Source organism: Pseudochelatococcus lubricantis, assembly GCF_042432495.1.
In the GTDB taxonomy this organism is placed as follows: Bacteria; Pseudomonadota; Alphaproteobacteria; order Rhizobiales; family Beijerinckiaceae; genus Pseudochelatococcus; species Pseudochelatococcus lubricantis.
The window spans coordinates 628062-685549 of record NZ_JBHLXC010000002.1 but is presented as its reverse complement, the minus strand read 5'-3'; the positions used below and the strand labels follow the sequence as shown (position 1 = coordinate 685549).

The 57488-nt window shown below is 66.3% G+C and carries 49 protein-coding genes and 4 tRNA genes (1 of these 53 only partly in view); 33 read left to right on the top strand and 20 right to left on the bottom strand.

Annotated features, from left to right (window positions below; all coding sequences use genetic code 11):
• Both mfd and ACFFJ7_RS06005 read right to left on the bottom strand, forming a co-directional pair.
• Positions 1–3334, bottom strand: the 5' portion of a protein-coding gene (gene mfd / locus ACFFJ7_RS06010) for a transcription-repair coupling factor (protein ID WP_377591158.1). The gene continues 197 nt to the left of window position 1, outside the view; the window shows 3334 of its 3531 coding nt (coding positions 1–3334); its start codon is at positions 3332–3334; its stop codon lies beyond the left edge, outside the window.
• A 19-nt stretch (positions 3335–3353) separates the two neighbouring features.
• The gene (locus tag ACFFJ7_RS06005) at positions 3354–3680 is read right to left on the bottom strand and encodes an FAD assembly factor SdhE (RefSeq protein WP_166948086.1); all 327 of its coding nucleotides are present in this window, start codon (positions 3678–3680) and stop codon (positions 3354–3356) included.
• Positions 3681–3796: 116 nt separating this feature from the next.
• Between ACFFJ7_RS06005 and recG the strand changes: the two genes are divergently transcribed.
• Positions 3797–5902, top strand: coding sequence for an ATP-dependent DNA helicase RecG (gene recG, locus ACFFJ7_RS06000; protein ID WP_377592095.1), 2106 nt, complete (start codon positions 3797–3799; stop codon positions 5900–5902).
• Positions 5903–5928: 26 nt separating this feature from the next.
• On the top strand, positions 5929–6711 hold the full coding sequence (xth, locus tag ACFFJ7_RS05995; protein WP_377592094.1) for an exodeoxyribonuclease III: 783 nt from the start codon (positions 5929–5931) through the stop codon (positions 6709–6711).
• An 81-nt stretch (positions 6712–6792) separates the two neighbouring features.
• Here xth and ACFFJ7_RS05990 read toward each other — a convergent pair whose 3' ends face one another.
• From ACFFJ7_RS05990 to ACFFJ7_RS05980, 3 genes are all read right to left on the bottom strand, one after another.
• The gene (locus tag ACFFJ7_RS05990; RefSeq protein ID WP_377591155.1) at positions 6793–7566 is read right to left on the bottom strand and encodes a tetratricopeptide repeat protein; all 774 of its coding nucleotides are present in this window, start codon (positions 7564–7566) and stop codon (positions 6793–6795) included.
• A 385-nt stretch (positions 7567–7951) separates the two neighbouring features.
• Positions 7952–10666 carry a valine--tRNA ligase gene (locus ACFFJ7_RS05985; RefSeq protein WP_377592093.1) on the bottom strand — a complete coding sequence of 905 codons (2715 nt, stop codon included), beginning with the start codon at positions 10664–10666 and terminating at the stop codon, positions 7952–7954.
• Positions 10667–10818: 152 nt separating this feature from the next.
• Entirely contained in the window at positions 10819–11283 is a 465-nt protein-coding gene (locus ACFFJ7_RS05980; protein WP_166948082.1) for a peroxiredoxin, read from the bottom strand.
• Positions 11284–11621: 338 nt separating this feature from the next.
• On the opposite strand from ACFFJ7_RS05980, the gene ACFFJ7_RS05975 reads away from it, so the two are divergent.
• Positions 11622–15026 (top strand): YhdP family protein, encoded by a 3405-nt coding sequence (locus tag ACFFJ7_RS05975; protein WP_377591153.1) that lies wholly within the window; start codon positions 11622–11624, stop codon positions 15024–15026.
• A gap of 62 nt (positions 15027–15088) precedes the next feature.
• On the opposite strand, the gene rnk is transcribed toward ACFFJ7_RS05975, so the two are convergent.
• The gene (gene rnk, locus ACFFJ7_RS05970) at positions 15089–15592 is read right to left on the bottom strand and encodes a nucleoside diphosphate kinase regulator (protein ID WP_166948079.1); all 504 of its coding nucleotides are present in this window, start codon (positions 15590–15592) and stop codon (positions 15089–15091) included.
• Between the two features lie 508 nt (positions 15593–16100).
• Positions 16101–16176: transfer RNA gene (locus tag ACFFJ7_RS05965), tRNA-Asn, on the bottom strand.
• Between the two features lie 214 nt (positions 16177–16390).
• On the opposite strand from ACFFJ7_RS05965, the gene ACFFJ7_RS05960 reads away from it, so the two are divergent.
• From ACFFJ7_RS05960 to ACFFJ7_RS05945, 4 genes are all read left to right on the top strand, one after another.
• Positions 16391–16464, top strand: a tRNA-Cys gene (locus ACFFJ7_RS05960).
• Positions 16465–16542: 78 nt separating this feature from the next.
• A complete protein-coding gene (locus ACFFJ7_RS05955; RefSeq protein ID WP_377591151.1) occupies positions 16543–17208 on the top strand; it encodes a protein-L-isoaspartate O-methyltransferase family protein in 666 nt (221 codons plus the stop codon).
• A 285-nt stretch (positions 17209–17493) separates the two neighbouring features.
• The gene (locus ACFFJ7_RS05950) at positions 17494–18882 is read left to right on the top strand and encodes a TolC family outer membrane protein (protein WP_343042478.1); all 1389 of its coding nucleotides are present in this window, start codon (positions 17494–17496) and stop codon (positions 18880–18882) included.
• 336 nt (positions 18883–19218) lie between these two features.
• Positions 19219–19794 (top strand): PopZ family protein, encoded by a 576-nt coding sequence (locus tag ACFFJ7_RS05945; protein WP_377591148.1) that lies wholly within the window; start codon positions 19219–19221, stop codon positions 19792–19794.
• Between the two features lie 16 nt (positions 19795–19810).
• Here the strand turns inward: ACFFJ7_RS05945 and ACFFJ7_RS05940 are convergent, their stop codons facing one another.
• The 6 genes from ACFFJ7_RS05940 to ACFFJ7_RS05915 all read right to left on the bottom strand — a co-directional run bounded on the left by ACFFJ7_RS05940 (position 19811) and on the right by ACFFJ7_RS05915 (position 25277).
• A complete protein-coding gene (locus ACFFJ7_RS05940) occupies positions 19811–20509 on the bottom strand; it encodes an ABC transporter permease subunit (RefSeq protein WP_166948074.1) in 699 nt (232 codons plus the stop codon).
• Positions 20506–21264, bottom strand: coding sequence for an amino acid ABC transporter permease (locus ACFFJ7_RS05935; RefSeq protein ID WP_166948072.1), 759 nt, complete (start codon positions 21262–21264; stop codon positions 20506–20508). The genes ACFFJ7_RS05940 and ACFFJ7_RS05935 overlap by 4 nt, the downstream gene beginning before the upstream one ends.
• Positions 21265–21457: 193 nt before the next feature.
• On the bottom strand, positions 21458–22267 hold the full coding sequence (locus ACFFJ7_RS05930) for an ABC transporter substrate-binding protein (RefSeq protein WP_166948070.1): 810 nt from the start codon (positions 22265–22267) through the stop codon (positions 21458–21460).
• A 170-nt stretch (positions 22268–22437) separates the two neighbouring features.
• The gene (gene cysE, locus ACFFJ7_RS05925; RefSeq protein ID WP_377591144.1) at positions 22438–23256 is read right to left on the bottom strand and encodes a serine O-acetyltransferase; all 819 of its coding nucleotides are present in this window, start codon (positions 23254–23256) and stop codon (positions 22438–22440) included.
• A 223-nt stretch (positions 23257–23479) separates the two neighbouring features.
• Complete coding sequence (locus ACFFJ7_RS05920; RefSeq protein WP_166948066.1) at positions 23480–24304, bottom strand: siderophore-interacting protein; 825 nt, start codon at positions 24302–24304, stop codon at positions 23480–23482.
• 61 nt (positions 24305–24365) lie between these two features.
• Positions 24366–25277: an NAD(P)-dependent oxidoreductase gene (locus ACFFJ7_RS05915; protein ID WP_166948064.1), complete on the bottom strand. Its 912-nt coding sequence runs from the start codon at positions 25275–25277 to the stop codon at positions 24366–24368.
• Between the two features lie 227 nt (positions 25278–25504).
• On the opposite strand from ACFFJ7_RS05915, the gene apbC reads away from it, so the two are divergent.
• From apbC to ACFFJ7_RS05890, 5 genes are all read left to right on the top strand, one after another.
• Complete coding sequence (gene apbC, locus ACFFJ7_RS05910) at positions 25505–26635, top strand: iron-sulfur cluster carrier protein ApbC (RefSeq protein ID WP_166948062.1); 1131 nt, start codon at positions 25505–25507, stop codon at positions 26633–26635.
• Between the two features lie 113 nt (positions 26636–26748).
• A complete protein-coding gene (locus ACFFJ7_RS05905) occupies positions 26749–27846 on the top strand; it encodes a TRAP transporter substrate-binding protein (RefSeq protein WP_166948060.1) in 1098 nt (365 codons plus the stop codon).
• Between the two features lie 34 nt (positions 27847–27880).
• Positions 27881–28270 carry a gamma-butyrobetaine hydroxylase family protein gene (locus ACFFJ7_RS05900; protein ID WP_166948058.1) on the top strand — a complete coding sequence of 130 codons (390 nt, stop codon included), beginning with the start codon at positions 27881–27883 and terminating at the stop codon, positions 28268–28270.
• A gap of 192 nt (positions 28271–28462) precedes the next feature.
• Positions 28463–28882, top strand: coding sequence for an RNA polymerase-binding protein DksA (gene dksA, locus ACFFJ7_RS05895; protein WP_166948056.1), 420 nt, complete (start codon positions 28463–28465; stop codon positions 28880–28882).
• A 24-nt stretch (positions 28883–28906) separates the two neighbouring features.
• Complete coding sequence (locus tag ACFFJ7_RS05890) at positions 28907–29323, top strand: VOC family protein (RefSeq protein ID WP_246224961.1); 417 nt, start codon at positions 28907–28909, stop codon at positions 29321–29323.
• 56 nt (positions 29324–29379) lie between these two features.
• Here ACFFJ7_RS05890 and ACFFJ7_RS05885 read toward each other — a convergent pair whose 3' ends face one another.
• Positions 29380–30153 carry a 16S rRNA (uracil(1498)-N(3))-methyltransferase gene (locus ACFFJ7_RS05885; protein ID WP_377591139.1) on the bottom strand — a complete coding sequence of 258 codons (774 nt, stop codon included), beginning with the start codon at positions 30151–30153 and terminating at the stop codon, positions 29380–29382.
• 380 nt (positions 30154–30533) lie between these two features.
• On the opposite strand from ACFFJ7_RS05885, the gene ACFFJ7_RS05880 reads away from it, so the two are divergent.
• Positions 30534–31034, top strand: coding sequence for a hypothetical protein (locus ACFFJ7_RS05880; protein WP_166948052.1), 501 nt, complete (start codon positions 30534–30536; stop codon positions 31032–31034).
• A 1-nt stretch (position 31035) separates the two neighbouring features.
• Positions 31036–31968 (top strand): 4-hydroxybenzoate octaprenyltransferase, encoded by a 933-nt coding sequence (ubiA, locus tag ACFFJ7_RS05875; RefSeq protein ID WP_166948050.1) that lies wholly within the window; start codon positions 31036–31038, stop codon positions 31966–31968.
• A gap of 171 nt (positions 31969–32139) precedes the next feature.
• On the opposite strand, the gene ACFFJ7_RS05870 is transcribed toward ubiA, so the two are convergent.
• Positions 32140–32214, bottom strand: a tRNA-Val gene (locus ACFFJ7_RS05870).
• 154 nt (positions 32215–32368) lie between these two features.
• Complete coding sequence (gene gph / locus ACFFJ7_RS05865) at positions 32369–33082, bottom strand: phosphoglycolate phosphatase (protein WP_377591136.1); 714 nt, start codon at positions 33080–33082, stop codon at positions 32369–32371.
• A gap of 321 nt (positions 33083–33403) precedes the next feature.
• Here gph and ACFFJ7_RS05860 point away from each other — a divergent pair, with 321 nt between their 5' ends.
• The 5 genes from ACFFJ7_RS05860 to ACFFJ7_RS05840 all read left to right on the top strand — a co-directional run bounded on the left by ACFFJ7_RS05860 (position 33404) and on the right by ACFFJ7_RS05840 (position 38311).
• Positions 33404–33862, top strand: coding sequence for a hypothetical protein (locus tag ACFFJ7_RS05860; RefSeq protein ID WP_246225027.1), 459 nt, complete (start codon positions 33404–33406; stop codon positions 33860–33862).
• A gap of 17 nt (positions 33863–33879) precedes the next feature.
• Positions 33880–34578 (top strand): ribose-5-phosphate isomerase RpiA, encoded by a 699-nt coding sequence (rpiA, locus tag ACFFJ7_RS05855; protein WP_377591133.1) that lies wholly within the window; start codon positions 33880–33882, stop codon positions 34576–34578.
• A gap of 191 nt (positions 34579–34769) precedes the next feature.
• On the top strand, positions 34770–35339 hold the full coding sequence (locus ACFFJ7_RS05850) for a DUF2059 domain-containing protein (RefSeq protein ID WP_377591131.1): 570 nt from the start codon (positions 34770–34772) through the stop codon (positions 35337–35339).
• Between the two features lie 81 nt (positions 35340–35420).
• A complete protein-coding gene (gor, locus tag ACFFJ7_RS05845) occupies positions 35421–36788 on the top strand; it encodes a glutathione-disulfide reductase (RefSeq protein WP_377591129.1) in 1368 nt (455 codons plus the stop codon).
• Positions 36789–36925: 137 nt separating this feature from the next.
• On the top strand, positions 36926–38311 hold the full coding sequence (locus ACFFJ7_RS05840) for a class II 3-deoxy-7-phosphoheptulonate synthase (protein ID WP_166948040.1): 1386 nt from the start codon (positions 36926–36928) through the stop codon (positions 38309–38311).
• A gap of 39 nt (positions 38312–38350) precedes the next feature.
• On the opposite strand, the gene ACFFJ7_RS05835 is transcribed toward ACFFJ7_RS05840, so the two are convergent.
• From ACFFJ7_RS05835 to ACFFJ7_RS05825, 3 genes are all read right to left on the bottom strand, one after another.
• The gene (locus ACFFJ7_RS05835) at positions 38351–38653 is read right to left on the bottom strand and encodes a hypothetical protein (protein ID WP_166948038.1); all 303 of its coding nucleotides are present in this window, start codon (positions 38651–38653) and stop codon (positions 38351–38353) included.
• A gap of 243 nt (positions 38654–38896) precedes the next feature.
• Positions 38897–40456, bottom strand: a complete 1560-nt coding sequence (locus tag ACFFJ7_RS05830) for a 2-isopropylmalate synthase (protein WP_166948036.1) — start codon at positions 40454–40456, stop codon at positions 38897–38899.
• A 398-nt stretch (positions 40457–40854) separates the two neighbouring features.
• Complete coding sequence (locus ACFFJ7_RS05825) at positions 40855–41385, bottom strand: CreA family protein (RefSeq protein WP_166948034.1); 531 nt, start codon at positions 41383–41385, stop codon at positions 40855–40857.
• Positions 41386–41601: 216 nt separating this feature from the next.
• Here ACFFJ7_RS05825 and ACFFJ7_RS05820 point away from each other — a divergent pair, with 216 nt between their 5' ends.
• The 3 genes from ACFFJ7_RS05820 to ACFFJ7_RS05810 all read left to right on the top strand — a co-directional run bounded on the left by ACFFJ7_RS05820 (position 41602) and on the right by ACFFJ7_RS05810 (position 44218).
• Complete coding sequence (locus ACFFJ7_RS05820) at positions 41602–42117, top strand: MarR family winged helix-turn-helix transcriptional regulator (protein WP_166948032.1); 516 nt, start codon at positions 41602–41604, stop codon at positions 42115–42117.
• A 259-nt stretch (positions 42118–42376) separates the two neighbouring features.
• On the top strand, positions 42377–43537 hold the full coding sequence (locus ACFFJ7_RS05815; RefSeq protein WP_166948030.1) for a DUF2865 domain-containing protein: 1161 nt from the start codon (positions 42377–42379) through the stop codon (positions 43535–43537).
• 297 nt (positions 43538–43834) lie between these two features.
• Positions 43835–44218 carry a twin-arginine translocation signal domain-containing protein gene (locus tag ACFFJ7_RS05810; protein WP_377591124.1) on the top strand — a complete coding sequence of 128 codons (384 nt, stop codon included), beginning with the start codon at positions 43835–43837 and terminating at the stop codon, positions 44216–44218.
• A gap of 147 nt (positions 44219–44365) precedes the next feature.
• Here ACFFJ7_RS05810 and ACFFJ7_RS05805 read toward each other — a convergent pair whose 3' ends face one another.
• Positions 44366–44566 carry a hypothetical protein gene (locus ACFFJ7_RS05805; RefSeq protein WP_166948026.1) on the bottom strand — a complete coding sequence of 67 codons (201 nt, stop codon included), beginning with the start codon at positions 44564–44566 and terminating at the stop codon, positions 44366–44368.
• A 180-nt stretch (positions 44567–44746) separates the two neighbouring features.
• Between ACFFJ7_RS05805 and ACFFJ7_RS05800 the strand changes: the two genes are divergently transcribed.
• The 11 genes from ACFFJ7_RS05800 (at position 44747) to ACFFJ7_RS05750 (ending at position 57188) form a co-directional block, all read left to right on the top strand.
• The gene (locus ACFFJ7_RS05800) at positions 44747–45022 is read left to right on the top strand and encodes a helix-turn-helix domain-containing protein (protein ID WP_166948024.1); all 276 of its coding nucleotides are present in this window, start codon (positions 44747–44749) and stop codon (positions 45020–45022) included.
• Between the two features lie 260 nt (positions 45023–45282).
• Positions 45283–47034: a SulP family inorganic anion transporter gene (locus tag ACFFJ7_RS05795; RefSeq protein WP_166948022.1), complete on the top strand. Its 1752-nt coding sequence runs from the start codon at positions 45283–45285 to the stop codon at positions 47032–47034.
• 315 nt (positions 47035–47349) lie between these two features.
• Positions 47350–47889, top strand: a complete 540-nt coding sequence (locus ACFFJ7_RS05790; RefSeq protein WP_377591121.1) for an invasion associated locus B family protein — start codon at positions 47350–47352, stop codon at positions 47887–47889.
• 108 nt (positions 47890–47997) lie between these two features.
• On the top strand, positions 47998–49263 hold the full coding sequence (gene rlmN, locus ACFFJ7_RS05785) for a dual-specificity RNA methyltransferase RlmN (protein WP_377591119.1): 1266 nt from the start codon (positions 47998–48000) through the stop codon (positions 49261–49263).
• A 123-nt stretch (positions 49264–49386) separates the two neighbouring features.
• Entirely contained in the window at positions 49387–49977 is a 591-nt protein-coding gene (locus tag ACFFJ7_RS05780; protein ID WP_166948018.1) for a LemA family protein, read from the top strand.
• A 353-nt stretch (positions 49978–50330) separates the two neighbouring features.
• Positions 50331–51095: a competence/damage-inducible protein A gene (locus ACFFJ7_RS05775; protein WP_377591117.1), complete on the top strand. Its 765-nt coding sequence runs from the start codon at positions 50331–50333 to the stop codon at positions 51093–51095.
• Positions 51096–51236: 141 nt separating this feature from the next.
• Entirely contained in the window at positions 51237–51734 is a 498-nt protein-coding gene (gpt, locus tag ACFFJ7_RS05770; RefSeq protein ID WP_166948000.1) for a xanthine phosphoribosyltransferase, read from the top strand.
• Between the two features lie 218 nt (positions 51735–51952).
• Positions 51953–52028: transfer RNA gene (locus tag ACFFJ7_RS05765), tRNA-Lys, on the top strand.
• Between the two features lie 800 nt (positions 52029–52828).
• Entirely contained in the window at positions 52829–53926 is a 1098-nt protein-coding gene (locus ACFFJ7_RS05760) for a hypothetical protein (RefSeq protein ID WP_377591114.1), read from the top strand.
• Between the two features lie 193 nt (positions 53927–54119).
• A complete protein-coding gene (locus ACFFJ7_RS05755; protein ID WP_377591112.1) occupies positions 54120–56945 on the top strand; it encodes a DUF5906 domain-containing protein in 2826 nt (941 codons plus the stop codon).
• A 57-nt stretch (positions 56946–57002) separates the two neighbouring features.
• On the top strand, positions 57003–57188 hold the full coding sequence (locus ACFFJ7_RS05750) for a hypothetical protein (protein ID WP_377591110.1): 186 nt from the start codon (positions 57003–57005) through the stop codon (positions 57186–57188).
• Positions 57189–57488: the final 300 nt, after the last annotated feature.

Sequence of the window (57488 nt, the reverse complement as noted above, 5' to 3'; positions counted from 1 at the left end):
ACGACACGATCACGCCCTTGGGGCCTGCCTCGATCTTCTCGACATTCGCGCGACGGCACAGTGCCTTGATGGCGACGATGCGCAACAGTTGTTCCACCTCCTCCGGCAGCGGGCCGAACCGGTCGACGAGTTCCGCGCCGAACGCCTCGATCTCGCGGTCCTCGTCGATGGTGGAGAGGCGGCGATAGATGTCGAGGCGCAATTGCAGGTCGGCGACGTAATTTTCCGGGATCATCACCGGCGTGCCGATGGTGATCGTCGGCGACCACTGGTCCTCCGCCTCCTCGTCCGCGGCGCCAGACTTCAACTGCGCCACGGCCTCCTCCAGCATCTGCTGGTAAAGCTCGTAACCGACCTCGCGGATATGGCCGGACTGCTCGTCGCCCAGCAGGTTGCCGGCGCCGCGAATGTCGAGATCGTGGCTTGCCAGCATAAAGCCCGCGCCCAGCGTGTCGAGCGACTGCAGCACTTCGAGGCGCTTCTCGGCGGTCGCCGTGATGCGCCGCTTGGCGGGAACGGTGAACAGCGCGTAGGCGCGCGTCTTGGAGCGTCCGACACGCCCCCGCAACTGGTAGAGCTGCGCCAGACCGAACATATCGGCGCGATGCACCACCAGCGTGTTGGCGCGCGGGATGTCGAGGCCCGATTCGACGATGGTCGTCGACAGCAGAATGTCGAACCTGCCCTCGTAGAAGGCGGTCATGATGTCCTCAAGCTGGCCCGCCGGCATCTGCCCGTGCGCCACCGCGACCTTGGCCTCCGGCACCTCCCTGTCGAGGAACGTCTTGACCTCGGCAAGATCGTCGATGCGCGGGCAGACGTAGAAGGACTGCCCGCCGCGATAGCGCTCGCGCAGCAGCGCCTCGCGGATCGATAGCCCGTCGAACGGCATCACGAAGGTGCGCACGGCGAGGCGGTCCACCGGCGGCGTGGCGATGATCGACAGCTCGCGCACGCCGGTGAGCGCCAGCTGCAGCGTGCGCGGGATCGGCGTCGCCGAGAGCGTGAGCACGTGCACCTCCGCCCGCCACTGTTTCAGCCGCTCCTTGTGGGCAACGCCGAAATGCTGCTCCTCATCGATGATGATGAGGCCCAGGTCATTGAAGCGGATGGTTTTCGACAGCACGGCGTGGGTGCCGACCACGATGTCGACGGTTCCGTCCGCGAGCCCGGCCTTCACCTTCTTCAGCTCCGGAGCGGAAACGAAGCGCGACATCTGCGCGATGCGCACCGGGAGCCCCTGGAAGCGCTCCGCGAAACCGTTGTAATGCTGGCGCGCGAGCAGCGTCGTCGGCACAACGACCGCCACCTGGTGGCCGGATAGCGCGACGGCAAAGGCGGCGCGCAGCGCGACCTCCGTCTTGCCGAAGCCGACGTCGCCGCACACCAGCCTGTCCATCGGACGGCCGGCGGCCAGATCGTCGAGCACCGCGTCGATGGCGCTCTGCTGGTCGTCCGTCTCCTCATACGGGAAGCGGGCGGCGAATTCGTCGTAAAGGCCGGCCGGCACCTCGATCCGCGGCGCCTCGCGCATGGCGCGGTCGGCGGCGACCTTGATCAGCTCGCCCGCCATCATGCGGATACGCTGCTTGAGCTTGGCCTTGCGGGCCTGCCAGGCGCCGCCGCCGAGCTTGTCGAGCGGCACCTCGGTATCCTCGGAGCCGTAGCGCGACAGCAGTTCGATGTTGACCACCGGCAGGAACAGCTTGTCGCCGCCCGCATAGTGGATTTCGAGGCAGTCCAGCGGCGCGCCGGCGGCCGTAATCGTCTTCAGGTCCACGAAACGGCCGATGCCGTGGTCGACATGCACGACGAGATCGCCCGCCGAAAGGCCGGCCGCCTCGGTGATGACATCCTGCGCACGGCGCGCCTTGCGCTTCTGGCGTACGAGGCGGTCGCCCAGAATGTCCTGCTCGCCGATGACGGCGAGATTCGCCGTCTCGAAACCGGCCTCCAGCCCCCAGACGGCGAGCGCCACCTCGTTACGCGGCAGCGCCAGCGCGACATCGAAACGCCCGACGTTCGTCAGCGGCTTCAGGCCGTGGTCGGCCAGCACGTGCGACAGGCGCTCACGCGAGCCGTCCGACCACGCCGCGATCACCACGCGCTTCTTCGCCTGCGTGAGGTCGCGCACATGATCGACGGCGGCCTTGAACACGTTGGCCGTGTCGTCCACCCGCTCGGGCGCGAAGTTGCGGCCAGGCTTCGCCCCCGCGTCGATGACCATGCGCGCCGCGTCGTCCGGCTCGTGAAAGGGCGTGAGCCGCGCCAGCGGAAGCGTCGCCTGCCGCTCGGCCCATTCGCTCTCCGTGAGGTAGAGCTGCCCGGGCGGCAGCGGATTGTAGGGCGTGCCGGCGCCGGCACGCGCCGGATCACCGGCCGCCGCCCTGCGCGCCTCGTAGTAGTCGCGCACCTGCGCGAAGCGCTCGACTGCCGCTTCGCCCGACAGCGAATCGAGCACCAGCGGCACGCCGGGCAGGTAGTCGAACAGGGTGTCGAGACGGTCGTGCAGCAGCGGCAGCCAGTGTTCGAGACCGGGATGGCGGCGCCCCTCCGACACGGCTTCATATAATGTGTCGTCGCGGGTCGCCGCCCCGAAGGCCTTGACGTAACCCTGCCTGAAACGCCGGATCGTCTCGGTGGTGATCTTCGCCTCGCTCATCGGCACGAGATCGAGCGAACGCAACTGATGGGTGGTGCGCTGGGTCTCGGGATCGAAGGCGCGGATCGATTCGAGCGTATCACCGAAGAAGTCGAGGCGAATCGGTTCGGCCAGGCCCGGCGCGAAAAGATCGACGATGCCGCCGCGCACGGCATATTCGCCCGTGTCGCGCACGGTCGGCGTGCGCGCGAAGCCGTTCACCTCCAGCCACTCGACCAGCCTGTCCATATCGATGGCGTTGCCGGGCGCGGCCGAGAACGTCTCCGTCGCCACCTGCCGCAGAGGCGGCACCCTTTGCAGGAGCGCATTGACGGTGGTGAGCACGACGCGCGGTTTCTGCTCCGACGAGCGCGTACGCGCGAGCCGCGCCAGCGTCATCATGCGCCGCGCCGTCACCGCCGAGGTGGGCGACACGCGGTCGTAGGGCTGGCAGTCCCAGCCGGGGAACGACAGCACCTCGATCTCGGGCGCGGCGAAAGCGAGCCCGGCTTCGAGCGCCGCCATGCGGCGGTCGTCGCGCGCCACGTGCACGAGGACGGCGGGCAGTTCCTTCTCGCGCAGGCCGCGCGCCAGCTCCGCCACGACGATGACATCGTAGCCGTCCGGAACGCTGGCGATGGTGGGACTGTCGCCCCGCGCAAGGGCATCGACGGCGCGTTTCAACTGGGACATGCGTCAGGCCGGCAGCAACTCAGACGTTGATCGGGGATTGGTGCGTGTGGAACGCCTTGATTCGCCGGAAGATCGGCGTGTCGTTCGCGGGCGGCACCTCGCCCGTGCTGAACCACGTGAAGAGGTCGCGGTCGGGAAGCGCCATCAGGCGCTCCAGCTCCGCCACCGTCTCCTCGTCGAGCGCGTCGAGTTCCGCGTCGACGAAGGGGCCGAGCACCATGTCCATCTCGCGCGTGCCGCGATGCCAGGCGCGAAAACGGATGCGCCTGCGCCGCGCGTCGAGCGCAAGCCCGCCCGAGAGATCGGCCCCCTGGGCATCGCCATCTGCCTCTGAAAAACTGTTCATGATTTGTCCCTTGAAAGACATATGGTCGCCACGGGCGTTCGGCTGGACTATATAGCGTGTACGTTCGCTTCTGTCACCAGCGTCTCGCCGACCTCAACGCCCGGATCGCCGCCCGCATGCGCCCTGCCCTGCTCGACCCGCTGTTTGCGCCCGTCACGGTGTTGCCGGGGGTGGGGCCGCGTCTGGGCGCGCTGTTCGACCGGCTGCTCGGGACGGCGGAAAGACCCGCGCGGGTCGTCGACCTGCTGTTTCACCTGCCCCATTCCGTCATCGACCGCAGCCGCCGCCCCCCGATCCGCGACACGCAAGAGGGCGATATCGTGACGCTCACGGTGCGCGTGGCGGAGCATCGCCCGCCGCCGACCGGCCGGGCGCGTGCGCCGTTCCGCGTGCTGGTGGAGGATGGCACCGGCGACGTCACGCTGGTATTCTTCTCCACCACGCAAGCACGCATCGACAAGATGCTGCCGCTAGGCGCGACCCGCGTGGTTTCCGGCCGGATCGAGTTCTGGGAAGGGTTCCGCCAGATGGTGCACCCCGACCGGATCATGACGGAGGAGGAGGCGCGCGACCAGCCGCTGATAGAGCCCGTCTACGGCCAGACGGAGGGGCTCGCCTCACGCACCATCGCCCGAATCGCGCAGGCGGCGCTGGCCGACCGCCTGCCGCACCTGCCGGAATGGCAGGACGCGGCCTGGCTCGCCCGACAGCAGTATCCCGATTTCGCCACGGCGCTCACAGCGCTGCACAGGCCCGAATCGGCCGCGGCTCTCGCGCCCGAAAGCCGGACGCGCAAGCGCCTCGCCTATGACGAACTGCTCGCCTCGCAACTGGCGCTGGCGCTGATGCGCGCCACGCACCGGAAGGCGGCCGGGCGGGTGACTGTCGGCGACGGTCGTCTCGTCGATGCGCTCACGAAGGCGCTGCCCTTCCGGCTCACCGGCGGGCAGCAGCAGGCGGTCGCGGATATCCGCCGCGATCTGGCGGAGCCACAGCGCATGCTGCGTCTGCTGCAGGGCGATGTCGGATCGGGCAAGACGGTGGTCGCGCTGCTGGCCATGGCGGGCGTGGTCGAAGCCGGGCGGCAGGCGGCGCTGATGGCTCCCACGGATATTCTGGCCCGCCAGCATTTCGCCCGCCTGGAACCGCTGGCGCGCGCCGCCGGCATCAACGTCGCGCTGCTGACGGGCCGCGAGAAGGGCACGGCACGCGCGGCGACGCTTGCCGCGCTCGAATCGGGCGAGGCGCAGATCGTCATCGGCACTCATGCGTTGTTTCAGGACGCCGTCGCCTTCCACGATCTCGCGCTTGCCGTCATCGACGAACAGCACCGTTTCGGCGTCCATCAGCGCTTTGCACTGAGCCGCAAGGGCGACGGCGTCGACATGCTGGTGATGACCGCGACCCCGATTCCGCGCACGCTGACGCTCACCTGCTTCGGCGACATGGACGTATCGCTGCTGAAGGAGAAGCCCGCAGGCCGCCAGCCCATCGACACGCGCGCCCTGCCGCTGGAGCGTCTGCACGAGGTGATCGACGGCCTGCACCGGGCGCTGGCGCGCGGCGCGCGGGTCTACTGGGTCTGCCCGCTCGTGGCCGAATCGGAAACCATCGATGTCGCCGCCGCGCAGGAGCGCTTCGAGGATCTGCAGCGCATCTTCGGCCCGGTCGTGGGCCTGCTGCATGGCAAGATGAACGGGCGCGACAAGGATGCCGCCATGAGCGCCTTCCAGCGCGGCGAAACGCGGATTCTCGTCGCCACAACGGTGATCGAGGTCGGCGTCGACGTGCCGGAGGCCACCATCATGGTGATCGAGCACGCGGAGCGCTTCGGGCTCGCGCAGCTTCACCAGCTCCGCGGGCGCATCGGGCGCGGCAGCGGCGCCTCCACCTGCCTGCTGGTCTACAAGGCGCCGCTCGGCGAGGTGGCGAAGGCGCGCATCGCCATCATGCGCGAGACGGAGGACGGCTTCCGCATCGCCGAGGAAGATCTGAAACTGCGGGGCGAGGGCGAAATTCTCGGCACCCGGCAGTCCGGCGCGCCCGTCTTCCATCTGGCGCGCCTTGACGACGACGCGGACCTGCTGCGCATCGCCCGCGACGACGCGCGCCTCGTGCTGGAGCGCGACCCCGGCCTCGCGTCCGAGCGCGGGCAGGCGTTGCGCGTCCTGCTCTATCTCTTCGAACGCGACGAGGCCATCCGCCTGCTACGGGCCGGCTGACTCACCACAACGGAAAAAACACCATGCTGCGCATCGCTACCTGGAACATCAATTCCGTCCGCCTGCGGATCGACCACCTGACCGCGTTCCTCGACGAGGCGAAGCCGGACATTCTCTGCCTGCAGGAAATCAAATGCGTCGATGACGCCTTCCCGCGCGCGCAGATCGAGGACAAGGGCTACAGCGTGGCGGTGAACGGGCAGAAGACCTTCAACGGTGTCGCCATCGTCTCCCGCCTGCCGCTGGAGGACGTGACGCGCGGCCTGCCCGGCGACGACGGCGACGAACAGGCCCGCTATATCGAGGCCGTGGTTTCCGTGAAAACCGGCGCGGTGCGCGTAGCCTCGCTCTACCTGCCCAACGGCAACCCGCCCGACAGCGAAAAGTATCCCTACAAGCTGAAATGGCTCGACCGCCTCGCCGACCACGCACGCACGCTGCTGGCTCTGGAGGAGCCCTTCGCGCTTGCCGGCGACTACAACGTCATCCCCCAGGCACGCGACGCCGCCCATCCCGAGCAATGGACGGGCGATGCGCTGTACCTGCCGCAGAGCCGCGCGAAGTTCCAGTCGCTTCTCAATCTCGGCCTCACGGAAGCCGTGCGCGCCTGCGACGACCGGGACGGGCTCTATACCTTCTGGGACTATCAGGCTGGCGCGTGGCAGAAGAACAACGGCATCCGCATCGACCACCTGCTGCTGTCGCCGCAGGCGGCCGACCACCTCAAGGCCGCACACATCCACAAGCAGATGCGCGCGCACGAGAAACCGTCCGACCACGTGCCGGTTTCGATCGACCTCGACCTCTGAACACGGGCTGCGGGCGATCACGGAAGGGAAAAGCGATATCCACCTGTATCCACTTTTCCCGCCGAGGCCTTAGGGAAATGTTTACTGCTTTTTACGAATGTATTGCTCAAGGTAGGAAAGGGCCTGCTTCCGATCCGCCTCGCTTGCCGCGGCAAAGTTCTTGTCGTGGAGTTCGGCGATCCACGCATCCTTGTCGGCGTCGGAGCCGTCGCGCGCCAGCGTCAGCCACATGAGGCCCAGTCCCGGCTGGCGCGGCACGCCCTGGCCCGACACCAGCAGATTGCCGAGCAGCGCCTGGGCCTGCCTGTGCCCTTTTTCAGCGGCCAGCTTCAGCCAGCGCGCCGCCTGGCGCGGGTCCTTCGGCACGCCCTGCCCGTCCAGATAGAGGCGCGCGAGCGCGTATTGCCCGTCCGGGTCGCCGTAGTAGGACGCAGCGTACTGGAACATGTCCACGGCGCGGCTGACATCGGCCTTGACGTAGCTGCCCGCAATACCGTCCAGAAAGTAGCCGCCGAGTGCCACGAACGCGCTCGACACGAACGGCGCTTGCCGTGTGCCGGGGCTTTCGTCGGCATAGCGGTCCGCGATCTGGGAGAAATACTCGAAGGCCTTCAAATCGTCGTGGTCGACGCCGTCGCCTTCCGCGAACATGCGTCCGAGCTTCCACAGCGACACCGTATGCCCCTGCATAGCGGCATATTGCAGCGCGCGCACCGCGCCGGTCTTGTCGCCCGCATTGTAGTCACGAATGCCGCTGCGGAACGCATCGCCCACGGATTTGAAGCCGCCCTGCGGCTGGGACTGGAGAGGATTGGCCGCCTCGATCGGATTGGCGGCGCCCTCGTTCGTTTTCACGGGTGCGAGAGCCGCCTGGGCGAGATTGTCCGCGCGCGCCGGGAACGAAAACACACCTGCGGCAAGACAAGACGCCACGCAATACAGTACGACCGAGCCATTCCGAGCGTATTTCATTTATTTCAGCGCTCGCATCGAAAAGCACGCCAACATCACTGCACCCGCTCTACCCGTCCCCACCTGCCGCGACACCGTTCATGCCAGCCAACTGGCACGCGAACGAAACCGGTATACTGCGAAGCCGGCTTCCGTTTCATCGCAGCCTATGAAGCGCGCCCTTTATGGCGGCATCGCGGCAATACAGGTATTTGGCACATGCCGATACACCCCCGATGCAACAAAGCCGCAGGCGTGGCAGAAAAGCCACGCCTGCCGGCGGGCACCCTCATCCCAGCGCCGCAAGCTGCTCCAGCGCCGCCGCGATCTGCCTGTGGCGCGCTTCGGCCTCGGCGCGGCGCTCGTGCTGCTCGTCGACTATTTCCTCCGGCGCGCGGGCGATGAAGTCCGCATTGCCGAGCTTGGCGTCGATACGGGCGATGTCCGCCACCAGCTTCTCGGCCTCCTTCTTCAGACGCGCGCGCTCGGCGTCGAGGTCGATAATGCCGGCGAGCGGCAGCGCGGCCACCTCGCCATAGACGATGAGCTGGACCGCGCCCGCCGGGGCGGCGTCCACGAAGTCGATGCCCGACAGGCGTGCAAGCCGCGCCACGATCTCGCGCCAGCGCTGCGCGCGCTCCAGCGTCTGCGGCGAGGCGGCGACGAGCGCCAGCGGAATCTGCGCGCCGGCCGGCACGTTCATCTCCGAGCGCACGGACCGGATCGCGGAAACGAGTTCGATCACCCAGCCGATCTCGGCCTCCGCCGCCTCCCCGCCGATCGCGACGGGAACGGGCCAGGAGCTGAGCGTGAGCAGACCGTCGCGCGCCGGGCCTTCCGCGCCCTTGATCGCCCACAGCTCCTCGGTGAGGAACGGCATGAAGGGATGCAGCAGCTTGGCGATCTCGTCGATCACCCAGGCGACGGTAGCGCGCGTTTCGTCCTTCGCAAGTCCGTCCTCTCCTTGCAGGACGGGCTTCGCCAGTTCGAGATACCAGTCGCAGAACAGGTTCCAGACGAAGCGATACGCCCCGCCCGCGGCCTCGTTGAAGCGGAATTCCTCCAGCGCCGTCGTGATCTCCGCGGTCGCCCGCCCCGCCGCCGAGACGATCCAGCGATTGAGCGTTTCCGTCACGCCGGCCGGATCGAAGCCCGCCACGCGCACGCAGCCGTTCATCTCGGCGAAGCGGGCGGCGTTCCACAGCTTGGTGGCGAAGTTCCGGTAGCCCTCGACGCGCTGTGTGGACAGTTTGATGTCCCGCCCCTGTGCAGCCATGGCCGCGAGGGTGAAGCGCAGCGCATCCGCGCCGTAGCGATCGACGAGATCGAGCGGATCGATGACGTTGCCCTTCGACTTCGACATCTTCGCGCCGCGCTCGTCACGCACCAGCGCATGGATGTAGACGTTGCGGAACGGCACCTCATCCAGAATGTGCAGCCCCATCATCATCATGCGGGCCACCCAGAAGAAGATGATGTCGAAGCCCGTCACCAGCGTGCTGGTGGGGTAGAAGCGCTTCAGCTCGGGCGTCTCGTCCGGCCAGCCGAGCGTCGAGAACGGCCACAGCGCCGACGAGAACCACGTATCGAGCACGTCCTCGTCGCGGGTGAGCGTGACGTCGCTGTTGCCGTAGTGGCGGATGGCCGCGTCGCGCGCCTCCTCCTCCGTCCCGGCGACGAAGGCGTGGCCGTCCGGCCCATACCACGCCGGGATCTGGTGGCCCCACCACAATTGCCGCGAGATGCACCACGGCTCGATGTTCTCCAGCCAGTCGAAGAAGGTCTTTTCCCAGTTGCGCGGAATGAAGACGGTGCGCTCGTCGCGCACGGCCTTCAACGCCTTTTCCGCCAGCGGCTTGACGTTGACGTACCACTGATCCGTGAGCCACGGCTCGATGACGACGCCCGAACGGTCGCCGTGCGGCACCATGTGCGTGTGCGGCTCGATCGTCTCGACGAGTTCCCGCTCCTCCAGCAGGGCGACGACGGCCTTGCGGGCCTTGGCGCGGTCCACGCCCTCCAGCGCCAGCACCGCGTCGAGATCCGGGCCGGGCGTGGCGCCGCGCAGGAAATCCTCGTTGCCGACGATGCGCACCTCCGCCTCCGGCCCGAGCACGTTGATGAGCCGCAGGCCGTGGCGCTTGCCGACCTCGAAGTCGTTGAAATCGTGCGCGGGCGTGATCTTGACCGCGCCGGTGCCCTTCTCGGGATCGGAATAGCTGTCGGCGACGACCGGAATGCGCCGGCCGACGAGCGGCAGCAGCACATCCTTGCCGACGAGATCGCGGTAGCGCTCGTCGTCCGGATGCACGGCCACGGCCACGTCGCCCAACATGGTCTCGGGGCGCGTGGTGGCCACGACGATGAAGCGGCCCGGCTCGTCCGCAACCGGATAGCGCAGGTGCCACAGATGGCCCTTCACTTCCACCTGCTGCACCTCGATGTCGGAGATCGCCGTCTGGAAGCGCGGATCCCAGTTGACGAGGCGCTTGTCCTTATAGATCAGGCCGTCGCGGTGGAGCTGCACGAAGACCTTGCGCACCGCCCGCGACAGGCCCTCGTCCATGGTGAAGCGCTCGCGCGACCAGTCGCAGGAAGCGCCGAGGCGGCGCAACTGGCGGCCGATGGTGCCGCCCGACTCTGCCTTCCATTCCCACACGCGCGCGACGAAGGCTTCCCGCCCCATCTCGCGCCGGCCGGGCTGCTGGCGCTCGGCGAGCTGACGCTCCACCACCATCTGCGTGGCGATGCCCGCGTGGTCCATGCCCGGCTGCCAGAGCACGTCCTTGCCGCGCATGCGCTCGAACCGGCACAGGATGTCCTGCAACGTATTGTTGAGCGCATGGCCCATGTGCAGGGAGCCGGTGACGTTGGGCGGCGGAATGACGATGGAATAAGGCGCCGCCGCCCTGCGGTCCGGCCGGCCGGCACGGAAAGCGCCCGCCTCTTCCCAGGAACTCGAAATGCGCGCCTCGACGGCCGCGGGCTCGAAAGTCTTTTCCATCGCACTCAACTTGCATACTCGTCTTCTGGCGCGCCGGGGCGCGACACCACGGGAGCGCGCCGCGCGGCACGCTTCTTTCCGCAGGAGATGAAACGGACGGGAACGCGCCTGTCAAGGCGCATCGGCCCGACGCCCGCGGTGCCAGGAGCCCGTTAAAGCGCCTGCGCCGCCTTCAGCACGGCCTCGGCATGGCCGGGAACCTTGACATTGCGCCACACCTGCGCGATGCGCCCCTCGCCGTCGATCAGGAACGTGGCCCGTTCGATGCCGAAATACTTGCGCCCGTACATGCTCTTCTCGACCCACACGCCGTAGGCCTCGATGACCTCTTTCTTCTCGTCCGAGGCGAGCGGAATGGTGAGATCGTATTTCTCGCGAAAGGAATCGTGGCTCTTCACGCTATCGGCCGACACGCCGACGATCTCCGCGCCGGCGTCCGCGAAGGCCTGACGCAGGCCGTTGAAGGCTATGGCCTCCTTGGTGCAGCCGCTGGTATCATCCTTCGGATAGAAGTAGAGCACCACCTTGCGCCCCAGCAACCCGGCGAGCGAATATGTCTCGCCGCCGCTGCCGGCCAGCGTGAAATCGGGGGCGATGTCACCCGCTTCAAGACTCATAGCGTCCTCCATCGTCATAAAAGCGCCAAACCAGGCAGCAAAACGCGCAATATATAAATATGAAAAGCTAGCAGGATTCGCGCGTGCCGCGCAGCAGTGTAGTCCGACAGGAGAACTTTTTGTGGGAAAAGGACGATTTTGGACGGGATTTCGCGTCTGACGCGATTCGCCGGACAGGCGTTCGCGTTACACTGGTATAGCCTGAAGGCTCGCCCGCGCGCCTGCATCGGCGCCCCGGCGGACAATGCCTATGCGAGCCCGGTGGAGAATCGGGCGTCGACAGTTTCCACGCCGGGCGTTTCGCGCGGACTTCGCAACCGGCAGACCAACGGTAGGGCATGATCAGGCCACGACAGATTCGCAGCAAACGGCGCAGGCGCATCAGGCGCCGGAGCGCGGCCGGCAGAGCGCTGGCCAGCCTGCTGCGCAGCGGCCTGTGGACGGCGGCGATACTGGTCTTCTGCGTCGTCGCCATCGTCACGCGGATGTCCTTCGGCTCGCTGTCGACCCAGTCGCTGGCCGAGCCGATCGCCAGGGCGCTCACCGACCAGCTCTCCCCCGGCTGGAGCGCGCGCATCTCGGAAACCGGTATCGCACTCACCGACCACGGCCCGGCGCTGCTCGCCGAGAACATCGAGATCGTGCAGCCGGACGGCACCGTCTTCCTGCGCGCGCGCGCAGGCGAGATCGCCGTCGATCCGTGGCGGTTCGCCTATGGCGAGATCGGCCTGACGTCCGTCGCCTTCTCGGGCCTCGACGCACGCCTCACCATGATGCCCGACGGCAGTCTGCACCCCGGCGACGCAGCGAACGTTCTGCCACCGCCCGCCGGGACGCCGCAGCAACAACAGCCCGCCGTTTCCTTTGACGAGGCCGTGGTCGGCATCGCCAACCTGCTGGCCGACCAGACGGGGCTCACACGCTCCCTCGACCGGGTCGCGCTCTCCGACGCGCGGGTGACGGTCATCGACGTCCACGGCGCGGAGCGTCTCACCTTCGCCGACGTCACCGCCGACCTGACGCGCGAGGCCTCCGGCAGCCTCGCCGTTTCCCTCGCCCTGCAGGGCCCTTCCGGACGGTGGACGGCACGCGGCGACGTCACCGGCGGCAGCGGACAGGAACGGACCGTGGCACTGGCGCTCGACGGCGCGCCGATGACGGACCTGCTGATGCTGGCGGGCGCGCATGGCGGGCTCGTCGAGGGCGACCTCACCTTTTCGGCGAGGCTCAAGGTCGCGATCACCGCGGACAACAAGCTCGCGGCGCTCTCCGGCAAGCTCGAATCGTCACCCGGCACGGTGATCTATCACGACCGGGACCAGCCGTCTTTCGAGGTCTCCGCATTCCGGCTGGAGGCGGAGCGGGAAGAGGGAAGCAGTGGCATCCGCATCCCCTCCCTCCTGCTGGAGACGAACGGCTCCCGCTTCACGCTCGGCGGGCGCGTCGCTTTCGACGATCCGGACAGCTCCTGGCGCTTGCAGCTCGACGGCCGCGACGCCGTCCTGCCGCCGCTCTCGCCGCGCGAGGCTCCCCTCGCCATCGACGCCGTGGAAGTCATGGCAGCGGGCATGCGGGGCGGTGGCCTGCGCATCGAACGGGTGGCGGTCTCCGGCGCGGGCTTCGGTGTCGCGCTCAACGGCGAGATCGGCGGTCCCGGCAACGAGGACGGCGTTCGCCTCGGCATCCAGACAGCGCGCTCGAACGCGCGGTCGATCCTGCGTTTCTGGCCGCCGTTCGTCACGCCGGAACCGCGCCGCTACCTGATCGACAACCTGTCCGCCGGCATCGTTGATTCCCTCAATGTCGCGGTCAATCTCACGGCCGAACAGCTCGCGGCCTCCCGCCGCCGCGAACCGTTGCCGGCGGATTCGGTCCGCACGCAGTTCTCCGCCTCGCAGGTCACGCTCACGGCCGCGCCCGGCTTTCCGCCCCTGGAGCAGGCGACCGTCAGCGGCCTCGTGACCGGCGCCACCGCATCCGTCACCGCCTCGTCCGCGAAGGCGGAGGTCGCGCCGGGGGCGATCCTCGACCTGAGCGAGGGGCGCATGGACGTCCCGCGGCTGACGCCCCCCATCGAAGCCAACATCGGCTTCCGCCTGCGCGGCAGCACGGCGGCACTGGCGCATCTGCTGCGGCGCGAGGCGCTGAAGGACATGTTCAATGTCGATGTATCGCCGGAATCGGTCGGCGGCGACGCGGACCTCGCCGTTTCCATCACCCTGCCGATGGTAAACCACCTGCGGCCGGAGCAGGTCGTCACGCAGGCTGCAGGGCGCATCGAGCGTCTGGCAATCGATCTCGACGGCGGCAAGGACCGGCTGACGAACGCCAGCCTGCAGCTCAATCTCGACTCGAAGAATCTGTCGCTGTCCGGAAACGGCCAGCTCGGCGGCATGCCGGCAGAACTCAGCCTGCGCCAGCCGCTGCGCAAGCGCGACGGCAGCGCGCAGGCCGATATCACCCTCACTCTCGACGATGCCGCGAGAGCCGCGCGGGGCATCAACCTCGGCAAGCGCCTGACGGGGCCGGTCGTCGCGCGCGTCAGCACGTCGTTCAGCACGGGCGCCGCCAAGCCGTCGGCGCCCGCCAAGGTCGATGTCGATCTGACGCGCGCGCGCATCGACAACCTTCTGCCCGGCTGGACGAAGGCCGCCGGCAAGCCGGGCCGGCTGACGTTCTCCGCCCTCGACGACAACGGCTATGCCCTGTCGGACATTGTCCTGAACGCAGGCTCCGTCAGCGCCCGGGGCGCCGCACGGCTCAACGCCGACGGCGCGCTGAAGAGCGCCAGCCTCACGCAGGTCAGGCTGTCCCCCAACGACGATTTCGCGGTCGACGCCGATCAGGGCAACGGTGTCCTCCGGCTTGCCGTGCAGGGCAACCTGCTCGACGCGCGCTCCTTCCTGCGCATTTTCCGCGAGGGCGCGAGCAGGCAGGGCGGCGGACAGGCAGGCGGCGGCTCCGGGCTCAACCTCGATGTCAATGTCGCGGTGAACATCATCGCCGGCTTCAACAACGAGACGATCTCGAAAGCGGCCCTCAAGCTCGGGCTGCGTGGCGGCGAGCCGGAGAGACTGCGGCTGACCGGCAGCTTCAGCGGCGCGCCGCTGTCGGCCGAGATGAGCGGGAACACGGGGATTTCGCTCGCCACGAAGAACGCCGGCGCGGCGCTGCGCTTCGCCGACATCTACGCGCACATGGCGGGCGGCGACATGCAGATGCACGTCGATCTGGCGCAGGGCGGCGCCGGAAAGGTGCTGATTCGCGATTTCGCGATTCGCAACGAGCCGACGATGGAGCGCATCCTCACGGAAAGCCCGAAAAAAATCGCCGTCGACCCCGGCAATGTGCCTTTCACCAAGCTCCGGGTGAGTTTCACCCGCGCACCCGGCCGCATCAACATCCAGGAAGGCGTGCTGTGGGGGCCGGGCGTCGGTGTCACCATCGAGGGCAACGTCGACACGCGCAACGAGCGCATCGATGTGTCGGGCACCTACGTGCCGGCCTATGCTCTCAACAACATCTTCAGCCAGGTGCCCCTGCTCGGCCCGCTGCTGGGGGGCGGGCAGTACGAGGGCCTCTTCGCCATCAACTTCCGTGCGACGGGGGCGCTCGATTCGCCGGCGCTCACCGTCAACCCGCTTTCCGCGATCGCACCGGGCATCTTCCGCAAGTTCTTCGATCTCGGCCGCGCCGACAGCGGGCAGCAGCAGCCGGCACAACCGCCGCCCCCCGGCCAGTAGGGCACGCCCGGGGGAGCGGGATGACGCTCCGGAAAGGTCATCCCGCAGCATGCATCATCGACTCACGCCGCAGACGGGCCCGGATCGTCGTCGCCCGCCGCACTTGCGTCCTGCCGGCGCGCGGCACGGGCTCCCGCGAGATCGACGACGCCCTCCTCCGGCGCGGATTCCCCGCCGTTGTCGACGGAAAGGACGGTGAGCCGCTGCTCGCGCCCGTCCCGCGCCGTCCAGTTGATGGACTGGCCTTCGGAGAGCCCGATCAGGGCCGTGCCGATCGGTGTGAGAATCGAAATGCGGCCGGCCGAGATATCGGCCTCGCCCGGATAGACGAGCGTCACGCGCCGGCGCTGGCCGTCGTCCGATTCGAACTCGACCCGCGAATTCATCCGCACGACGCCCGCCGGCATCTTGTCCGGCCTCACGACGCGCGCGCGCTCCATTTCTCCCTGAAGCTCCTCGGCAAGTTCCGGGTTGCGGGCGCTGATGGAGGCAGCCAGCGCGGACAGGCGCTCCTGCTCCTCTTCGCTAACGACAATCCTCGGCAGGCGGGTGCCTGATTTTGTCATGGTAGTCACCTTCGTGAAATTCGGCGCCCCGGCCTTCGTGCCGTGGGGCGCGATCTGTGAAAACGTTGTGCCGCGGGCCTCGCCGGCGCGGCCATCAGGAAAATCCGAGAAGAAGTCTCTATCGACGCCGGGAGCGCGACGCTTTCCGGGTGGCGGCGCGGGAAAGGGGCGGCAGGGGTGAACCGGCCGTCAGAGCCCGGTATCCGGCAAGGCCGGCTGCCACCCCGCATGGCGCGCGGCCGCCATCCTGCGGGACGGCTGCCACCATGTCCGGCGAGAACACAGGTCCGGCTTCGCGGAGAAGACAATCTCCACGTTCGCGGACACACCTTCCGGCATTATTCCGCGCGGCATGACGTGCCATATGCAAGCCTTTGTTCCCATGGGCTCATGCTCGCCGCAATCACGGATTTTGTCAATTGAGCGCCGGCACGGCAGCCGGACGATCCGCCAGGTCCGCATAAACGAACAGCCTGCGGACCGGTCAGTCCGCAGGCTGTTTATAAACTGGCTCCCCGAGCAGGACTCGAACCTGCGACCCAGCGATTAACAGTCGCTTGCTCTACCGGCTGAGCTATCGAGGATCAATGAAGAGGGGATTACATGAAGCTTTTAGCCGATGCAAGTACTTTTCCGTTCGCCCCGCTTTGAGAGGCCAACATGTGGATAACCTGACGGGCGGAGCACCCCGGCACCGTCACATATCATCAACGTGATGGATAAATCCCCGGCAACCGGTGACAAAGCCGCACAGGGCAGTTGCCATTCCGCGTGGCTTTGCTATGAAGCACCGGGTGAGGCCTCGTGGCGGAGTGGTTACGCAGAGGACTGCAAATCCTTGCACCCCGGTTCGATTCCGGGCGAGGCCTCCAGCGGCAAGCCATGCGGGCCGAACCTCGCAGGGATTGCCTTGTCCCGGATGCGTCGTCAGCAAGCAAAAGGTCCACCCGATGTTCGATTTTTCCGTTGCCCGGCGCAGGATGGTTGACTGTCAGGTGCGCACCTTCGACGTGACCGACAGGGCGTTGCTCGCGGTTCTGGAAGATCTGCCGCGCGAGCGATTCGTCCCTGAGGACCGACAGGTCCTGGCCTTCAGCGACCAGCATCTCGTCGTTTCGCCCGATATCGAACACGGCCGCTTTCTGCTGGCACCGCTGATCTTTGCCCGCATGGCGCAGGAACTCGGCGCCGGCGCCGGCAAGCGCGTGCTCGATGTGGGCGCCGCGACGGGGTACGGCTCTGTCGTGTTGGCGCGGCTCGGCGCAAATGTCACCGCCCTCGAATCGGACGGGACGATCGCCGCGCATGCCCGCGATCTGGCGGCCGAGTTCGGCGAAGGCCGAATCAACGTCGTCACCGGCCCGCTGGAAGCGGGTTGGAAAGCCGGCGCCCCCTATGACGCGATCCTGATCAACGGCGCTTTCGAGGCAGAGCCCGCCGAGCTGCTCTCCCAACTGGCGGAGAATGGCCATCTGGTCGGCATCGACCATGATTCGGGCGCGCCAAAGGCCGTCATCATCCAGCGCGCGGGAACAGCGTTCGGCTCCCGCACGCTGTTCAACGCACCGGCACCGGTACTGGACGGCTTCAGGGCCCCCTCGGGTTTCGTTTTCTGACATCCTCGCGGACCAGCGTGCCATTCCTCCTGCCGCCGGGCGCGGAACGCCTTGTATTTCAAAGGCTGAGGGATGCCGTCAGGGTGTCGTATTTTTGCTGCACCTTGCCTCAAACGGTGTGGCCGGGCGAAAGCGCTGTTCCAGCTTGTCGGGAAGCAAACTAGAATAGCCCTACGCGGGGGCGTCACTTTGTTAACTGGATTCGGGTAACCGGATCGGGCGGTTCGGCCGTCTTTTATGTGTTGAGCGAGTCGAACAAGTCATGAGCAAGTCGGGAAGGTGAACGTGAAACGCAACGGCAGAACCACCCGCGCGGCGGTATTCAGCGGTTTCTTCCTGATGGCGACGGCCCTGTCCGCGCCGGCTCAGGCGGAAACCATGCTAGGCGCGCTGGCCAAGGCCTACGCGGCCAATCCGACCCTGAACGCACAGCGCGCCACTCTGCGCGCCACCGATGAAAACCTGCCGCAGGCGCTGGCAGGCTATCGCCCCACTGTCAACGCCTCCGGCAGCACCTCGGTGGCCCGCACGGATACCCGCGTTCCCGGCAACAGAACGACCCACACCCTCTACCCGAGTTCGTTGGGCATCCAGATCGACCAGAACATCTTCGACGGCAATCGGACCCGCAACTCCGTGCGCGCAGCCGAATCGCAGGTCCTCGGCGGACGTGAGCAGCTTCGCAACACCGAGCAGTCCATCCTGCTGAACGGTGCCGCCGCATACATGAATGTGCTGCGCGACACCGCTGTCCTCAACCTCCAGCGCAACAACGTCGAGGTGCTCGTGGAGCAGCTCCGGCAGACGGAAGATCGCTTCAGTGTCGGCGAGGTGACGCGCACGGACGTCGCGCAGGCCGAGGCGCAACTCGCCAGCAGCCGGGCGCAGGCGAGCCTTGCCGAGGCGAACCTGCGCACGAGCATCGCCATCTACCGCCAGTACATCGGCGAGACGCCGCGCCAGCTCGGCCCCGGCGTGGCCGCGGAGCGGCACCTGCCGAAATCCCTCGAACAGGCGATCCGCATCGGCCTTGCCGAGCATCCCGCCATCATCGCCGCGCTGCATGGCGTGGACGTGGCGGAGTTTCAGGTCAAGGTCGTCGAGAGCGCGCTCTATCCTCAGCTCGGCGTGAGTGCCGCCGTCACGCGCAACTTCGACGGCTCGGGCACGCGCGACAGCGTGATCACTTCCGGCACCCTCGTGGCGCAGCTTCGCGTTCCGATCTACGAAGGCGGCCTCGTCTACTCCCAGACGCGGCAAGCCAAGGAACAGGCGGGACAGCAGCGTCTGCAGGTGGACATCACCCGCGATCAGGTGCAGCAGGCCGTCGTTTCCGCCTGGGCCAATCTGGAAGCGGCGAAGCAGCGCATCACCGCCGCGCAGGCGGCCGTGGGGGCCAACGAGATCGCGCTTTCCGGCACGCGCGAGGAAGCCAAGGTCGGCCAGCGTACGACACTCGACGTGCTGAACGCGCAGCAGACGCTGCTGAGTTCGCGCGTGTCGCTGGTGACGGCGCAGCGCGACCGCATCGTGGCCTCCTACGAGGTGCTGAACGCCATCGGCCGGCTTTCGGCGGAGGGGCTTGGCCTCAAGGTCGCGCGTTATGACGCGAAGCGCCACTTCGAGCAGGTCAAGACCAAGTGGATCGGCACGAGCACGCCGGACGGACGCTGACCGGCCGCCCGCATCGCTCTCCGGCACCACCGGCATAAACCACGGCATCGCCGTGGTTTTTCATTTCAGGCGTCATGCCGCCGCGCCGGATGAAAAATGCCGTTCCGAAGAGAGGTATCAACGTTAAACTTTCGTTAACCTCTGTGCAGCCGAATCCTCGCAAGGTATTCTGCACGCAGCATGAGTATGATGAGGCCGTCCGGTCGGACGCGAACGCACCGGACGTGGACAGAACAGGCAGGTCGGTCGATGAGCGCAGCAACAAGCCAGAGGCTTCAGCCGGTCCCGCGGGAGGTGCCCCGGGCCGGGAACGACAGGTTGGGTGTTGAGCCATCCATGGAGGAAATTCTCGCCTCGATCCGCCGCATCATCGCGGACGATCAGGCGCACTCCCTGCCCCCGCTCCAGCCCGACTCCCTCGGCCTCGACAGCAGCAGCATCACGTTCGACGACGATGTTTCGCCGGAGACGGAGGAGTTGGAGCAGGTCGTCGCGCCCCAACCTGCCCCCGCGGCCAGAACCGACAAACCTGCCCGCGCCTCCGGCAACGAGGCCAGAGCGGCGGAGACGATGAGCCCGCCGCCCGCCGCGCCTCCGGCAAGCCCGCCGCAGACAGCTGCGGCGCCCGCGAGCCGGCAGGCGGAAGAGCGCCTCGCCAGCGCGGATGACGCTGCCCGCCCTGCGCAGGACGACGAGCCGCTCCTGTCCACATCGGCCAATGCGACAGCGGCGTCCGCCTTCGAATCCCTGTCATCAGTCGTGCTCAGCCGCAATCCGCGCACACTGGACGATCTCGTACAGGACATGCTGCGGCCGTTGCTGAAAACCTGGCTCGACGAGAATCTGCCGCCGCTGGTCGAGAAACTCGTCCGGGCCGAGATCGAGCGCATTACCCGCGGCACCCGCCGATAACGCCGGCACCGTTCCGTCAAACGCTGCGCGTGCGCGCTTCGGGCTCCGCTTCGCCCGCGATGGCGGTGGCGACGAGATCGAGCACACCGCAGATGACGAAATAGACGAACGCCACGAACAGGAAAATCTCGGCCGGATACACCATCGCGCGGTTATTCACCTGCGTCGCCACGAACGACAGCTCCGGCACGCCGATCACATAGGCAAGCGACGTATCCTTGATCAGCGAAATCCACTGATTGACGAAGGAAGGCGCCATGCGGCGCAGCGACTGCGGCAGGACGATCAGCCACAGCACGCGCCAGCGGCCGAGGCCGAGCGAAATGCCGGCTTCCCATTGCCCTCCGCCAACGCTGCGCAGCCCCGCCGCGACACTGTGCGCCAGATAGGCACCGCCGATGAGCGCCAGCGCGCAGACCACCGTCGTCAGTTCCGGCACCGAGAAGCCCAGCACGACGGGCAGCAGGAAGTAGGTCCAGAAAATCAGCATCAGCACGGGGATCGCGCGGAAGAACCCCAGAAACAGGATCAGCACGGAATGGACTGCGCCGCGCGACATGTACAGCCAGATGCCGAGCACGAGCCCGATTACCGCCGAAGCGACGCCCGACAGCAGGCTGAGCCACACCGTGAGCGCCGCCCCGCCGATGGGGCCTTGCGGCCACGCACCCCACAGAAGATAGGGCAGGTTGTTAAGGACAACGTCGAAATTCACGACAGCGCTCCCCGCCCGTATTTCTTTTCGCGCCGGCGCTGCACCAGCTCCCCCGTACCCTCGATCACGGCCACGGCCAGAATGTAGAGCACGGTCGCGATGCCGAAGGCCTCGAACGTCTGGAAGGTTTCCGTCTCGACCTGCCGCGAGGCGTAGGACAATTCCGCCACGCCGATGGCCATCGTCAGCGACGAGTTCTTCACCGCGTTCATGTACTGGCCGAGCAGCGGCGCGAAGGCGTGGCGCGCGGCCTGCGGCACGACGACGAGGAAGAACACGAGCGCGGGAGAGAGGCCGAGTGAAAGGCCGCCCTCGCGCTGGCCCGCCGGCACTGCGCGCAGGCCGGCGCGAAACTCCTCGGCGATGAAGGCAGTCGTATAGAACGTGAGCGCGGTGAAGCCGGCCCAGAATTCGAACGACGGCAGCCTGAACGACAACCAAGTCTGCCCGCCAAAGCCCAGCACGACCGTATGCGGATTGTTGAACCAGTCGAGCAGCGGAGTCGGGAAGATTGCCGAACCGGCGAAATACCAGAAGAAGATTTGCACCAGCAGCGGCGTGTTACGGAACACGCCGAGATAGATGCGGGCAGGGACGTGAAGCACGGCGAGCGGGCTGATGCGCGCGGCGCAGAGCAGCACGCCGCCGAGCGTCGCCGCCACGCAGGCCGACGCCGACAGCAGAAGCGTGACGGCGAAACCCCACAACAGCCACTCAACGTAGATCGGTGCCAGTCCAAATGCAGCGAGGCTCATCGCAAATGCTTCTGTTCATGCCGCCACGCGCAACGGTGCGGCACGATGCCGGGACGATATGCGCCATCAGTATCGCAGGAGGATGAAGCCCGGAAGCCGGCATCGCGGCCCGGAGGCCGGAGACGCCGCCGCCCAAGCGCGCGGCCGCGCGGAAAAATCTCCACGCGGCCGGATCGGCAGGGCGGGACGATGGTCAATTGGTCTGCTTGTCGCCGATCTTGAACAGGCGCGGCAACGGCGTCTTGGTGTCGGGGCCGAACCAGGCGTCATAGATTGCCTGTGCCTTGCCGGCGGTTTCGAGTTCCGTCAGGGTCTCGTTCACGAACTCCACCAGCCGCTTTTCGCCCTTCGGGATGCCCACGCCGATGTAGTCGTTGGAGATGGTGAACTCGGGAATCTCGTAGTTTTCCTTGTCGGGCACGTTGGCGAGCAGGCCGACCAGCTTGGGGCCGTCCTGCGTGATGGCCTGCACGTTGCCGTTGCGCAGCGCCGTGAAGGCGAACGGCGTGTCGTCGTAGGAAATGATCGTGGCGCCCGGGAAGTCGCGGCGCAGCACGATTTCGTTCGTGGTGCCCTTGTCCGCGCCGATGCGCAGGCTGTTCAACTGGTCCGGGGACTTCAGCACGCCCTTCTTGGCGAGGAACTGCTGGCCGGAGGAGAAGTAGGGAACGCTGAAATCGACCTGCTTGGCGCGCTCCTCGGTGATGGTGAAGTTCGCCAGCACGAGATCGACGTTGCCGGAAGTCAGCAGCGGGATGCGGTTGGCGGGGTTCGTCGGGCGCAGCTCAAGCTTCACGCCGAGCTTGTCGGCAAACGCCTTGGCATAGTCCACATCGAGCCCGACGATCTGGCGGGACTTCTCGTCGACGTAGCCGAAGGGCGGATTGCTGTCGAAGGCCGCCACGCGCAGGACGCCGGCCTTCTTGATATCGTCCAGGCGGTCAGCATGCGCGGCGCCGCCGACAAACACGGCGGCCAGCAGAACAAGTGCACCAAGCTTCATGATACTTCCCTCGAAATGGCCGGCGCGGCGAGGCAGGGGCCGTAGCGCCTCCGTTCTCGCTACGCGGCAATAAACTTCATAGATAATGTAGGCTACAGATAAAAAGTCAATTATCCGATGGTATTTAAAATATATTACATTTTATTTTTGTTATTTATGTCCGGCAGATTTTACAAGCCCACGTCGTAGAACATCTGGTTCATGGCCTGCGACGGCTCTTCCGCGCCCGCTGAACCGACGACGCGGGCGGGACTGCCGGCCACGGTTGTGCGCGGCGGCACGGACGACAGCACGACGGCCCCCGCGCCGACACGCGCGCGCTCGCCCACCTCGATGTTGCCGAGAATTTTCGCGCCCGCGCCGATCAGCACGCCGCTGCGCACCTTGGGGTGGCGGTCGCCGAGCCCTTTGCCGGTGCCGCCCAGGGTGACCCCTTGCAGGATGGAGACATTATCGGCGATCTCGGCCGTTTCACCGACCACGAAGCCCGTGGCGTGATCGAGGAAAATGCCCCGGCCCATGCGCACGGCGGGGTGGATGTCGGTCTGGAACACCTCGGAGGAAACGCTCTGCAGATGACGGGCGAAGTCGCGCCGGCCGCTCCTCCACAGCCAGTGCGCCAGCCGGTGTGCCTCGATGGCGTGGAAACCCTTGAAGTACAGCATCGCGTCAATGTAACGCCCCACAGCCGGGTCACGCTCGATGACCGCCACCAGATCGGAACGAAAGGCCGTCTTGATATCGGGGTCGGCGCGCAGCGCCTCCGTATAGGCGGCGCGAATCAGTTCCGCGGACACGATGCCGCGATCGAGCCGCTGCGCGATGCGATAGGCCAGCGCATCCTCAAGCGTCTGGTGGCCGAGAATGGAGGCGTAGACGATGGTGGCGAGTTCCGGCTCCCGCCGGACGACGTCATGCGCCTCGGCCTGCACCTTGCGCCATAGCCAGTCCGTCACGCGCGGGCCGCTTTCTCTCGCTTCGACGCTCATGCCCGAATGCCCTTGCCCGAAGCGACCGCCGCGACAATAGCCATGTCAATCCGCCCTTTCAGATAATTCCACAAACTGGCTCGAATTTTTGTCTGTAGATTTTATATACTAATAAGGCAACAGACAATGGCGTTCTGACACGCCGGGCGAAATGTTCGCCATATCCGCCCGGCGCGGGAAAGCGCTTCAGATGATAACGGAATGCAGCGCGGCAGGCTGCCGCTCAGTCGTCGTGCTCCTCATGGGCGTTGGCGACGCCGCGCTTCCAGTAGCCGGAGGCCTTCAGCCATGCCTTGGGATGGCCGCGCTCCCTGAGGAAGTGCTCCCGCAGCCGCCGCGCGACGGTGGATTCGCCCGCGATCCATACGTAGCCCTCGCCCGCCGGCAGGGTGAGGGCCGCGGCGGCGGTCTCCAGCACCGCGCCCGCCGCCCGGCCATCGCGGTAAAGCCAGTGCAGGTCAAGCCCGATCCGCTGCGGCACAGCCTGCTCCTCGCCCGCATCCGCCACCTCCGCGAGCACGATGGCGGGGGCAGCCGGACGCAGTTCCTCCAGCCGCCGGGCGATGGCGGGCCATGCGGTCTCGTCGCCGATGAACAGGTACCAGTCGAAATCGTCGGGCACGACAAACGACCCCCGTGGCCCCGCGACGCCGATGCGCTGGCCGGGGGCCGCCGCCCGCGCCCAGTCGCTGGCCGGGCCGGTTTCGTGCAGGGCGAAATCGATGTCGAGTTCGCCGGCCGCGGCATCGAAGCGCCGCGGCGTGTAGTCGCGCGCCGTGGGGCGTGCGTTCTCGTCCACGAGCACGCGCCCCTCCGCCGTTATGGTCGGCAGAATCGGCAGCGCTTCCCCGTCGCGCGGGAAGAACAGCTTGACGTGATCGTCATGCGCCGCGCTGAGGAAGCCGGCAAGCTCGTCGCCCGCCAGCGTGACGCGCACCATGTTGGGCGTCAGATGCCGCGCGGCGCGCACAGTGGCCAGGCGGACGCGCAGCGAATGACGGACGCGCTCGACCTGATGGCGCCCTGGCGCCTGATCGGTGGAATTCATTTCCCGACACTGCCTTTCATGTCTCAAATCCCTGCCGGACACTCTCGCCCGGCGGGCGCCCTCAGCGCTCCAGGCGAGCGATGAGGCTCGACGTGTCCCAGCGGCTCCCGCCGAGCGACTGCACCTCGGAATAGAACTGGTCGACCAGCGCCGTCAGCGGCAGGTGCGCACCGTTGCGGCGCGCCTCGTCGAGGCAGATCGCGAGGTCCTTGCGCATCCAGTCCACCGCGAAACCGAAGTCGAATTCGCCCTTCGCCATGGTGCCGGCGCGGTTTTCCATCTGCCACGACTGCGCGGCGCCCTTCGAGATGGTGGCGATGACGGCGTCGATGTCGAGACCCGCGCGCTTGCCGAAGTGGACGGCTTCCGCCAGCCCCTGCACGACGCCGGCGATGCAGATCTGGTTGACCATCTTGGCGAGCTGCCCGCTGCCGACGGGGCCGAGCAGCCGCACGGCCTGCGCATAGGCGCCGATCACGGGTTCGGCACGGGCGAAATCGTCGGGTGCGCCACCGCACATCACGGTGAGCACGCCCTTCTCCGCACCGGATTGCCCCCCCGACACGGGCGCATCGATGAAGCCGATGCCGCGCTCCTCCGCGATAGCCGCGAGTTCCCGCGCCACGGCGGCGGAGGCCGTCGTATGGTCGACGAACAGGGCGCCCGGCGCGAGGCCGGCAAAGGCACCGCCCTCGCCGATCGTCACGGCGCGCAGGTCGTCGTCGTTGCCCACGCAGGAGAACACGATATCGCGGCCCTGCGCGGCTTCTTCGGGCGTCGGCGCGGCGCGGCCGCCGTTCTCGGCCAGCCATGCATCGGCCCTGGCCGGCGAGCGGTTGTAGACGACGACATCATAGCCCGCCGCCGCCAGGTGGCGCGCCATCGGAAAGCCCATGACGCCAAGGCCGAGGAAGGCCACCTTCACCGAGGAGATCCCGGTGTGCGCATCGCTTGCTACTGTTGCCTGCGTCATTGGTCTGTTCTCCTGTCGTGGACCTCAGGTGCCGATACACCGTAAACCGGCGGGAGGGAAGCGGCGGCTTGCATGCGATCGCCGTCCGTGCTTCGAGAGATGCCAGCCTGGAAAGATGATGAACTTGCCGGCCCGTCGTTCCCTGTTATCGTCGGCTTGCCGCGAAATCGCAACAGCGAGGACAGGCCCGGCCGAAGCAGCACCGCAGAACGGAATGGAAGCAGAAGATGGTGACACAGGACCCGACGACGGACAGGATACTCGCCGCGCTTGCGGCGGTGCCCGGGCCCGACGGCCGCACGCCCCTTCCCCGTTCGGACGCGCTGTCGGAAATCGTCGTCCATAAGGGCACGGTGTACTTCGCCATCCACGTCGACGCAGCGCGCGCCGCCCAGTTCGAGCCGTTGCGGCTGGCGGCGGAGAATGCCGTGCGCGCCATCCCCGGCGTGGCGGGCGTGCTCGTGTCGCTGACCGGCGAGAAGCCCGCCGGCGGCGAGCCCCCCGCCCCCGGGGAGCGGCAACCGGGGCCGCGCGCCCGCGCTGCCACCACGAAGGCCGGAGTGCCCGGCGTCCGGCACATCGTCGCGGTGGCGAGCGGCAAGGGCGGTGTCGGCAAGTCGACGACAGCCGCCAATCTGGCGCTGGCGCTGGCACGCCTCGGCCACAGGGTCGGCATACTGGATGCCGATATCTACGGCCCATCGCTGCCCAAGCTGTTCGCCCTCGCGGACAGCAAGCCCGAGGTCGAGGAGGGGCGCATCCTGAAGCCGCTGGAGGCGCACGGCCTGCGGCTGATGTCGATCGGCTTCCTCGTGGATCAGGAAGCGGCCATGATCTGGCGCGGACCGATGGTGATGTCCGCCCTGCAGCAGATGCTGCGCGAGGTCGCCTGGGGCGATCTCGACATTCTCGTCGTCGACATGCCGCCCGGCACGGGCGACGCGCAGCTCACCATGGCGCAGACGGTGCCGCTGTCCGGCGCGGTCATTGTTTCCACCCCGCAGGACCTCGCGCTGATCGATGCGCGCCGGGGCGTCACCATGTTCGAGCAGGTCGCGGTGCCGGTGCTGGGCATCGTCGAGAACATGTCTTACTTCATCTGCCCGCACTGCGGCGAGCGTTCCGACATCTTCGGCCACGGCGGCGCGCGGGCGGAAGCGCAGCGGCGCGGCGTGCCCTTCCTTGGCGAGATAGCCCTCGACATGACGATCCGCGCCACCTCGGACAGCGGCTCCCCGGTGGTCGTGTCCGCGCCGGACGGCCCCCACGCGCAGGCCTATCTCGCCATCGCCCGCCGCATCGTCGACGGCCTGGAAACGGCCGGCCGGCCGGCGCCGCGAATCGTCATCGAGCGCTGAACGACGCCCCGCCGCGCGGGCCGTTCACTCAGGGTTAGAAACTGCCTGCTATGGCTGTCCGCACGGGCATGGTCCGGCGCCGCGCCGGGCGGAACAGACGGGAGACGAAAGCCATGAAGCGACGCCAGTTTCTGCGGGTCGGCGGCCTCGCCGCCGCGGCGGGTGCGGTTGCTCCCGCCTTGGCATCCGCACAGACGCCGGACGCCAAGGCCGACACTCCCGTTATCTGGCAACTGGCGTCGGATTTCCCGGATGCCCTCGACATTCCCCGCTCGGGCGTGGAGACGCTGGCGTCCGCGCTCGCCGACATCACCGACGGCGCTTTCCGCATCGAGCCGGCGCGGGACGACAAGCGCAAAACCCCCGCGCTCGACGCCGCACGCGAGGGCCGGGTGCAGATCGCCTATACGACGACCGCGCTCTACGTGGAGCGCGATCCCGTGTTCGCCATCGGCGCAGGCCTGCCCTTCGGGCCGAACGCGCGCCAGTTCAACGCCTGGCTGCTGCACCAGCATGGGCTCGACCTCCTCAACGACAGCTATCGCCCGCACGGCCTGCGCGTGCTGCCCGGCGGGAACACCGGCGCGCTCACCGGCGGCTGGTTCACGAAGGAGATCGGCAGCGTGGCCGATTTCGCCGGCCTTCGGGTCAGCGTGCCGGGCCTCGGCGGGCCGATGCTCGCGCGCTTCGGCGCGTTGCCGCAGACCCTGTTCCCGACCGATCTCGCCGCCGCGTTTCAGCAGTCGCGCCTCGATGTCGCCCTGTGGAGCGGCCCCCACGATGACGAAAGGCTGAGGCTGCACAAGTCCGCACCCTTCTACTACTATCCGGGCTGGCAGGGTGCCTCTCAACTGAGCTTCCTCGTGAATGCCGATGCCTGGAACGCGCTGGCGAAGCCACATCAGGCGGCGCTGACGGCCGCCGCCGCCCGCACGCACGACATGGTGCAGGCGGCCTACGACGCGCGTAACTCCCCCGCGATCAAGCGGCTGGTCGCAGGTGGCGCGAAGCTGAAGCCGATGCCGCAGACGGTGCTGACGGAACTCCTCAAGGCGACCGATTCTCTCGCCGAAAATCTCGGCGCCAGCAATGCCGCCTTCCGCACGCTTTACGACTCGGTCAGGCTTTTCCGCACCGATACCTATTTGTGGTGGCAGGTGGCGGAGTATACATATGACAATTTCATGATCCGCGCCCGCGCGCAGGGATAGAGCAGCCTGCCCCGGCAACAGGGAGAAACGGTCCATGCCAAGCCACTGGCCCAGCGAATTGCGCCTTTCCCGCGACCGCGCGATGCTGACCGTGACGTTCGACGACGCCGCGTTCCGCCTCCCGGCGGAATATCTCCGGGTATCGAGCCCCTCGGCGGAGGTGCGCGGCCACGGCCCGGGACAGGCTGTCACCGTCTCCGGCAAGCGGGAAGTCGCCATCCTCGGCGTGGAGCCCGTCGGCCGCTACGCCGTCAAGCTGGTGTTCGACGACATGCACGCCAGCGGCATCTACACGTGGGACTACCTCCACGAACTCGGCCGCGACCAGACGGCGCGGTGGGAGGCCTATCTCGCGGAACTCGCCACGAAAAACCTCTCGCGCGATCCGCCCGTGCGCGGGAGCACACCGCGAGCGCCGCGCTGAGCGCCCGCCATGCGCATGCGCGGCAAGCCCTTCTCCGGAGTTCCTGAAGCGGCATCTGAAAATGCGTCCCGTTCGTCAATCAAGACAAAAAGATTACATTAAAGAACGTTGTCGGAAACGCACGGGGTCGTTATATAGACGCAGCCATGGAATGGTCCTGGCGCTGTCGAATGTGAAGAGCATTAGCTGCGCATGTCTGATACGCTGATTGACGAAGGCTATCGCCCGACCGAAGACGAGCCGTTCATGAACGATCGGCAACGTGAGTATTTCAGACGCAAATTGATGGCATGGAAAGAGGATATTCTGCGCGAGAGCCGGGAAACTCTTGCAGCGTTACAGAGCGAGAACGAGAACCACCCCGACATCGCCGACCGCGCTTCCTCCGAAACCGACCGTTCCATTGAGTTGCGTGCCCGCGATCGCCAGCGTAAGCTCATTTCGAAGATCGATGCCGCCCTGGGGCGCATCGACGACGGCACCTATGGCTATTGCGAGGAAACGGGCGAACCTATCTCGCTCAAGCGTCTCGAAGCCCGCCCCATCGCCACCCTGTCCATCGAGGCCCAGGAACGTCACGAGCGCAACGAGCGCGTCTACCGCGACGACTGAGCAACCGCGAGCACCGGAGCAACCATGGCGACAAATCAGCACACCTCCGCGAAGCTCGTGCACGCGATGGTGCGCGTGCTTGACGAGAGCCGCTCGCTGGCCTTCTACGAGAAGGCATTCGACCTCAAGCCCGCCGATCGCATCCAGTTCGACGATTTCACGCTGATCTACCTGCGCAATGCCGCCAGCCCCTTTGAACTCGAACTGACGGTCAACCACGATCGCACGGCGCCCTACACGCCCGGTGACGGCTACGGGCATCTCGCGGTCGTGGTGGAGGACCTCGACGCCGAACGCGCGCGTCTAGACGAAGCCGGGCTTGCGCCGGGCCCGATCCGCGCGCTGAACCACGCCGGCACGCCGCTTGCGCGCTTCTTCTTCATTCAGGACCCCGACGGCTACAAGATCGAGGTCATCGAGCGAGCCGGGCGCTTCGCCTGAACGGCCGGCTCGATCTCCGGAAGCGGACGCCGCTAGAGACAGGGCGGGATGGCGCTTCAGCCGGAAGCCGCCTCGTTCCCGCACCAGTCGCCGAGCACCGCCTGCACAACGGCAAGAGCGGCCACTGCCGCCGTATCCGCGCGCAGGATGCGCGGGCCGAGCGACAGCCGCACCGTATCGGGACGCGCGAGAATCAGATCGCGCTCCGCCTCGTCGAACCCGCCTTCCGGACCGATCAGCACGGCTATTCCGGCGTGCGCCCCCTCCTCCCGGGCCTGCGCAAGTGCCGCGACGGCATTCGCCACCGGCGCGCCCTCATCGCAGAACACGAGCAGCCGCCCCGGTTCGAGCCGCGCCAGCGCATCGTCGAGGCGCGCCGGCTCGCGCACGGCGGGAATGGCGAGGATGCCGCACTGCTCGGCCGCCTCGACGGCATTGGCCTCCATGCGTTCCAGATTGACGCGGGAGACCTGCGTGCGGCGCGTCAGCACCGGCGCCAGCACGCTGGCGCCCATTTCCACCGCCTTCTGCACCATGTAATCGAGCCGCGCGTGCTTCAGCGGGGCGAACAGGCAGAGGAGATCGGGCCCTGGCGGCTGCGGGCGCGTCTGCTTTTCCGGCATCAATCCCGCGACCCTGCGCCCGCCCTGCTCGACGCGCGCGAGCCACTCGCCGTCGCGTCCGTTGAAGATCAGCACCCCGTCGCCGGAAGACAGGCGCAAGACGTTGCCCAGATAGTTGGCCTGCGCCTTGTCGAGCGCAATCGCCTCGCCCGCGGCAATCGCTGCCTGGACGAAAAGCCGCGGCGCCGAAAAATCGTAATCGCTCAAGATGTCTCCCTGCCGTATGCGGCGGACATGTGGACTGCGCGTCCGCCTGACTATCGCCGGCCCGGTACGGCGTCAAACCGAAAAGCCCCCGCCCGACCGGCCTTCGTCTCCGGTGAGGGAATAGCGATACCCGTCCGCCGCATCAAATTTTCCCGCTGGCCGCGAACTCGCGCAACAGTGTATTGTGAGACGGCGTGCATTGCCTATGTTACAGGACGGAAGTGCCGCTGAAGGAACTGGCGACGGATGTTCCGGTGCGGTAAACTTGCATAATCGCATTTGCCCGCCGCGGAAAGCAGGGTATGACAACTGCAGTGGATCGGCGTCGGGGGCGCGGTTTGTCTATTGGTTGTTTTCGTCATGATCGGAGAGGGTGGAATATGAAGCGAGCCGCTATCCTTTGCGTGCGGATCGGGGCGGTCGTTGCAGTGGTGCTGTCCTCAGCCTCTCTCGTCGGGGGAACCGTGCAGGTCGCGCATGCACAGGCATCGAGCTGCCAGAAGATTTCGACCTATCTGGAGGATCGCAAGGCACTCGTCGCGCGGATCAACAAGCTCGGCAAGCGCCCCAACCCCAAAGCGGCCTGTTCGCTGTTCGGCAGTCTGGTGTCGAACGGCAGCGCCACGCTGAAATGGCTTGAGAGCAACAAGGACTGGTGCCAGATTCCCGACCAGTTCATCCAGGGTTTCAAGGCCGACAACGCCAAGGCCGTGCAGATCCGGGGGCAGGCCTGCAAGGCGGCCACCCAGCAGGCCACCATGGAAAAGCGCGCGCGCGAAGTCCAGCGGCAACAGCAGCAGCAGAGCCAGTCGCCCATGCTGGGCGGCAGCGCCGGCGACCCTGTGACCGGCCAGATAAGAATTCCGCAAGGCGCGCTGTGACATGACCCGCGCCGACCAGCCGTTGCCGGACGCCCGGCCCGACAACTGGGTTGACAGGCACGCGCCGGTTCAGTGGCGCCCCTACCTGCGTCTCGCGCGGATCGAGCGGCCCATCGGCAGTTGGCTGCTGTTGCTGCCGTGCTGGTGGTCGTCGGCGCTCGCCTCGGGAGCCTTCGGCCTTTATCCGGATGTCTGGCACCTGATGCTGTTCATCGTCGGCACGGTCGCCATGCGCGGCGCGGGCACGACCTACAACGACATCGTCGACCGCGATCTCGACGCGCAGGTGGCGCGCTCGCGCCATCGCCCCCTGCCTGCGGGGCAGGTGAGCGCGAAGCAGGCGCTCCTGTTCCTCATCGGGCTCTGCCTGCTCGGGCTGTGCGTGCTGCTGCAATTCAACCGCCCCACCATCATTCTCGGCTTTTCCTCGCTCATTATTGTCGCCGCCTATCCGTTCATGAAGCGCATCATGCCGATCCCGCAGCTCGTGCTCGGCCTCGCCTTCGCCTGGGGCGGCCTCGTGGGATGGTCGGCGATAGCGGGCAGCGTCGACACGCCCGCCATCCTGACCTATGCCGCCGCGATTCTGTGGACCATCGGCTACGACACGATCTACGCGCTGCAGGACATCGAGGACGACGCCATCGTCGGTATCAAGTCCTCCGCCCGGCTGTTCGGCGCGCGCGTGCGTCAGGGGATAGCGGCCTGCTACGCTGCGGCCGCCGTGCTGGTGTTCGGCGCGCTGATCTCCGCCGGAGCGGGCCTCGCCGCCTATGTCGGGCTGGCGCTGTTCGCCGCGCATCTCGCCTGGCAGGTCAAATCCCTTGATCCGGCCAACGGCGATCTGGCACTGACGCTGTTCAAATCGAACCGCGACGCCGGCCTTCTCCTCTTCGCCGGCATTGCCGCCGACGCCATCCTGCGCGCGGGCTGAGCGACAGCACGGATCGGCCTCAAGACATCGGCACCCGTCCACGCCGGCCGGCAAGAAGCTGGGCGGGGATGCTGGCTTTTGTGCGTTGCGCAGGATGGTAACGGGCTTCAAACGCCCGCTCCAGCGCGCGCAGCCAACGCCTCAGGAAATTTTATATCTGCAGGCTTTGGATGGTGGGCGGTACAGGGTTTGAACCTGTGACCCCTGCCGTGTGAAAGCAGTGCTCTACCGCTGAGCTAACCGCCCATCCAGATCATGCTGCCGTCCCGCTGCCGATGACGAGCATCGCGTCATCCAGCGAGGCATCGGGTATAAAGCATGAAGCTCCCCGCCTGTTTGCTGCGCGGAGCGTGTGACATGCCTTCTAAGAAGCTCCGCGCCTTCCGTCAAGCGGTCTCGTTCATGAAAGCGTCGTTTTCGGCTGCTTTTGGCCGTAACCGGTGATTTCCACCGCCGCTGTCCACAGATCGTCGAAATGGTTGATCAGCCGGTCGGGCGCCAGTTCGGCCACCGGGATGTCGCTGTAGCCGAAAGGCACGGCCACGACCGGGATGCCGGCAGCGCGCGCGGTCTTGATGTCGGTCTGCGAATCGCCCACCATGATCGCCTGTCGCGGCGATCCCCCGGCGCGTTCGATCGTGAGCGTCAGGTGGCGCGGGTCGGGCTTGAAATAGGGGAAGGTGTCGCGGCCGCAGATGGCCGTGAAGCGGTCTGCGATGCCGAGCAGGTCGAGCAACTGCAGCGAGTGATTCTCGTATTTGTTGGTGCAGACGGCCAGTATCCAGCCCGCATCGGCGAACCTGTCGAGCGATTCCGTGACGCCGGGAAACAGCGTCGTGTGGTCGTTGAGGTGCTCGCCGTAGTGGGCGAGGAAGGAGCGGAACATCCTCTCCAGCCGGGCGTCGTCGATCGTGGCGTGGCCGGCCACCTGCAGGCCGCGCTGGATGAGCGAACGCGCACCCGCGCCGATCAGGTCGCGCGCCTCCGCGACGCCGAGCGGCGGCACGTCCTCTTCAGTCAGCACCGCGTTGAGGGCCGCGATGAGATCGGGCGCCGTATCGGCAAGCGTGCCATCGAGGTCGAATACGGCAATCGGGCGCTCATTGTCGGACATGGTCGGATTTCGTCGCTGTATGAGGGAAGGAACGTCGCGCGGACTATAGGCGCTGCGCGGGCGGCCGGCAACAGCGCGAAACCGGCGCCGATGCTGCCGTCATCCTGTGGAATCCGCGTCCGGTGGCTGACGGCGGAGGCGAGGAATGCTATGAACGGCCGGTCGGGCCGCCGGGCGTTCACGGGCGAACGTGCCATGACGGACATCTTCTTGAGAGGCACCTTCATGACGGACACTTGTCGATCGTCCACTTATCGATCGCTGCCCATAGAGACGGCATCCCCGGCGGATGGCCGCCGCCGCGCCTCAGCCTGTCTGCCGTTGGCATCCAGGGTCCTGGGCGGCGTCTTCGCGCTCGTCCTGCTGAGCGGTGCGGCGCCTTTCGCCTTCGCGCCCGCGCCGCAGGCGGACCTGAACCGCATCTACCGCGTCAACACGGCGACGGGAGAGGTCGGCGCCTGCCAGTACGGCCTGAAGGAAGGCACGATCGGCGTCACCTTCTGTTTCCCGGCCGGCGAGGGCGCGGGGCCGCAGGCACTCGGCGAATACGGGCTGGTTCCCTCCAACCACACGCGCGAGAGCGGCGTTTTCCGGGTGAACTACCGCACGGGCGAGATCAGCAGCTGCTATGTGTTCAACATCCACGTGGTCTGCACGCCCCAGTTGAGCGCCGCCGACAAGTCCGGCCCTGCCGCCCCCGGCCAGGCCGGAACGCAGTCGCAGACGGACATCTCCAACGGCAACCACGCGCCGCAGCCCCCCACCACCCCGGCCCAGTAACCGCAGGAGGATGCCGAGTGAGCGAAACCTTGAAGCGCGAGGCCGCCGCGCGCGCCATCGAACTCGTGGAACCGGGCATGCGGCTGGGGCTTGGCACCGGTTCGACCGCGCGCCATTTCGTCGCACTGCTGGGCGATCGCGTCCGCCAGGGCCTTCATGTCGTCGGCGTTCCCACCTCGGAGGAGACCCGCGCCCAGGCGGAGGCGGAGGGCATCCGCCTGACCACGCTCGACGAGACGCCGCGGCTCGACCTCACCGTTGACGGCGCGGACGAGTTCGACGACCGCCTGCGCCTCATCAAGGGCGGCGGCGGCGCGCTGCTGCGCGAAAAGATCGTGGCCGCCGCCAGTGCCCGCATGGTGGTCATAGCCGATGCCTCGAAGCGCGTCGCCGGCCTCGGCCGCTTCCCGCTGCCCGTCGAGGTCGTGCCCTTCGGCCTCGCGGCGACGCAGGCGGCGGTGGAAAAGATCGCGGCGCACTTCGGCAGCCAGGGCGCCGTGACGTTGCGCCGCGCGGGCGCCGTCCCCTTCGTCACCGACGGCGGCCATTACATCCTCGACATCGCGTTCGGCGTCATCCACGAGCCAGAGACGCTCGCGACCGCGCTCAATGCCGTCCCGGGCGTCATGGAGCACGGTCTCTTCATCGGGATGTGCTCGACGGCGTTTCTCGCGACGGAAGGGGGCGTCGTCGTCATCGAGAACAGCGCCGGCTGATCACGCATCCGCACGCAGATCGGGCCATCATCGGGCCTTACCGATCTGGAAAAATTCTGATAAGCCCGCCTGACGCATCGAACCCCGGAACGGATACCCTTCTTGGCTCCATTCAACGCACAGGCAAAGAGGTAGAGCGGCGGATTTGTTTTCGTCCGGCACGGCCGCTGTTCTGCACTCAGGAGATCCCAATGAAAAGTCCCGTCTTCAACCGTCTTTCCGCACGACATCTTTTTCTGGGCGCGGCCGCGTCCTGCGCCCTTGCCGCCGGCGTCGCGGCCTCGGCGCTCCCGGCGCGTGCGCAGCAGCAGCAGCCGGCGACCAGCCTGCCGTCCTCTCCGGCACTCTCGCAGAGCCACGTCGATGTGGCCCGCGACGTCGTCATCCTGTCCGGTATCGCGCGCACGTTCGACGGCATGCTGCCGACCTTCGCCGACCAGGTCCGCCAGACATACATCACCCGGCCGGAGATTTCCGCCGACCTCAACGCCGTGCTGGAGCAGCTGAAGCCCGAGCTGGAGGCGCGCAAGCAGGATATCCTGACTGCCTCGGCGCGCATCCTGGCCAACCGCATCAACGAGCAGAACCTGACCGAAATCCGCGCGTTCTTCCAGTCGACGGCCGGGCAGCAGTATGTCGCCACCCAGCCGCTGGTGCTGGAGGATCTGTTCGGCGCGATGAACACGTGGGTCGGGGATGTGTCGGCCTTCATCGTCAGCCGGGCGCGCGAGGAAATGCGCAAGAAGGGTCACGATATTTGACACGGTCGCGATATCTGACGACGGTGCGATGCTGACAGGGCGGCGCGCTCGCCCGCCGCGCGCTGCCTGGGAGATTGGGTCATGGATACGTTCGACGTCGATCTGTTCGTCATCGGAGGCGGCTCCGGGGGAGTGCGGGCAGCCCGCATCGCGGCGAATCACGGCGCGAGGGTCATGCTCGCGGAAGAGTTCCGCTACGGCGGCACCTGCGTCATCCGCGGCTGCGTGCCGAAGAAGCTTCTCGTCTACGCAAGCCGCTTCGCGGGCGAGTTCGCGGATGCGGCCGGCTTCGGCTGGCACGTGGGCGAAACGTCGTTCGACTGGGCGACGCTGATCCGCAACAAGGACGCCGAGATCACGCGGCTGGAGAATATCTACGCGGCGAATCTCGAATCGGCGGGCGTGTCGATTGTCCGGAGCCGGGCCGTGATCGAGGATGCGCATACGGTGCGCGTGCTCTCCACGGGTGCACGCATCCGCGCCACGACCATTCTCGTCGCGACCGGCGCCACGCCCGTGCGCGACGCCTCCATTCCGGGGATCGAACTTGCCATCACCTCGAACGAGGCGTTCAATCTCGACACGCTGCCGCAGCGGGTGCTGGTGATCGGCGCGGGCTATATCGCGGTCGAGTTCGCCGGCATCTTCGCCGGGCTCGGCGCGCGGACGTCGCTCGTCTATCGCGGCGAGAAGCTGCTGCGCGGCTTTGACGAGGATGTGCGCACGGCGCTGGAGACGGCCTATACGGCACGGGGCATCGGCCTGCTCGCGGGGCGCACCGTGAGCGGCCTGGGCCGGGCGCAGGACGGATCGGCGATCGAGGTCAGCCTTTCGGACGGCACGACGATGACGGTCGACGCCGTGCTGTCGGCCATCGGCCGCCGGCCGAACGTCGGGGGCCTCGGGCTCGACGCGGCGGGCGTCGCGTTGAAGCCCAACGGCGCCATCCCGGTCGACGGCTTTTCCCGCACCAATGTCCCTTCCATCTATGCCGTCGGCGACGTCACGGACCGTGTGAACCTGACGCCCGTCGCCATCCGGGAGGGACACGCCTTCGCCGACACCGTGTTCGGCGGCAAGAGCTGGCAGGTCGATCACTCCGTCATCCCCACGGCCGTTTTCTCCACGCCGGAGATCGGCACCGTCGGGCTCACGGAGGCACAGGCGCGAGAGAAGCATGCGGATGTCGCGATTTTCCGCACGTCTTTCCGTGCCATGAAGGCGACGCTTTCGGGCGGGCCCGAACGGGTGCTGATGAAGATCGTCGTGGACCGGGCGAGCGACAGGGTGCTCGGCGTGCATATCGTGGGCGAGGCGGCGGGCGAGATGATCCAGCTCGCGGGCATCGCCGTTACCATGGGCGCGACCAAGGCCGACTTCGACCGCACCATCGCCGTGCACCCGTCGGCGGCGGAGGAACTGGTGACGCTGCGCACGCCCGTCGCCTGAACGCGCGGGCATCCCGGCGCCGAATTGCCGCTCGCAATTTGTTCCCAATCCGTATATACGTGGCAATCCTGTTTCGGGGCGGCGTCTTGCTGCGTATCGCCCCGCAATTCGACTGAATACGTGTGGGAGAGTCTGTCATGACCGAGCGTTGGACACCGTCGAGCTGGAGATCGAAGCCCATCCAGCAGGTGCCGACCTATCCGGACGTCGATACGCTGGCGGCAGTCGAGAAGCAGCTCGCCTCCTTTCCCCCCCTCGTTTTTGCAGGCGAGGCCCGCCAGTTGAAGCGCCAGCTCGCGAAGGTGGCGGAAGGCAAGGCCTTCCTGCTGCAGGGCGGCGATTGCGCCGAGAGCTTCGCTGAACATTCGGCCGATACCATCCGCGATTTCCTGCGGCTCTTCCTGCAGATGGCCGTGGTGCTGACCTATGCCGGCGGCCTGCCGGTGGTGAAGGTCGGCCGCGTCGCCGGCCAGTTCGCCAAGCCGCGGTCCTCGCCCACGGAGACCGTCGACGGCGTGACGCTGCCGAGCTACCGCGGCGACATCGTCAATGGCATCGGCTTCACGGAAGAAGCACGCACGCCTGATCCGCACCGCCAGCTCAAGGCGTTCCGCCAGTCGGCGGCGACGCTGAACCTGTTGCGCGCCTTCACGAACGGTGGCTACGCCAACCTCGACAACGCCCATCGCTGGATGCTCGGCTTCGTCAAGGACAGCCCGCTGTCGAACCGCTACCGTGAGATCGCCGACCGCATCACGGAAGCGCTCGACTTCATGCGCGCGTGCGGCATCGACCCGGAATCAAACCCGGAGATGCGTGCCACCCAGCTCTACACCAGCCACGAGGCGCTGCTGCTCGGCTATGAGGAGGCGCTGACGCGCGTCGACTCCACCTCCGGCGACTGGTACGCGACGTCCGGCCACATGATCTGGATCGGCGACCGCACGCGCCAGCTCGACCACGCGCACGTGGAGTATTTCCGGGGCATCAGGAACCCCGTCGGCCTCAAGTGCGGCCCCTCGCTCAAGGCTGACGACCTGCTGCGCCTCATCGACGCACTCAACCCTGACAACGAGCCCGGCCGCCTGACGCTGATCGCTCGCTTCGGCTCCGACAAGGTGCAGGACCACCTGCCCCCGCTGGTACGCGCGGTGAAGGCGGAGGGGCGCGCGGTCGTGTGGTCGTGCGACCCGATGCACGGCAACACCATCACCGCGAGCGGCTACAAGACGCGGCCGTTCGAGCGGATCGTGAGCGAGATCGACAGCTTCTTCAACATCCACCATGCGGAAGGCACGCATGCGGGCGGCATCCATCTGGAGATGACCGGCCGCAACGTGACCGAATGCACCGGCGGCGGCCGCCCGCTGACGGAAGATCAGCTTTCGGACCGCTACCATACCCATTGCGACCCGCGCCTCAATGCCGAACAGGCGCTCGACGTCACCTTCCTCGTGGCGGAGCGGCTCAAGCAGGAACGCCTGCTGAAGGGGCGGCCCGCCTTCCCGGAGGCGGCGGAGTAAACGCCAACTGCGCTCAGGGCCGGCGAAAGCCGGCCCTTTTCAGTTGATCATGCCTTTCAGGGCGGACAGGTTGCCCCCGCCGGCACCGAAGTACCGGTCGATCAGCGCCTTCCGCGTTTCGGGATCGAGCGCGGCGAGCATCCTTCCCGCCTCGACGGCAAGGGCCTCGACCTCGTCACGCGAGGCGCCGTCCCGCGTGCTCAGGCCGGTGAGCGCGGCCAGCACCTCGGCGGCCCGCTCCCGCTCCTGCCGCATCTCGTAGCCCGCGCGATAGCCCGCGGGCTCCGGCGCGAACCAGTAGACAATGCCGATACAAACCGCAAACCGCGCCAGAAACCCCATCCTCACCCATCCCGATGGCTGTCGCCGGCAGGATGCGCGGGAAAGGTGAAGATGCGGCTAACGCGCGCCTTCCGCCGCAAGCAACGGGAGGCGGCCGAATACGACGTCGATGACGGCCGCATCCACGTTAAACCAATACTCCCCGTCCCCGACCGGGAGTATCGGGCTTTGCGGCGTCAAGATGGTTCTTGCGCCGCACGGGTTTGACCGTGTCTCGACGAGGCAAGCTCGTTGAGATGCGTATTACGGCGTCGTGGCGTGCGCGTGGGTGCGCGCGCCCCTTGCCCGCAGGCGGTTCAGGGCCGAGAGATAGGCGCGAGCGGAGGCGACCAGCGTATCGGGATCGGCGCCACGGCCGGTGGTTTCGCCGCTCGCGGTTCGCAGCCGCACGGAAACTTCCGCCTGCGCGTCGGTGCCGCCGGTCACGGCATGCACCTGATAGAGTTCCAGCGTGGCGTCATGCGGCACGAGCGCCTTGATGACGTTGAACACCGCATCGACCGGGCCGTTGCCCTCGCCTTCCGCCTCGTGCTCCACGCCATCGATGTCGAGGGTGATCGCGGCCGTCTGCGGCCCGCTCGTGCCGGCGACGACCGATAGCGACACCAGCCTGATCCTGTCCTGCGACGTCAGGATTTCGTCGCCGACGAGCGCCTCGATGTCCTCGTCGTAGACGTCCTTCTTGCGGTCGGCCAGATCCTTGAAGCGCTTGAAGGCATCCTCCAGCGCGTTCTCGCCGAGGTTGAAGCCGAGGTCCTTCAGCTTCTCGCGGAAGGCGTGGCGGCCGGAGTGCTTGCCCATGACGAGCGCGTTCTTGCTGACGCCGACCGATTCGGGCGTCATGATCTCGTAGGTCTGGGCGTTCTTCAGCACGCCGTCCTGGTGGATGCCGCTCTCGTGGGCGAAGGCGTTGCGGCCGACGATGGCCTTGTTGTACTGGACGGGGAAGGACGTCACCGTCGAGACCAGTTTCGAGGCACGCATCAGGTGCGTGGTGTCGACGCCGGTCTCGTAGGGCAGGATGTCGCCGCGCGTGCGGATCGCCAGCACCACTTCCTCCAGCGCCGCGTTGCCGGCGCGCTCGCCGAGGCCGTTGATGGTGCATTCGATCTGACGCGCGCCGGCGCGCACGCCCGCCAGCGAGTTCGCGACCGCGAGGCCGAGATCGTCATGGCAGTGGGTGGAGAAGATCGCCTTGTCGGCGTTCGGCACCCGCTCGATCAGCATGCGGATGAGTTCGTAATATTCTTCCGGCGTCGCATAGCCGACCGTGTCGGGAATGTTGATCGTGGTCGCGCCCGCGTCGATGGCCGCCTCGACGATGCGGCAGAGGTAGTCATGCTCCGTGCGCGTCGCATCCATGGGCGACCACTCGACGTCATCGGTGAAGTTGCGGGCGCGCTTCACCGAAGCGACGGCGCGCTCGTAGACCTGCTCCTGGTCGAGCTGCAACTGGTACTGACGGTGCAGGGGCGAGGTGCCGATGAAGGTGTGGATGCGCCCGCGCGCGGCCGGCCTGATGGCCTCGCCCGCCCGGTCGATATCGTTGGGGTTGGCGCGCGCCAGCCCGCAGACGACGGAGCGCTTCAGGGTTCTGGCGATCTCGCGTACCGATTCGAAATCGCCTTCGGAGGCGATGGGAAAGCCCGCCTCGATGACATCGACGCCCATCTCGTCGAGGACGGTCGCGACCTGCAGCTTTTCCTCGAAAGTCATCGAGGCGCCGGGGCATTGCTCACCGTCGCGCAGGGTGGTGTCGAAAATAACGATGTGCTCCTTGGCGCTCGTCGTTGCCGTGCTCATTGGCCGGTCTCCTTTGAATGGGGCCGCCTTCAGGCGGAAAATGCATGAATCCGGAAAAGCGTCATTGCCCAGAGCGCACGCAACCGTGCGCCGGGCGGAAGGCGATCATCCCCTGAAGGCCCAGGCGAAGCCCAGCCGGCCCTCAGGGGCAGCTAAGGAGGAGGCCGGAAAGAAGAAGCACGGAGGTGAAGGGGCTGACACGCGCATCGGCGCGGCGGGACATACCGTCCGCGGCCGACCGGCCTTTTGTGTCCTTGGAGCGGGAAATGCCCACGCTCACGCCCTCCCTGATGTCGCGGCTATGTGCCCGACGATGACCCCTTGTAACAACCGTGAAGACGGCTGACAACCCCGCGCAACAAAATGTCGGCGATTTTGGCGGAAGCAGCGATCGGCCGTCAGCGCTTCAGCCAGTCTGCGCAGCGCGGCGCATCAGCCGCGCCCCACGGCATGATGGGCACGCCGGAGGTGGAGTTCTTCGGCGACCCCTCGATCAGCTTGTCGGAATAGACGAGGTAGACGAGAACGTTGCGCTTCTCGTCGCAGCCGCGCACGATCTGCATGCGCTTGAAGATCAGCGAGCGGCGTTCGCTGAACACTTCGTCACCCTGCGCGAACTTTTCGTTGAAGGTGATCGGGCCGACCTGATGGCAGGAGAGCGAGATGTCCGACACCTCCTCCGCGACACCCAGCATGCCCTTGACGCCACCGCGCTCCGGCGTGGTGTAATGGCAGGAAACGCCGGACACGACCGGATCGTCGATGCCGTAGACCGCGAGTTTGTCGTCGGGCGTCAGCATCTTCCACACCGTGGACTTCCTGAAGATGAGGTCCGGCCCGTCGGCACGCGCCTGCGCAATGCCGGGGCCGCCCGCCGCGGCAAGAACACCCACGAGAGCGGCGGCGGCAAGACGGGAAACGAAGGACATCGAAAACTCCGGAGCAGATCGCGACGGACAATATATAGCGTATTGCGCGGAAAACGGGGCGTTTTGTTGGCCGGCCGAACATTTTCGCGGTTGCCAGCGGATTTGTCGCAAGCAGCGATTGCCGCGACGTCGGGATCGCTGTATGCCATTGCTGGCTGTCCCGCCTGAAACAATCGGGCGGGGTTTGTTCCCTTATTACCTGCGAGATCCGGCAGCATGACGGACACCCCCGCAGAACCGCTGGCGCTGAGCCGCTTTCTGCCCTACCGCCTGAATGTCCTCGCGCACGTCGTCGCGGGCGGGCTCGACCGCATCTATACCGAACGTTTCGGCTTCGGCATTCCCGAGTGGCGCCTGATCGCGACACTGGGCGAGTTCGGCCCCATGACCGCGCGCGACATCGGCGCCCACAGCCAGATGCACAAGACGAAAGTGTCGCGCGCCGTCGCGACGCTGGAAGAACGCGGGCTGCTCCTGCGCCGTCCCAACGAGCGCGACCGGCGCGAGGCGTTCCTGTCCCTCACCGAGAAGGGCGCCAGCACTTATGCCATGATCGTGCCCACGGCGCTCGAATACTCGCAGCAACTCACGGAAGGGCTTCCCGAGGCCGATCTGGAGGCTTTCGAGCGAATCATCGCCCATCTCATGGAGCGCGCCGGCATCGACAGCGCCGAGCCCCTCGACGGCGCGGGCGATCCTGACCCGTCGGCGCGGCGAAGCGCCGCGTCATAAACAATTTTTGATCGGCCGCCGCCTCCGGCCCACGGCTGGTTCTTTCCTTCGCCCCAACGGGATCGCGCGGCCGGCTCAACCCCGGCGCTGCCGCCGGCGCCGACGAAAGCGCTGGAAAAGCTGGCCGCGACTATAGTAACGATGCTACCAGATGGTTTCAGCCAACGGTTCGTCGGGCCCCTGCGGCAGACAGGATGCGGTTGGCCCGGCGCCGGCCGGGCAGGTCGAGCAAGTGGTCACGCAACGTATGAAAAAAGCTATGCGGGCATCGCTTGCCCTGGCCGGTTTCGGCATCATGACGGGTTGGGGCATCACGGGCGCCGTGGCGCAGGCCGTCGACTGCGCGGCCTACCGGGCCGAACTCGCCGGCATCTCCCGGTCCGTCGATCCGCGCGCGCAGGAGTACACCGTCGCCGCCCAGCGGCAGCGGGCCGAGCTTGAGCGCACGCGCGCCTACTTCGACCAGATCGGCTGCACGCGCACGGACATCTACCGACCGCCGGCCGAGTGCTCCTCGCTGCGCACCCACATGCGGCAGATGCAGGCCAACCTCAACGAAATGCTCGCCTACGCCGACAGGCTGGGCGGCGGACAGCGGAGCCAGGCGCGGCGGCGCGAACTGCAGGCCGCGCTGGACCGTTATTGCGCCAACGAGCCGGCGCGCCCGCGCGGCTTTCTGGAGCGGCTTTTCGGCGGCGGGCAACCGGCGCCAGCGGACGAGCCCCCGCCCACCGCGCCCGCGCCCGAACGCGCGACCGCGCCGGCAACCGAGAAACCGGCAGGCGGCGAGCGCGGGCTCGGCGGCTCGCAGCCCGTGTGCGTGCGCCTGGCCGACGGCTACTTCTTCCCGCTCGGCGCACGGTATCGTGGACGGGAGCAGGCACAGCAGATGTGCCAGGCGCAATGCCCGGCCACCCGCACCGAACTGTTTTTCATGTCGGAAGGCGGCAAGATCGAGCGGGCGCAGAGCGCTTCCGGCGTGCCCTACAGCACCCTGCCGACCGCCCTCGTCTACCAGAAACGCCTCGTGCCCGAAGCCGCCTGCCTGCCGGCGGGCCAGAGCTGGGCCGATGCGCTGCAGGGCGCGGAAACCCTGATCGGGCGCAACGACGACGATATCATCGTCACCGCCGAAAAGGCGGACGAACTCTCCCGCCCCGGCGCCGCCCGCGCCGCACGGCAGGCCGCGGTACAGCCCGCCGCGGCCGGCGACGCGGAGGAGATCCCCGACACGGCGGCGGTCCCGACGGCGAGCGGCGAATCCGCCGGCATCGGCCCCGCCATCGCCGGCGAAGACCGGCCGCTCTCCCGCAAGGACGGGCGCACGATCGTCTCGTCCGGTCCCGACGGTTCGCGGCGCAGCGTCCGGATTGTCGCGCCCTATCTCGTTCCCGTGCAGGAGCCGCTGCACGGGAACTGAGCACGCCGGTCGTTCGCAAACGGCGTGGCGCCGGAGGAACGTGTATAGTTTGGTTTTCTTTTGTAGCGGCATTTCGTATACATGAAATTTTCTTCATCTATACCTGTTAACGATATATTTCCACGTCGACGACTAATTCTGGCCACGGGATTGCAACAATTCATCTGCAACCTGCAAGCGTAAACGGTTCGAGCAGCCGGCCGGAAAACGGGACGGGGAGACGGGCGGCCGGCACAGGCCGACGTCACCCCGCGACCGGCCGGGCAAATTGCAGCGACTCACCTCCCAAGGAGTGGCATGATGGTTTCAAGACGACATTTTCTGAGCGCCCTGCTCGTCGCCGGCGTTGCGGCGCCGCTGGCCGGCATGGCCGCCATTGGCGAAGCGCAGGCCCAGCAGCGCCCCGACCAGTGGCATAACGGCCGCCCCGGCGGGAACAGGCCGCCGCCGCCGCATCAGCCCAACCGCGCGCCGCCGCGTCCGCGCCAGGAGCGCAGGCCCCCGCCGCGCCCCGGTTATGTGTGGGTTCCGGGTTTCTGGGAGTGGAACCCGCGCCGCCGCGACTACGTGTGGAGATCGGGCCAGTGGGTGCGCAACCGTCCCGGCTTCCGGCATCGCGATCCCCGCTGGGTGCGCAGCCACAACGGCTGGACGTTCGATCCCGGCGGCTGGCATCGCTGACGCATCCGCCAGCAGCCTGTCGTCAAAAAACAAGGGAGCGCGGTTATCGCGCTCCCTTTTTCGTTCTCCGGCCGGCGCCTTCCGGCAGCACGCAACGAACCGCCCCAGAAACACTGTTCGCGCCCTGGTCCGATACAGCGGCGTCCGTCAGCGTTTCTCGACCTCGGCGCCCGTCTCCTGCCCAGCGCCCGGCTGCGTCACCGAAGGCGCATCGCTGGCGGGAAAGGTCTCCACCAGTTCCTCGTCCAAGCGGCGGTCGACGCGCGCCTCCTGCTCTTCCAGTTCCTTCCGCCGGGCCGCGTCGTCCTGTCCGGCTTTTCCGGGAGCGCCGGATTGCGTGTTCGTCATGCCAACCTCCATACGCAGGCCTTCACGTCGTCCTGCAATATATCAGGAACGGCGCCGGTTGTCGCCCGACGGCGCGGTCGCGGCACCTCGCATCATGTACGGGATCTGGATAATGATGGTTTTGACATCATAAATAATAGATGATATAGGATCGTTCATGTTTCAGATCGGGTCTATAGCGTGATTACCGCCGCTCAAATGCGCGCCGCGCGGGCTTTGCTGGGGATTGACCAGCGACAGCTCGCCGAGCTTTCAGGCGTCTCCCTGCCCACCATCCAGCGGATGGAAGCGAGCGAGGGGAATGTGCGCGGCGTCGTGGATACGCTGACCAAGGTCATCGAGGCTTTCGATCGGGCGGGCGTGATGCTGCTTGGCGAGAACGCGCCAAGCCAGGGCGGCGGGCGCGGTGTGCGGCTCAAGGAGCCTTCGCCGCCGGTGACGTCCGGCTCGGCCTGAGCCTGTTTTCCGACCGGCGGGTGCCACAGGCGTCCACCAGTCTGGTTCATGTTTGACGCCGCGTAACGGCGACCGCCGCCTCCCACCCCGGCAGCCCATCGCTTCCGGGGGCGCATTCTGGGTCCGACGATCCCGCCACGCTGCGACAATCCGGCGTGTGGTCGCGGCGTGCGAAGGAAGCTTCAGCCGCGCACATGGCCGGCCCTGCGTCCAGAGTGCGCGGCGCCCCCTTGACGGACGCCGCGCGTTGAGGTGTCACGATGTCCCGTTCGCCGACAGCTACCCGCGCCAGCAACGCGCCGACGTTTGTCGAACTGTTTACGCCCAAGCTCATCACCGTCCTGCGCGAGGGTTATACCTTCGCCCATTTCAAGGCCGACGTGGTCGCCGGCCTCACGGTGGCGATCGTTGCGCTGCCGCTGTCGATGGCCATCGCCATCGCGTCCGGCGTCGGGCCGGACCGGGGCCTCTACACGGCGATCGTCGGCGGTTTCCTTGTCTCGCTGCTCGGCGGCAGCCGGTTCCAGATCGGCGGGCCGGCCGGTGCCTTCATCGTGCTCGTCGCGACCACCGTCAGTACGCAGGGCGTGGACGGACTGATCCTGGCGACGCTGCTGTCGGGCGTGCTGCTGCTGCTGATCGGCTTCCTGCAGCTCGGCACCTTCATCAAATACATTCCCTACCCTGTCACCGTCGGCTTCTCGGCGGGCATCGCGGTCATCATCTTCTCAAGCCAGATCAAGGACCTGTTCGGCCTGACGCTCAGCGGCCCGGAGCCCGGACCGATCTTCGAGAAACTCGCCGCGCTGGCGGATGCGTTGCCCACCTTCAACCTCGCGGCGTTCATGCTGGCGGCCGCGACCATCGTCGTCATCATTGGCCTGCGCGAATACCGCCCGCGCCTGCCCGGCCTGCTGATCGCAGTGACGCTCGCGGCGCTGGCCACCTTCGCGCTAGACCTGCCGGTCGAGACCATCGGCACGAAGTTCGGCGGCATTCCGCAGTCGCTGCCCGCGCCGCGCCTGCCGGACATGAGCTTCGAAAAAGTCATCGCGGTGCTGCCTGCGGCCGTCAGCTTCGCGCTGCTCGGCAGCATCGAGAGCCTGCTGTCCGCCGTCGTCGCCGACAGCATGACGGGCCGCCGGCACCGGTCGAATTGCGAGCTGGTCGCGCAGGGCGCGGCGAACATCGGCTCGGCCCTGTTCGGCGGCTTCTGCGTGACAGGCACCATTGCCCGCACCGCCACCAACGTGCGCTCCGGCGCGCACGGGCCGGTGGCGGGCATACTGCATTCGCTGTTCCTGCTGCTGTTCATCCTGATCGCGGCGCCGCTCGCGTCCTATATCCCGCTCGCCGCGCTTGCCGGCGTGCTAGCGACGGTGGCGTGGAACATGGTCGAGAAGCACGCCGTCGCCACTCTGCTGCGCGCCTCGCGCGGCGACGCCGTGGTGCTGGCGGCGACGTTCCTGCTCACGGTCTTCCGCGACCTCATCGAAGGCATCGTCGTCGGCTTCACACTGAGCGCGCTGCTGTTCCTGCATCGCATGGCGCAATCTGTGGAGGTGGAAAACGCCGCCCTCACCCCGCACATCCCGTCCGACACGTCGGATACCGACGAGCGCGACCCGCTGCTGCCATATGACGCAGCCGAGGCGAGCGATCCGGACGTGGTGGTCTCGCGGATTTCGGGCGCGTTCTTCTTCGGCGCGGCCGCGACCGTCGCCACGACGCTCGACCAGATCGCGCGCCAGCCCAAGGCTTACGTCATCGACTTCTCGGCCGTGCCGTTCCTCGATTCCACCGCCGCCGCGACCATCGAGGGCTTCGTGCGCAAGGCGCACGCGCGCGGCGCCATCATCTCCATCACCGGCGCGCGGCCCGGCGTGCGCCGCACGCTGCTGTTGCACGGGGTGCGCCACCCGCTGGTGCACTTCAAGGCCAATGTCCGCGACGCGGTGAACGACGCGCACGCCGCCATCAGGTCGCGACCGGCGGCGCCGGCCGCGACCTGATCCCGAACATGTGAACAGCCGACGCGCGCCGGCCGTCGCTCCGTTTCACCGCATGGCGGCCAGGCCGATGCCCGCGTGGTGCGGCGCCCGCTGCCCGGGGTGGAAATCGCATCCGCCGACGGCTTCTCCGCGACCGGTGACAGAAATTTTACCATCCCGTGTCATGGCTTGGACAAGGTCATGGCCGAAACGAGCCGCAAGTCGGCATCTGCGGTCCGGTCAAACGGCGCGGCGGGTGGCATCCACCGCGGATGACGTGATAGATGTAATGCGACGTCCGGCGACACCGCCGGCTGGAAAGGGTATGATGCGACCATGATTCGATTGACTTCGGCACGCCCCCTCAAGGGTCTTCTCGCAGCCTCGATCCTCGCGTTCGTACTGACGGGCGCGGCAGCACAGGCGCAGCAGCAGGCCGGATCGCGGCTCGCCGGCACCTTCTCCGACTGGAGCGTCTATACCTCCGGACAGGGGGGCGCGAAGGTGTGCTACGCCGTCACCCAGCCGAAGACGCGCCTGCCCGCCGGTCTCAACCGCGACCCGGCCTATCTGTTCGTTTCCTCGCGCCCGGCCGAGAAGGTGCGCAACGAGATCAGCCTCGTGCTGGGTTTCCCGGCGCGCCCTGGCCAGGATGCGCAGGCCGTCATCGACGGCAAGTCCTTCCCCCTCGTCACCAAGGCCGAGAACGCCTGGGTGAAGGACACGGCGCAGGAGGCCGCAGTGCTGGCCGCATTCCGCTCGGGCTCGAAACTGAGCATCAGGTCCACCTCCGCGCGCGGCTCCAGCCTGACCGACGAATATTCCCTTTCCGGCGTCAGCGCGGCCCTGCAGCAGCTCGCGCGCGAGTGCCCCTGAGGGCCGCGACGCCACGACCGGCGATCTCCCTCTGGTTATTCGGGTGAAGACGTGCTATAGGGCCGCTTTCCTGAACAATTCGGATCGGCAGTTGGGGTCGGTATGACAATGGCGGCGGTTGCGCTGGACATCGCGAATGATCATTCCACGGCGAGGAAACCCGCCGCGGACGGCGCGCGCGCCTTGGCTGCCGGGCGCTCTTCTCTTCTCGGTCTGACCCGCGCGGGACTGCGCGACGCGCTGGTGGCGATCGGCGTGCCCGAGCGCGAGCTGAAGATGCGCGTCACCCAGTTGTGGCACTGGATCTATTCGCGCGGCGTGACCGAATTCGACGCGATGACGAACATCGCCAAGGGCCTGCGCACGCAGCTTTCGGCGTATTACACGCTTGCGCGTCCCGAGGTCGTCACCGAGCAGGTTTCCTCCGACGGCACCCGCAAATGGCTCATGCGCATGGCCCCCACCGGCCCGCACGACCGCGGGGCGGAAATCGAGTGCGTCTATATTCCCGAAGTAGACCGGGGTACGCTGTGCGTCTCCAGCCAGGTCGGCTGCACGCTTAACTGTACATTCTGCCACACCGGCACGCAGCGTCTCGTGCGCAACCTCACCGTGGCCGAGATCGTCGCGCAGGTCATTGTCGCGCGCGACCGGCTGGGCGACTGGCCGGAGGCCGTCCCGCCGGCAGAAGGCTTCGTGCCGACGGACGGCGGGCGCTATGTCTCCAACATCGTGCTGATGGGCATGGGCGAGCCGCTCTACAATTTCGACAACGTCCGCGATGCCATGGACGTGGTGAGCGACGGCGAGGGGCTTTCCATCGGCCGACGGCGCATCACGCTGTCGACGTCCGGCGTCGTGCCGATGATCGAGCGCGCGGGTGACGAAATCGGCTCCATGCTGGCCATATCGCTCCATGCCGTGCGTGACGATCTGCGCAACCAGCTCGTGCCGCTCAACAAGAAATACCCGATCGCGCAGCTTCTCGACGCCTGCCGCGCCTATCCCGGCCTCTCCAATGCCAAGCGCATCACCTTCGAATACGTGATGCTGAAGGGTGTGAACGACACGCCGGCCGACGCGCGCGAACTCGTACGGCTGCTGAAGGGCATCCCGGCAAAGATCAACCTCATCCCCTTCAATCCGTGGCCCGGCACGAGCTACGAATGCTCGGACTGGGAGAGCATCGAGCGTTTCTCGGACATCGTGTTCCGGGCCGGCTACGCGAGCCCGGTGCGCACCCCGCGCGGGCGCGACATCCTGGCCGCATGCGGGCAGCTGAAGAGCGAGACGGAAAAGATGCGCGCCCGGGCCCGCCTGATGCTGGAAGGCGAAGCCGCCGGGCGGAACCTTGAGGAAAACCCCGCCGCCTAACAGCGCCGGCCTTGTATGTGACGGAGATTCGGCCTTTATTGAAATCGGTTGTTCGATGAAGCGCCACTCCGCGAAGATAACGGACACAGAGATTTGGTAAGCCAGACTCACAGGATCTCAGGTATGGGGGCTCCCTCCCGCAGCCGCGTCTTTGTCGTGGTTGGCGTGATCCTTGTTCTTGCGCTCGCCTTTGTCGGCGCGCGCTTCATGAACGTACCGCAGGTGCAAAGCCGCGCGACGAGCGCCTGGGGCGAGGTGGAGCGGCAGTTCAAGCTGCGCGCCTATCTGACGCAGGATGTGATTGACGCCGTGCGCGCGGTCAATCCCGCGCAGCTCGACCTGATCGCGGCCCTTGAGAACAAGCGGCAGCAGGTCATCAACTACGCGGCGGATGCGCGCACGCCCTACTCGGCCGATCTGTTCCGCGCCTTCATGACGACGCAGGACGCGCTTTCCGTGGAACTCGGCAAGGTGCTCGACATGATGCAGCTCTATCCGGAGCGGCGGGCGCAGCCACCGGTCAGCACGGTGCTCGGGCGGCTCGCGCAGAGCGAAAGCCGCATCGTCGTCGCGCGCAGCGATTATGCCCGCGCTGCGGAAGCCTACAACCGTCTTGTGACCAAGGTTCCAACCCGCTGGCTCGCCGGGCTGGTGGAGCCCGCAGCCAGGCCGATGATCACGAGCTTCGACCCGGCGGCGCTTCCGAAAACCTAGAGCGCGTTCCGATCAGATGGAAACATCTGATCGATGAGAATCGCTCAAAATAAGGAATCGAGAATCTGTCCTGTTTCAACGTAGACAGAACAGAGTCTGAAGTAGTTTGCATTCAAGTCGATCCAGCGGGTTGGATGCAAGTTGCGCCAACATATAGAATTTTGAGTGCGCGGTCTGATTCCGTCAGAACGGTTGGCCCTCTGGCGCATTGAACCGGGAAATCGGCTTTTCGGGCAAATTGATGCGGAAGAATGGATAGAGCGACGGCGCGATCCTGACTGTCTGGCCGCCGTCTCAAATGCCCGCCCACGGCCCGCTGCGGCATGCCGGGCAACGATCGGAGACGTAAGGTGATGACGGAAGGCATCGAGGCGGCAGCAAAGCCGGCGACGATAACGGCGGCGGTGCTGATCATCGGCGACGAAATCCTCTCCGGCCGGACGAAGGACCGCAACGGCGGCTATATCGCGGAATATCTGACGGCGATCGGCATCGATCTTCGCGAGGTGCGCGTCGTTCCGGATGTTGAGGACGAGATCGTCGATGCCGTCAACGCGCTGCGCGCCCGCTATACCTATGTGTTCACCACGGGTGGCATCGGCCCGACGCACGACGACATCACGGCGGACGCCATCGCGCGCGCTTTCGGCGTGTCGATCGACGAGGATCCGCGGGCGATCGCCATGCTGCTCGAATACATCCGCCCCGAGGACATGAACGCCGCGCGCCGGCGGATGGCGCGCATTCCCGCCGGTGCCCGGCTGGTCGTCAACCCCATCTCGAAGGCGCCCGGCTTCTGGATCGGCAATGTCATCGTGATGGCCGGCATTCCCGCCATCATGCAGGTGATGCTCGACAATGTCGCCCCGCAGCTTGCCACCGGTGTGCCGATGATGTCCCGCACAGTGCGCGCGGCATGCCGGGAGGGCGACGTCGCCGCCGATCTGGCGACGATCGCGGCAAACCACGGGACGGTGTCGATCGGCAGCTACCCGTTCATGGAAAACGGGCAGTATGGCACGCATCTCGTGCTCCGCTCGCGCGACGCGCAGGCGCTGGAAGCCGCGCACAACGAGGTGATCGCGCTCGCCGCGCGGATGACGCTTGCCGCCGGCTAACCTGCCGCCGGGCGGCAGTCGCCCAGATAATATGCGTTCAGACAGCCGTCACGTGAGGCCGTGCATCAGGACTATGGACAATTGCCGGAAGGCGCGCTAACGGCATCTCCTCCTCCCGATTCAGCAAAAGGCATTTTTCACATGACTGCGCCTTCCCGGAAAGCATTCCCGGTTTCGTGGGACCAGTTTCACCGCGACGCCCGCGCGCTGGCGTGGCGCCTGCATGAAGCGGGACCGTTCGAAGCGTTGGTATGCATCACGCGCGGCGGCCTCGTGCCGGCGGCGATCATCGCCCGCGAGCTTGAAATCCGGCTGATCGAAACCGTATGCATCGCCAGTTACCATGACTATGCGAACCAGGGCGAACTGAGGCTGATCAAGGATATCGCGCCGTCCATCAGCCAGAACGCGGGGCGGGGCGTGCTCGTCGTCGACGACCTCGTCGACACCGGCAAGACGCTCGCGCTGGTGCACACGCTGCTGCCAGAGGCCCACTACGCGGCGATCTACGCCAAGCCGCAGGGCCGGCCGCTGGTCGACACCTTCATCACGGAAGTATCGCAGGACACCTGGATCTACTTCCCCTGGGACATGGGCCTGACCTTCCAGCCACCGATCCGCGACGGCGCGGCAGGCTGAACGGCAGCATCGGCGGGCGGGGCTAGATATGTGCAAAAACCGCCCTTCTGCCCGGGAAGCCCGCTTTGCGTATTGACCCGGCGACCGCGACTCCGTATCTGATTACGCAATCCGATGACAGGCAGGTCACAATCGGCCCGAAACGTTCCTTCATCCACTGAGGCTTGACGGGAAACGAAGAAACGGATACGCGGCAATATATGCCGCCATTGGTGAGTGAGCGCGTAGCTCAGCCGGTAGAGCAACTGACTTTTAATCAGTAGGTCCTGGGTTCGAGCCCCAGCGCGCTCACCAAATAAATCAAGCATTTAGCAGGAAGAGAAGACCGGCACTCGGCCTTCGGGGTAACGCTCCGGGTAACGGCGGCAGAGCCGGAAGTGCGGCCATCGCTGCGACAACCTACCGCACCATAAGAACCGTGGCCGTCATCCGACCGAACCGCACACTTTTCGCTGCGCTGGCAGTTTGAAGCGAACCGCCCCCAGCGGAACCGCGAGACATCCATTTTTGAGGCAAAATTTCCCCGCGCCGTTACCCCATCGTTACCCTCGACTAGCGCATGCAGGAAAAAACACGAACAACAAATTGATATATAAAGAAATAATTTTATAGAGCCGCTGATACTATATCAGCGGATTGCGTTTTCGTGCGCCGGAAACCGCAGCACGGCCGAACACGAAGCACAATGCGCGCCAACGTCACCGACCTTTCGTCCTAAAAATTCGCCCCGGTTTTATTTCCATGATCCACGCCGCCCCGCGTGGTGAATTGTGCTCACGTTCGATAACGCGGGGATAGCGATATGACGATTACGGCGACGCGGGCGGAGGATCGGGAGTATCTGCCGACGCGCGATGTTCTGGCCCGGTATTCCACAACGGCCATGACTTTGTGGCGGTGGGAGAGAGACCCGCGCATGAGTTTCCCTGCCCCGGTCTTTTTCGGACGCCGGAGGTACTGGCGACGGGCTGATCTGGAAAAATGGGAGCGCGAGCGCGCGGCACGCCGGGACTGACGGCCACGTCCTGACGAGTAGAAAAATGGCCGCACGGGGAAAAGCGCGGCCCGCATTCATCAAACAAGGAACAAAGCAGATGACGAAACGTATCAAGTCGCGCGACGAGGCGCAATTCCACGTTAGCGTGAATGATGTTGAGCACAGGCGGAACGTTGGACGGGCGCTCACGCTGTTCAAGGCGCTGCGCGACAGCGCAATTGATTTGGGGCGCGGGCGACGCGAGGCCATTACCGCCGCCGCCGCTGCCGTGACCCGAATGTTCCCCGGTGTGAACTTGTTGTCCGCGCTCGGCGTCGAACCCAAAGACCCACCGGACGGGGTGGAGCGGCCCGAAGCCGGGGATTTCGGGAACGTCGTGTTTCCCGACTTGATCGCCCCGGAGCCGGGACCGTCCGGCGAGAATTTCGACCCGGCCGCAAGCGATGCGTTCATGGACCTTGTTCGTATCATCGACGGACTTTTGGCGGCGGACCTTGGCCCGGTGCTGATCCCCGGCTTTGCCGGTGGCGGCGAAGTAGCAACGGTTGATTGTGAACCGGTTGTGGCGGCGCACGCCGCAAGTCGAGGCTGGTCCGTGCGCGCCGATGCGCAGAACATCGCGGCGACATTCGCGGTGCGACTGGCGGCCGGTCTGCCGCTTGGAACCCGACGTTCAGGCGAGGAACCGAATGTTGCGGATCGGCCCTTGCGCATCGTGATCTGGACCCCGTGGGGTGCTGACGGACTGCGTAAAGCTATCGGCGGCGCACGATGGGCGGGCCGCATCGGCGGCGGCGAACTGCTGGCACTTGCCGGCGATCACGGGCACGGCGTTACGCTGGACGAAGCATACAAGATCGCGGACGACGGGCACGACGCGCTTATCGTTGCGCATGCAAGCGTCGAGGATGCGATTTCGCTTGAAGGGCCGGGCCGGGTGGCGGTGGTCGCTGTCGGGGGAGCTCTTTGCTATACCGGCAGCGGCGCATGGCTGTTCGCTGACACAAAGTACGCTGATCGCCGCGCGGACGCCCGCTTGAGCTTCTTCGTTTTTCGCGGCGATGAAGACGACATCGTGGAAGCGGATTTCATCGTGCACGCCTGCGGCACAGGCAGCGGCAGTCATATTCCGGAGCTTCATTGGGGGGTGACGATGGAACCACCCGCGCACCGGGACGCTGCGCGCGCAGTCTGAACACCCCCGACACCAATCCCCCGCGCCCGCATTACGGCCGCTATCCCCATGGGCACGGGGCAAGATCAAAACCAGACCAATTTAATCGAACAGAAGGAGGATCAATCCCGATCCAGACGGCTTAGCCGTTCTCGAAAATAAAATCCCGCCGTTCGGCAATTCCCGGCGGGTTCGAGATAGTCGAGCAATCACAATGAACAGTGATTTTATGCATGAAAACTTTGATAATGTCAATAGACATACACATGAAACTGGTGAAAAATCTAGGGATAAGCGCCACAAACCTTTCCACGACATCGCGCTAGACCTGTTCCGGCGCGGCTACCGCCCGATCCCGCAACACGCGGGCGAGAAGAAGCCGCATATCAAGGGGTTTCAGAACTACGCGCATGAAGCGCCGTCCGAAGACATCCTCCGATATTGGATTGAAACGTTCGGCGACGGCAGCTCATTCCGGCCCGCCGACGTGTCGGTCGTGAACGGGTCTACGCTATTGACCGTCGATATCGACGTTGACGGCGCGCCGGACGTTGTGAACGCCGTTCGGGCCGCGCTTCCCATCACCCCATCAGGCAAGCGCGGGCGGCCGGATCGGCTTTCGCTGTTCTTCCGTGGGCACCCGACGTTGCGTAAAGGCGTTATCACGCTGACGCGGGGCAAAACCACCGACGTGACAACCGGCGAAGTTGTTCCCAAGGTCATCGGGCATGTCGAGCTGTTGGCAGAGCGTAACCTGACCACGTTGCCGGCGTCGTGGCACGGGCCGGCCGGCCGGCGTTATTCATGGGATGGCACGCCGTTGACGGATATCGACGCGGCGGACCTGCCGGAGTTGGTTCCGGCGGACGTGGAAAGTTGGGACGCCGTTTCCGACGCCATTCGCGGGGCGCTGGGGCCTTTGGGCGTGACGGCGGAATTGGTGATGCGTGGGACCGGATCGGGCACCGGCGGGGGTGATGGGCCGCACGACGCTGCCCCGGAACTGATTGCCCTTATCAGGAAGATGCTGGCCGGCGTGCCCTACGGCCACCGCGACAACTGGATCAAGCTTGGCTTTGCGCTGAAGGCGTACGGCGGCGACGAGATGTTCGATGTTTGGGACGAATGGTCGGAACGTGTCCGTACCGACCCCGACCAGCTCATGGAAGACCGTGACACCCGTTGGGCCGGGTTCAACCCGGAGGGCGGGCCGGGGCTGTTGATCGCGTGGTTCAAGAAAAACGGCATTCCCGACGCCGGCGCAAGGCTGGCGAAGCTGGACGGCTTCAAATCCGAACAGGCGTCGGCAAGCGATTTCGACGGATCGACGGCCATCCCCGACGATGACGCCGACGCGGACGACGCGCTTATGCGCGAGCTTCTGGACCTGTTGACGTGGGACGGTGCGCCGGAGACGGTGGTCTTCGAGGAAGCCTATATCGAGGCGCTGGCGCGCATCAGGGGCCGCGACGAGGCGGCGTATCAACGCTGGCGCGGCTTGTTGAAGGACGCGGGCGTGAGCTACGCCACCCTGCGGGCGTTGGACCGGGCCACGGACGAGCGCGTGAAAACTGCCCGCGAGGTAAAGAAGGCGACGGCCGGTGCCGAGCGGGCGGAGCGTATGAGAGCATCGGCGGACCGGCGCAACCGTGACGCGGCGGAACCTTCAGACTTCAATGACCCCGATACGTGCGTCGAGTGGTTCAATGATCGGTGCGCAATAGTCAACGTGTCGGGGCAAACGGCGGTAGCATACGACTGGCGGCCGGTGGTCGAGTTTGCCGGCGAACGCTCTGCCGAGCTTCGGTTCCGCGACAAGCGCGTGCTTGTGGTGGATGATGACGGCGACGCGGACATGGTGCCGGCTTTCCGCTTCTGGGCGCAGAGCCCAAAGCGGCGGCTCTTTGACGGCGTTGCGTTCGTTCCCGCGCGCTACGGCAGCAACGATCCCGGAGATGATGGCGTGTATAATCTTTGGCGGGGATGGGGCGCGCCACCGGCGGATTGCTCTGCCGAGGAAGCAGCCGAAGGGTGCAAGCTGATACGCGCCCATATGCGCACCATCGTTTGCAGCGGGAACGAAGATCACTACCGTTATCTCGTTCGATGGCTGGCGCACCTTGTGCAACGGCCATGGGAGAAACCCGGCGTGGCCGTGGTGACGCGAGGCAAGAAACGCATCGGCAAGGATACGTTGGGCACGTATATAAGCCGCATGGTCGGATCGGCTCACAGCCTTCATCTTGCGGGCAGTGACCGCCTCGTTGATCGCTTCAACGGTGACTTCAAGCAGGCACTGTTTACGCACGTCGAGGAAGGCAGTTGGGGCGGGGATCGCAAAGCCGAGAACGTCTTGAAGTCGCTTATTTCCGCACCCACGATGACCGTCGAGGACAAGTTCATGCCGCGCCTGAAGATCAGGAACGCAACGCGGTTCTTTCTGTCATCAAACGAAAGTTGGGTTATCCCGGCATCCGACGACGAGGCGCGGTATTTCGTTCTTGACGTGTCCGAAGCACGGCGGTCGGATCATGACTACTTCCGCGCGATCAATGCCGAGATGGACGACGACGGGCCTGCCATGTTGCACCGTTGGCTGTTGGAACAGGACATCAGCGACTTTGAGGTCCGGGACGTACCGCGCACCGACGCCTTGCGGGATCAAGCCATCGAGGGCTACAGGGATGTTCACGCCTTCATATTCGACATCCTGAACGGCGGCCACGGCTTCGACCACTGGACGGAAGCCGAGCCGCTGGAAATAGCGCCCAAAGACCTTCACGCACGGTATCTTCGGGCGGCCGAAAAGCAGCGCAACCGCTTCAACAGCAGCATTGGACCGCAACAGTTCACGCGACGATTGAGAGACGTGCTCCCCATCGCGATGGGCACCGGCCGCATGGTGCGAAGGAACGCAAAAGCCTCGTGGTCGTTCCGACTGGACCTTGCGCAATGCCGGGCGGAGTTCGAGGCGCAGGCGGGGACTATCGAGTGGGAAGACACCGGGGGCGAAACCGTCGTTGGTGAAGGCTTCGATTAAGCGAAAGGGGCGGCCGATGGGCCGCCCTTCTTCGTTAAACCGCCGCGCGGATCGGGCATGACGGCCAGCGGGTGGGGGATTTTGGCGGCAATCTTTGCGCAAACCTCAATCTTTGCACCAATCTTTGCGCTGAAAAACCCTTATATATCAATGACTACGCCAAGACAGCCAAGAATGCCAAGATTTTTATATACATTAAAGGGAAAATGGATTCGTGTGCGTTTGGTGTTTGTATCTTTATAGATACGGTAAAAGGTTATAACCTGCATATAGCCCGAACTCACACACCATGGTTTTTCTATAATAGATTGCTCAAAAATCTCTGCGGTCTTTGCGTCTTTGCGTAGTCATTGATATATAAGAGTTTTTCGGTGCAAAGACGGATGGCTGCGCAAAGATTATCTTTGCGCAGCCGGTTCCAGCCCGCAGGATGGCCGTCACCCACCCAATTGCGGCCAAGCCGGCGCGTGTCGGCTGCGCCCGATCAGGGCGCGCCAATGGACGCGCGAAGGATATGCCGCCTCGCGTTCTGCTTTACGGTGG

Coding starts and splice junctions, on each gene's coding strand:
- ACFFJ7_RS05825 (WP_166948034.1), bottom strand. CDS start 41,385: ATGTCCTTCGTTTCCCGTCTTGCCGCCGCCGCTCTCGTGGGTGTTCTT.
- ACFFJ7_RS05840 (WP_166948040.1), top strand. CDS start 36,926: ATGACCGAGCGTTGGACACCGTCGAGCTGGAGATCGAAGCCCATCCAG.
- ACFFJ7_RS05810 (WP_377591124.1), top strand. CDS start 43,835: ATGATGGTTTCAAGACGACATTTTCTGAGCGCCCTGCTCGTCGCCGGC.
- ACFFJ7_RS05795 (WP_166948022.1), top strand. CDS start 45,283: ATGTCCCGTTCGCCGACAGCTACCCGCGCCAGCAACGCGCCGACGTTT.
- rnk (WP_166948079.1), bottom strand. CDS start 15,592: ATGACAAAATCAGGCACCCGCCTGCCGAGGATTGTCGTTAGCGAAGAG.
- ACFFJ7_RS05750 (WP_377591110.1), top strand. CDS start 57,003: ATGACGGCCAGCGGGTGGGGGATTTTGGCGGCAATCTTTGCGCAAACC.
- ACFFJ7_RS05905 (WP_166948060.1), top strand. CDS start 26,749: ATGAAGCGACGCCAGTTTCTGCGGGTCGGCGGCCTCGCCGCCGCGGCG.
- rlmN (WP_377591119.1), top strand. CDS start 47,998: ATGGCGGCGGTTGCGCTGGACATCGCGAATGATCATTCCACGGCGAGG.
- ACFFJ7_RS05975 (WP_377591153.1), top strand. CDS start 11,622: ATGATCAGGCCACGACAGATTCGCAGCAAACGGCGCAGGCGCATCAGG.
- ACFFJ7_RS05805 (WP_166948026.1), bottom strand. CDS start 44,566: ATGACGAACACGCAATCCGGCGCTCCCGGAAAAGCCGGACAGGACGAC.
- ACFFJ7_RS05985 (WP_377592093.1), bottom strand. CDS start 10,666: ATGGAAAAGACTTTCGAGCCCGCGGCCGTCGAGGCGCGCATTTCGAGT.
- ACFFJ7_RS05955 (WP_377591151.1), top strand. CDS start 16,543: ATGTTCGATTTTTCCGTTGCCCGGCGCAGGATGGTTGACTGTCAGGTG.
- ACFFJ7_RS05920 (WP_166948066.1), bottom strand. CDS start 24,304: ATGAATTCCACCGATCAGGCGCCAGGGCGCCATCAGGTCGAGCGCGTC.
- gor (WP_377591129.1), top strand. CDS start 35,421: ATGGATACGTTCGACGTCGATCTGTTCGTCATCGGAGGCGGCTCCGGG.
- ACFFJ7_RS05790 (WP_377591121.1), top strand. CDS start 47,350: ATGATTCGATTGACTTCGGCACGCCCCCTCAAGGGTCTTCTCGCAGCC.
- ACFFJ7_RS05815 (WP_166948030.1), top strand. CDS start 42,377: ATGCGGGCATCGCTTGCCCTGGCCGGTTTCGGCATCATGACGGGTTGG.
- ACFFJ7_RS05820 (WP_166948032.1), top strand. CDS start 41,602: ATGACGGACACCCCCGCAGAACCGCTGGCGCTGAGCCGCTTTCTGCCC.
- ACFFJ7_RS05755 (WP_377591112.1), top strand. CDS start 54,120: ATGAACAGTGATTTTATGCATGAAAACTTTGATAATGTCAATAGACAT.
- ACFFJ7_RS05900 (WP_166948058.1), top strand. CDS start 27,881: ATGCCAAGCCACTGGCCCAGCGAATTGCGCCTTTCCCGCGACCGCGCG.
- ACFFJ7_RS05880 (WP_166948052.1), top strand. CDS start 30,534: ATGAAGCGAGCCGCTATCCTTTGCGTGCGGATCGGGGCGGTCGTTGCA.
- ACFFJ7_RS05830 (WP_166948036.1), bottom strand. CDS start 40,456: ATGAGCACGGCAACGACGAGCGCCAAGGAGCACATCGTTATTTTCGAC.
- apbC (WP_166948062.1), top strand. CDS start 25,505: ATGGTGACACAGGACCCGACGACGGACAGGATACTCGCCGCGCTTGCG.
- ACFFJ7_RS05835 (WP_166948038.1), bottom strand. CDS start 38,653: ATGGGGTTTCTGGCGCGGTTTGCGGTTTGTATCGGCATTGTCTACTGG.
- ACFFJ7_RS05775 (WP_377591117.1), top strand. CDS start 50,331: ATGACGGAAGGCATCGAGGCGGCAGCAAAGCCGGCGACGATAACGGCG.
- ACFFJ7_RS05930 (WP_166948070.1), bottom strand. CDS start 22,267: ATGAAGCTTGGTGCACTTGTTCTGCTGGCCGCCGTGTTTGTCGGCGGC.
- recG (WP_377592095.1), top strand. CDS start 3,797: ATGCGCCCTGCCCTGCTCGACCCGCTGTTTGCGCCCGTCACGGTGTTG.
- ACFFJ7_RS05850 (WP_377591131.1), top strand. CDS start 34,770: ATGAAAAGTCCCGTCTTCAACCGTCTTTCCGCACGACATCTTTTTCTG.
- gpt (WP_166948000.1), top strand. CDS start 51,237: ATGACTGCGCCTTCCCGGAAAGCATTCCCGGTTTCGTGGGACCAGTTT.
- ACFFJ7_RS05890 (WP_246224961.1), top strand. CDS start 28,907: ATGGCGACAAATCAGCACACCTCCGCGAAGCTCGTGCACGCGATGGTG.
- cysE (WP_377591144.1), bottom strand. CDS start 23,256: ATGAGCGTCGAAGCGAGAGAAAGCGGCCCGCGCGTGACGGACTGGCTA.
- ACFFJ7_RS05915 (WP_166948064.1), bottom strand. CDS start 25,277: ATGACGCAGGCAACAGTAGCAAGCGATGCGCACACCGGGATCTCCTCG.
- ACFFJ7_RS05760 (WP_377591114.1), top strand. CDS start 52,829: ATGACGAAACGTATCAAGTCGCGCGACGAGGCGCAATTCCACGTTAGC.
- dksA (WP_166948056.1), top strand. CDS start 28,463: ATGTCTGATACGCTGATTGACGAAGGCTATCGCCCGACCGAAGACGAG.
- gph (WP_377591136.1), bottom strand. CDS start 33,082: ATGTCCGACAATGAGCGCCCGATTGCCGTATTCGACCTCGATGGCACG.
- ACFFJ7_RS05780 (WP_166948018.1), top strand. CDS start 49,387: ATGGGGGCTCCCTCCCGCAGCCGCGTCTTTGTCGTGGTTGGCGTGATC.
- ubiA (WP_166948050.1), top strand. CDS start 31,036: ATGACCCGCGCCGACCAGCCGTTGCCGGACGCCCGGCCCGACAACTGG.
- ACFFJ7_RS06005 (WP_166948086.1), bottom strand. CDS start 3,680: ATGAACAGTTTTTCAGAGGCAGATGGCGATGCCCAGGGGGCCGATCTC.
- ACFFJ7_RS05945 (WP_377591148.1), top strand. CDS start 19,219: ATGGAGGAAATTCTCGCCTCGATCCGCCGCATCATCGCGGACGATCAG.
- ACFFJ7_RS05935 (WP_166948072.1), bottom strand. CDS start 21,264: ATGAGCCTCGCTGCATTTGGACTGGCACCGATCTACGTTGAGTGGCTG.
- ACFFJ7_RS05980 (WP_166948082.1), bottom strand. CDS start 11,283: ATGAGTCTTGAAGCGGGTGACATCGCCCCCGATTTCACGCTGGCCGGC.